The sequence below is a fragment of the Halorubrum trapanicum genome, assembly GCF_017873555.1.
Classification (GTDB): Archaea; Halobacteriota; Halobacteria; order Halobacteriales; family Haloferacaceae; genus Halorubrum; species Halorubrum trapanicum.
The window spans coordinates 1-41,356 of sequence record NZ_JAGGKE010000018.1 but is presented as its reverse complement, the minus strand read 5'-3'; the positions used below and the strand labels follow the sequence as shown (position 1 = coordinate 41,356).

General features: G+C 57.9%; 46 protein-coding genes and 1 pseudogene. 30 read left to right on the top strand and 17 right to left on the bottom strand.

Annotated elements, in window-relative coordinates; all coding sequences use genetic code 11:
- Positions 1-213: 213 nt before the first annotated feature.
- Positions 214-462 (top strand): hypothetical protein, encoded by a 249-nt coding sequence (locus J2744_RS14610; protein ID WP_210113943.1) that lies wholly within the window; start codon positions 214-216, stop codon positions 460-462.
- Positions 463-685: 223 nt separating this feature from the next.
- Positions 686-1,039, top strand: a complete 354-nt coding sequence (locus J2744_RS14605; protein WP_210113942.1) for a hypothetical protein — start codon at positions 686-688, stop codon at positions 1,037-1,039.
- Positions 1,040-1,123: 84 nt separating this feature from the next.
- On the opposite strand, the gene J2744_RS14600 is transcribed toward J2744_RS14605, so the two are convergent.
- Positions 1,124-1,819 (bottom strand): nucleotidyltransferase family protein, encoded by a 696-nt coding sequence (locus tag J2744_RS14600; RefSeq protein WP_210113941.1) that lies wholly within the window; start codon positions 1,817-1,819, stop codon positions 1,124-1,126.
- Complete coding sequence (locus tag J2744_RS14595; protein ID WP_136689351.1) at positions 1,816-2,490, bottom strand: helix-turn-helix domain-containing protein; 675 nt, start codon at positions 2,488-2,490, stop codon at positions 1,816-1,818. The genes J2744_RS14600 and J2744_RS14595 overlap by 4 nt, the downstream gene beginning before the upstream one ends.
- Before the next feature lie 493 nt (positions 2,491-2,983).
- Here J2744_RS14595 and J2744_RS14590 point away from each other — a divergent pair, with 493 nt between their 5' ends.
- The 3 genes from J2744_RS14590 (at position 2,984) to J2744_RS14580 (ending at position 5,948) form a co-directional block, all read left to right on the top strand.
- Positions 2,984-3,856 (top strand): ParA family protein, encoded by an 873-nt coding sequence (locus tag J2744_RS14590; RefSeq protein WP_128904668.1) that lies wholly within the window; start codon positions 2,984-2,986, stop codon positions 3,854-3,856.
- On the top strand, positions 3,849-4,334 hold the full coding sequence (locus tag J2744_RS14585) for a hypothetical protein (protein WP_121513335.1): 486 nt from the start codon (positions 3,849-3,851) through the stop codon (positions 4,332-4,334). Before J2744_RS14590 ends, J2744_RS14585 begins: the two co-directional genes overlap by 8 nt.
- Before the next feature lie 381 nt (positions 4,335-4,715).
- The gene (locus J2744_RS14580; RefSeq protein WP_049987695.1) at positions 4,716-5,948 is read left to right on the top strand and encodes a tyrosine-type recombinase/integrase; all 1,233 of its coding nucleotides are present in this window, start codon (positions 4,716-4,718) and stop codon (positions 5,946-5,948) included.
- Between the two features lie 33 nt (positions 5,949-5,981).
- Here J2744_RS14580 and J2744_RS14575 read toward each other — a convergent pair whose 3' ends face one another.
- From J2744_RS14575 to J2744_RS14565, 3 genes are read right to left on the bottom strand one after another with little or no spacing between them, the layout of a single operon-like run.
- Entirely contained in the window at positions 5,982-6,635 is a 654-nt protein-coding gene (locus J2744_RS14575; RefSeq protein WP_004594625.1) for a hypothetical protein, read from the bottom strand.
- A gap of 28 nt (positions 6,636-6,663) precedes the next feature.
- Positions 6,664-8,583, bottom strand: a complete 1,920-nt coding sequence (locus tag J2744_RS14570; RefSeq protein ID WP_004594624.1) for a heavy metal translocating P-type ATPase — start codon at positions 8,581-8,583, stop codon at positions 6,664-6,666.
- Between the two features lie 4 nt (positions 8,584-8,587).
- The gene (locus tag J2744_RS14565; protein WP_004594622.1) at positions 8,588-8,803 is read right to left on the bottom strand and encodes a heavy-metal-associated domain-containing protein; all 216 of its coding nucleotides are present in this window, start codon (positions 8,801-8,803) and stop codon (positions 8,588-8,590) included.
- Between the two features lie 201 nt (positions 8,804-9,004).
- Between J2744_RS14565 and J2744_RS14560 the strand changes: the two genes are divergently transcribed.
- Positions 9,005-9,529, top strand: a complete 525-nt coding sequence (locus J2744_RS14560) for an ArsR/SmtB family transcription factor (protein WP_004048660.1) — start codon at positions 9,005-9,007, stop codon at positions 9,527-9,529.
- Positions 9,530-9,558: 29 nt separating this feature from the next.
- On the opposite strand, the gene J2744_RS14555 is transcribed toward J2744_RS14560, so the two are convergent.
- A complete protein-coding gene (locus tag J2744_RS14555; RefSeq protein ID WP_050051507.1) occupies positions 9,559-11,025 on the bottom strand; it encodes an amidohydrolase family protein in 1,467 nt (488 codons plus the stop codon).
- Between the two features lie 328 nt (positions 11,026-11,353).
- Here J2744_RS14555 and J2744_RS14550 point away from each other — a divergent pair, with 328 nt between their 5' ends.
- The 8 genes from J2744_RS14550 to J2744_RS14515 all read left to right on the top strand — a co-directional run bounded on the left by J2744_RS14550 (position 11,354) and on the right by J2744_RS14515 (position 17,053).
- Entirely contained in the window at positions 11,354-12,742 is a 1,389-nt protein-coding gene (locus J2744_RS14550; RefSeq protein ID WP_049986199.1) for a permease, read from the top strand.
- A 125-nt stretch (positions 12,743-12,867) separates the two neighbouring features.
- Positions 12,868-13,449: a helix-turn-helix transcriptional regulator gene (locus J2744_RS14545; RefSeq protein ID WP_004048657.1), complete on the top strand. Its 582-nt coding sequence runs from the start codon at positions 12,868-12,870 to the stop codon at positions 13,447-13,449.
- 33 nt (positions 13,450-13,482) lie between these two features.
- Complete coding sequence (locus J2744_RS14540) at positions 13,483-14,187, top strand: DUF7546 family protein (protein ID WP_123624180.1); 705 nt, start codon at positions 13,483-13,485, stop codon at positions 14,185-14,187.
- Positions 14,188-14,459: 272 nt separating this feature from the next.
- Positions 14,460-14,777, top strand: a complete 318-nt coding sequence (locus tag J2744_RS14535; RefSeq protein ID WP_004048656.1) for a hypothetical protein — start codon at positions 14,460-14,462, stop codon at positions 14,775-14,777.
- 63 nt (positions 14,778-14,840) lie between these two features.
- A complete protein-coding gene (locus J2744_RS14530) occupies positions 14,841-15,188 on the top strand; it encodes an SHOCT domain-containing protein (protein ID WP_049986201.1) in 348 nt (115 codons plus the stop codon).
- 105 nt (positions 15,189-15,293) lie between these two features.
- Positions 15,294-15,710, top strand: coding sequence for a DUF302 domain-containing protein (locus J2744_RS14525; RefSeq protein WP_004048654.1), 417 nt, complete (start codon positions 15,294-15,296; stop codon positions 15,708-15,710).
- A 6-nt stretch (positions 15,711-15,716) separates the two neighbouring features.
- Entirely contained in the window at positions 15,717-16,070 is a 354-nt protein-coding gene (locus J2744_RS14520; RefSeq protein ID WP_049983674.1) for an SHOCT domain-containing protein, read from the top strand.
- Positions 16,071-16,204: 134 nt separating this feature from the next.
- Positions 16,205-17,053: a plastocyanin/azurin family copper-binding protein gene (locus J2744_RS14515; protein ID WP_227262414.1), complete on the top strand. Its 849-nt coding sequence runs from the start codon at positions 16,205-16,207 to the stop codon at positions 17,051-17,053.
- Positions 17,054-17,188: 135 nt separating this feature from the next.
- Here J2744_RS14515 and J2744_RS14510 read toward each other — a convergent pair whose 3' ends face one another.
- The 7 genes from J2744_RS14510 to J2744_RS14480 all read right to left on the bottom strand — a co-directional run bounded on the left by J2744_RS14510 (position 17,189) and on the right by J2744_RS14480 (position 25,016).
- Positions 17,189-17,941 (bottom strand): ABC transporter permease, encoded by a 753-nt coding sequence (locus tag J2744_RS14510; RefSeq protein ID WP_049909288.1) that lies wholly within the window; start codon positions 17,939-17,941, stop codon positions 17,189-17,191.
- Complete coding sequence (locus tag J2744_RS14505) at positions 17,938-18,675, bottom strand: ABC transporter permease (protein ID WP_094529644.1); 738 nt, start codon at positions 18,673-18,675, stop codon at positions 17,938-17,940. Before J2744_RS14505 ends, J2744_RS14510 begins: the two co-directional genes overlap by 4 nt.
- On the bottom strand, positions 18,668-19,399 hold the full coding sequence (locus tag J2744_RS14500) for an ABC transporter ATP-binding protein (protein ID WP_049909257.1): 732 nt from the start codon (positions 19,397-19,399) through the stop codon (positions 18,668-18,670). Before J2744_RS14500 ends, J2744_RS14505 begins: the two co-directional genes overlap by 8 nt.
- A 339-nt stretch (positions 19,400-19,738) precedes the next feature.
- Positions 19,739-20,110 (bottom strand): DUF411 domain-containing protein, encoded by a 372-nt coding sequence (locus tag J2744_RS14495; protein ID WP_239638655.1) that lies wholly within the window; start codon positions 20,108-20,110, stop codon positions 19,739-19,741.
- A gap of 374 nt (positions 20,111-20,484) precedes the next feature.
- Positions 20,485-21,486 (bottom strand): DUF63 family protein, encoded by a 1,002-nt coding sequence (locus J2744_RS14490; RefSeq protein ID WP_004048647.1) that lies wholly within the window; start codon positions 21,484-21,486, stop codon positions 20,485-20,487.
- Positions 21,487-21,724: 238 nt separating this feature from the next.
- Positions 21,725-24,331: a heavy metal translocating P-type ATPase gene (locus J2744_RS14485; RefSeq protein ID WP_004048645.1), complete on the bottom strand. Its 2,607-nt coding sequence runs from the start codon at positions 24,329-24,331 to the stop codon at positions 21,725-21,727.
- A gap of 94 nt (positions 24,332-24,425) precedes the next feature.
- Positions 24,426-25,016 (bottom strand): AsnC family transcriptional regulator, encoded by a 591-nt coding sequence (locus J2744_RS14480; protein ID WP_080505591.1) that lies wholly within the window; start codon positions 25,014-25,016, stop codon positions 24,426-24,428.
- 134 nt (positions 25,017-25,150) lie between these two features.
- On the opposite strand from J2744_RS14480, the gene J2744_RS14475 reads away from it, so the two are divergent.
- Positions 25,151-25,348 carry a heavy-metal-associated domain-containing protein gene (locus J2744_RS14475; RefSeq protein WP_080505595.1) on the top strand — a complete coding sequence of 66 codons (198 nt, stop codon included), beginning with the start codon at positions 25,151-25,153 and terminating at the stop codon, positions 25,346-25,348.
- Positions 25,349-25,402: 54 nt separating this feature from the next.
- Here the strand turns inward: J2744_RS14475 and J2744_RS14470 are convergent, their stop codons facing one another.
- Entirely contained in the window at positions 25,403-25,918 is a 516-nt protein-coding gene (locus J2744_RS14470; RefSeq protein WP_160163143.1) for a S16 family serine protease, read from the bottom strand.
- 399 nt (positions 25,919-26,317) lie between these two features.
- Here J2744_RS14470 and J2744_RS14465 point away from each other — a divergent pair, with 399 nt between their 5' ends.
- Positions 26,318-26,851 (top strand): hypothetical protein, encoded by a 534-nt coding sequence (locus J2744_RS14465; RefSeq protein WP_123624173.1) that lies wholly within the window; start codon positions 26,318-26,320, stop codon positions 26,849-26,851.
- 56 nt (positions 26,852-26,907) lie between these two features.
- Here the strand turns inward: J2744_RS14465 and J2744_RS15605 are convergent, their stop codons facing one another.
- Complete coding sequence (locus tag J2744_RS15605; protein ID WP_004048641.1) at positions 26,908-27,543, bottom strand: cupredoxin domain-containing protein; 636 nt, start codon at positions 27,541-27,543, stop codon at positions 26,908-26,910.
- A gap of 164 nt (positions 27,544-27,707) precedes the next feature.
- Between J2744_RS15605 and J2744_RS14455 the strand changes: the two genes are divergently transcribed.
- The 6 genes from J2744_RS14455 to J2744_RS14435 all read left to right on the top strand — a co-directional run bounded on the left by J2744_RS14455 (position 27,708) and on the right by J2744_RS14435 (position 34,259).
- A complete protein-coding gene (locus J2744_RS14455) occupies positions 27,708-28,058 on the top strand; it encodes an ArsR/SmtB family transcription factor (RefSeq protein ID WP_004048640.1) in 351 nt (116 codons plus the stop codon).
- Between the two features lie 2 nt (positions 28,059-28,060).
- Positions 28,061-28,354, top strand: coding sequence for a DUF7521 family protein (locus J2744_RS14450; RefSeq protein ID WP_049909250.1), 294 nt, complete (start codon positions 28,061-28,063; stop codon positions 28,352-28,354).
- A gap of 3 nt (positions 28,355-28,357) precedes the next feature.
- Entirely contained in the window at positions 28,358-28,633 is a 276-nt protein-coding gene (locus J2744_RS15670) for a DUF7521 family protein (protein ID WP_049909249.1), read from the top strand.
- 96 nt (positions 28,634-28,729) lie between these two features.
- Complete coding sequence (acnA, locus tag J2744_RS14445) at positions 28,730-31,510, top strand: aconitate hydratase AcnA (protein ID WP_004048637.1); 2,781 nt, start codon at positions 28,730-28,732, stop codon at positions 31,508-31,510.
- 119 nt (positions 31,511-31,629) lie between these two features.
- On the top strand, positions 31,630-32,025 hold the full coding sequence (locus J2744_RS14440) for a hypothetical protein (protein WP_080505588.1): 396 nt from the start codon (positions 31,630-31,632) through the stop codon (positions 32,023-32,025).
- Between the two features lie 218 nt (positions 32,026-32,243).
- The gene (locus J2744_RS14435) at positions 32,244-34,259 is read left to right on the top strand and encodes a copper-translocating P-type ATPase (RefSeq protein ID WP_210113944.1); all 2,016 of its coding nucleotides are present in this window, start codon (positions 32,244-32,246) and stop codon (positions 34,257-34,259) included.
- A 321-nt stretch (positions 34,260-34,580) separates the two neighbouring features.
- Here J2744_RS14435 and J2744_RS14430 read toward each other — a convergent pair whose 3' ends face one another.
- Both J2744_RS14430 and J2744_RS14425 read right to left on the bottom strand, forming a co-directional pair.
- On the bottom strand, positions 34,581-35,468 hold the full coding sequence (locus J2744_RS14430) for a hypothetical protein (RefSeq protein ID WP_210113940.1): 888 nt from the start codon (positions 35,466-35,468) through the stop codon (positions 34,581-34,583).
- A gap of 53 nt (positions 35,469-35,521) precedes the next feature.
- Positions 35,522-35,818, bottom strand: coding sequence for a PadR family transcriptional regulator (locus tag J2744_RS14425; RefSeq protein ID WP_210113939.1), 297 nt, complete (start codon positions 35,816-35,818; stop codon positions 35,522-35,524).
- Between the two features lie 136 nt (positions 35,819-35,954).
- Between J2744_RS14425 and J2744_RS14420 the strand changes: the two genes are divergently transcribed.
- From J2744_RS14420 to J2744_RS14385, 8 genes and pseudogenes are all read left to right on the top strand, one after another.
- The gene (locus tag J2744_RS14420; RefSeq protein WP_004048632.1) at positions 35,955-36,122 is read left to right on the top strand and encodes a DNA-binding protein; all 168 of its coding nucleotides are present in this window, start codon (positions 35,955-35,957) and stop codon (positions 36,120-36,122) included.
- Positions 36,123-36,193: 71 nt separating this feature from the next.
- On the top strand, positions 36,194-36,754 hold the full coding sequence (locus J2744_RS14415) for a TATA-box-binding protein (RefSeq protein WP_049987858.1): 561 nt from the start codon (positions 36,194-36,196) through the stop codon (positions 36,752-36,754).
- Positions 36,755-36,839: 85 nt separating this feature from the next.
- Positions 36,840-37,883: an exodeoxyribonuclease VII large subunit gene (xseA, locus tag J2744_RS14410; RefSeq protein WP_210113938.1), complete on the top strand. Its 1,044-nt coding sequence runs from the start codon at positions 36,840-36,842 to the stop codon at positions 37,881-37,883.
- Positions 37,884-37,885: 2 nt separating this feature from the next.
- Positions 37,886-38,068 (top strand): exodeoxyribonuclease VII small subunit, encoded by a 183-nt coding sequence (gene xseB / locus J2744_RS14405; RefSeq protein ID WP_049987856.1) that lies wholly within the window; start codon positions 37,886-37,888, stop codon positions 38,066-38,068.
- Positions 38,069-38,270: 202 nt separating this feature from the next.
- Entirely contained in the window at positions 38,271-38,519 is a 249-nt protein-coding gene (locus tag J2744_RS14400) for a hypothetical protein (protein WP_049987855.1), read from the top strand.
- Between the two features lie 6 nt (positions 38,520-38,525).
- Positions 38,526-38,948 (top strand): hypothetical protein, encoded by a 423-nt coding sequence (locus tag J2744_RS14395; protein WP_049987854.1) that lies wholly within the window; start codon positions 38,526-38,528, stop codon positions 38,946-38,948.
- Between the two features lie 28 nt (positions 38,949-38,976).
- Positions 38,977-40,713, top strand: a complete 1,737-nt coding sequence (locus tag J2744_RS14390; RefSeq protein ID WP_210113937.1) for a hypothetical protein — start codon at positions 38,977-38,979, stop codon at positions 40,711-40,713.
- A 2-nt stretch (positions 40,714-40,715) separates the two neighbouring features.
- Positions 40,716-41,261, top strand: a pseudogene (locus J2744_RS14385) (hypothetical protein); the annotation flags it as partial.
- Positions 41,262-41,356: the final 95 nt, after the last annotated feature.

Genomic DNA, 41,356 nt, shown 5'->3' with positions numbered 1-41,356 from the left:
AGACGCTCAAAAGATCCACCAGCAACGACCAATCTTACAAGAGACGCTCGCTACCGCTACACAACCGAGGTGTGAGGCTTAACTAAAGACGGATGAGTCATCCACAATGACGGTCGAGTTTAGAGGGGCAGCGAACGTTGTTTTGACGCCGCTCGTATTTCAAAGCCCGACTAAGCGATAGCTTTGTACTAGCGGATAGAATCACGTGAAGTAATGAGTAGAGGTGGAGGTGACCCCGTTGGATTGGTTATTGGGCTTGTCGTCGGAAATTTTGCGTACCTGTTATTCACCCTCATTCTATCGATGATAATCGGTGTTGCCCCGGCAGACATTTTCTCCGGGCCGTTCTCTGGTGCAGCGAATAGTCTCGTGATGGGATGGGTTGCTATCGGTGCGTTGTTGGGTGTGATTGACGTGTTGGCCGTCGTCGGGTTCATATCGTCGCTAACCAGTGGCTGGTAATCTAACCAGGATCTCAAGCGTTCGTGAGGCCCTGTGAGCTACTGCTCCACATCTAACTCCCGCGTTCTCGGGCATCTCACCATCTTCCGTACGGCCACCAGAAGTCAGTGTTGCGAGCATCGTCGATAGCGATCCGCGAGCACTCTAACCCCTTGTCCCTTCGTGGATCTGTCTTCTTCTCGGTAAACCATCGGTGTGAGAAGGATCCGTTCGAGTTTGTCTGATGGAGGTGGTTCTGAAAGTCACGTTACGCCCGCTCCGTTCGTTCACGATGGCACAACCTTCCAAAGCCGAAATACAATCTATGACAAAGGAACCGATTGAGGTACTCGACGACCTGGCCGACCAGGTCGCCGATGAGTTCGAGGCGTATAGACAGCCGGACGAATTCAAGGATGTCTCGCTCGTGATCGAGAACAGCGACGAGGAGCGTCCGACGCTGATCGTCCACGTCGATAGGGAGGATGCGGAGTCCCTTGCCGACCGTATTGATGAGTTCCTCCGCGAGCACGGTGCTCGTACTGAACGGGAACGACACTCAGCTACGGATGTCCGCGTGTTAGCGACGGTCGACTGACACCGCCCCTCCAATTTTTCGACTGACTGCAAGCACCGCTGAAGGGCCCTATCTTCACTTCCGAGCAAGGGGGTCCCGACCGCTTCAGCTCAGGTAGTCAATCTGTGCAGACAGATACTCTTGGAGAGCGGTGACCGTTTCTTCTGAGACAGCTGAGGCCCCGAAGTCACTCCGAAATCCGTGTTTGAGTTCGTCACTCTCCAAGATCTCCAGACCACGCTCAAGTTGCTCCCGGAGCTCATCGTCGTCCCCTCGCCGCAGGTGGGGTGTGACAGCGTTGAGGTCGCTCTCTTCTGCGACCGCCAGGACGTCCCGAAGGTCCGTTTCTCTGCCGCTGTGGAGCTTTGCCGCCACGAGGACGGCCCCATCGATCACTCTGGCTGTCGTCGTCACTGTGCCTCCGCTCACCTCCTGTTGGTGGCTGTGGTCGTACAGGTAGTCGAACGACCACTGTGCCTCCGTCTGGCGACACGCGAGTCCGTTCACCAGGAGATCGAAGCCGATCGGCTGCTGCGGCGTGAGCCGCTTCTCGTACTCGATTACTTCGGTGTCGTAGAACCATTCTTTGGCGTGGCTGTCCGTTTTCTCGAATCCCCGCTGTTCGAGGAACTCGACGAAGTCAGCTTTGGAATCCGGCGCGACGACGATATCGAGGTCCGTGGAGAAGCGAGCATTGAATGCTGAGACAGCGTAGCCGCCAACAAGAACGTACTCGTGGCCCTCTTTGGTGAGCTCCTCGAGCAGTTCGATGAGCGCGTCACTTCGGTTGTTGAAGCTCATGGCTGCGCCCGTTCGGTCTCTCGATACGTGACGCCGAGGTCAAGGTCCTCGTACATCCGGTCGAGCATCGCCAGCGCCGACTGGAACTGGGCGTAGTTCTCGCGCATGTACTCGATCGTCTCTGCTCTCGGTATCACCGGGTACCCTTCGACGTGCTCGATATCGAGTGACGCGCGTGGCTCGAGGACCATTTGTAGCGGTCCGCTAAGCTCGTCTCGGGGCTGTCGTTCGAATGCGGTCGGGAGGTCGAAGGACTCGAAGAACCCCTCCCAGGCGTCGACGTCCTGCTCACGAACAGCCAGGAACAGTGGATAGTCGTTGGGCTCGCGACCGACTTGGTAGCCGCCCTGAGTCCACACGTAGACGGCGTCGATCCGCGTGAACGCGAACGGCCAGTCACCGAATTGTGGGATGACGTATGTTTCCTCGATGGAGGGTGGACTGACGCCAGCGCTGGCAGCGACGAGCTCGAGCGCTGCGTCGCGTACGCGCTCGTCGACTACAGTGAGGCCGTCATCATAGGAAACGTAGCCTGCCTCTTCCAGCCGATTGACGGCCTGTCTCACTGTCTCGTAGGGCGTGTGGAGGTGTTGGGCGACACGGCGGATGGAGTCACCACTCTCGATGGCGAGGATAGTCTGTGCCGCCGTGTCGTCGAGAACCTCATACATCTGGTAGTTACCAATAATCCGGTAACAGCTAAAGGTCTTACTAGAAGACGGGGTAGAACGGCTCTGTCTGAGTTCTATCACTCGGGACTCTCCCATTGAATGACTGAAGAATGTAGATCTCATAGCCAATCTGCATAATGTGGATAATGTAGATAATGTAAATTGGGCTTCTTCAATTGGTTCGTGTGGGTGGCAAAGATTGTGATGAATGCGTATGAAATGCTGATTATCTAAATTATGTAGATTGCGTAGGGTCGACGGTGATTATGCCAATTGAGATTGTGCCAACAATCTACGTAATGTACAAAATGTAGATTGTGTAGATGGCGTACGCAATCTGTCTGGCACAGAATTAAGATGGACGAGCATCATTGACCGCGTATGACCAGTGCAAAACGTACATTATCGACAAAACTCGCGCAACCTTCAACATCTACCCAATGTACATTACCTACAAAATGTACAAAATCCGCTTCTTACGGGGTGCTGAGCTATGAGTGCTGACGAGTTTGAAGGGCTCCCCGGAGCAGCTGTCTCGTTGCTCAAGGGAGGGGTAGGGAAATCCACGATCGCGCTCAACATCGCTGATCGACTCGCTGCTCGTGGCCATGAGACGGTACTATTGGATCTGGATAAGGACGGGCACATGACGACCCAGTTGGGATACGACGATGCGTACGACCGAGATGCGAACCTCGGTGACGCCCTTATCGATGGTGAGGACCCCGAAGACCTGCTTATCGAGACGGACTTCGGCGTTCACCTACTCCCGTCGAGTAACGAGCTCGAGAACGTCGAGACGAGGCTGAAGGACGAACGGTTCGCAGACGTGAAGCTTCGACGGAACGTCGTCGATCCGCTCATTCAAAACGGATACGACTACGTGATAATTGATGCCGCAGGCGGCCGTGGGAAACTCTCCGACAATGCCCTCATCGCCGTCCAGCGCGTCATAATCCCGCTAATCCCGCGTGCTGGCTCGATCAACGGCCTCAATAAGATGATTGAACGCCAGATCTCCCCAATCCGGCAGAATATCGGGTTGGATATCCTCGCAGTCACTCCGAATATGATTCGCGAAACAATGGGACAACGCAACGAGCATCGGACTCTCGTTGAAAATCTCAACCGGGAGTTCGGTTCATTCGTCCCCGAGTACGCTCGTGTGGACCCGGAGATCTTCGATGCCCTCGATGATTCGGAACGCACCATCGATAGTATTCCGAAGCCAGGGATTCGCGAACGGACCGCGATTTCTCGCGCGTTCAAGCAAGGAATGCCGGTCTCGGAGTTCGACGAAGATTGCGACCAGATCCCGAATTTCGATCACTTAGCGGACCTCGTGGAGGAACACAGCCATGCCTAATGAGGACGACCGTTTCGGGGACGTCGCTGAACAGCTCAAACAAACGGAGGAAGGAGCCGAATCGGATGACGACGAACGTACTGACGCCCAGGATGAACCGCAACCGGATGAAGAGATAACTACTGAGGACACAGAGTCGGAGACTGAGTCCATTCCTGAGCAGGATGAGGAGGATGTGGACGAATCCACCGGTGGACCGGCCTTCTCCTTTGATGAGACCGATATGCACGGCTTCTATGTCCGGGAGGACACGTGGGATGGCGTCACCCGGATGCGATCATCGGTAACTGCTGCGTGTTCTATGTTTGATGTTCCCGAGTTTGAGGGAAGAGAGTTTCAAGATGCGTGTCTCCGGGTAATTGCGGACCACGGTGATGAGGTTGCCCTCCAGATCCTCCGGGAGCGTGGTATCGAAGCCGATGAGGAACGTGTTCAGGAAGTTGTTGAGATGCTGAGCGAGCAAGCTACGAACGACTAACATTGGATTTGGCTGATTTTCCTCACCATTCAAATTTTGTGCGCATTGTACATTATGCAGATTGTGTAGCAAGCTATCTGCTTGCAGTCTTGCGATTATTCTCAGAACCGGGTCCGAACGGCGGTCGCGGTTTTAGTATATCGGTATATGGTTTATACCGTTGGTCAAATCCGAATTTCAGGGGATAGAACCCTTCTATCATCGGAAAAATGGTTATGAGATTTCTGTACTCGATGGTCCTGATTACGCCGGTAATCACGACCACTTTGAAGTACCCCGGCGCCGTCGGTGAAGCACGAATGCTGCAACCGCCTCACGACGACGCTTCCCCCAGGGTAGAGGACCCGAGACCGGGGCTGCAGGACGGTGGAGGGCCGGTGAATGCCTGACCGAGCGCTTTCGACGCCGCTCGACGACAGCTTCGAGCGCTACCTCCAAGACAAGGGGAAAGGCCGGGGCGGCGGCGGTGGGAACTATCGACGTAACGCTGCACGCGAGCTCGAACGGTTCGCCGAGTGGGCCGCCGGCGACCGCGGCGCCGACGACTGGACCGGGATCGCCGACGACGTCGGCCGCGAGCCGACCTTCGACGATCTCGACGAACGCGTGTTCCGGGAGTACGCCCGACATCTCGGTGGAGATCGGGGACTCAAGCAGAACACAGTACAAACCTATTACCGCTATATCTCTGCGTGGTGTGGCTGGTGCGTCAACGAGGGATATCTTGAGGCCCACTACGCGCAGCGAGCGAGTGCGATGGCGCCGCTGCCGGAGGACGACGGTCGCAAGCCCGGCGACCAGCAGGCCTGGACGTCCGAACAGCGCCACGCCCTCACCCGTCACGTCGACGAACGGGCCCGCGACGCCGTCGAGGCGTACACGACACTCCCGGAGGATACTGATCCCCTCGACAAGCAGCGAGCACGCTACGCGGCGTTGAAGGCGGCTCGTGACCGGGCGCTGGTGTTTGTCCTCGCGTACACCGCCGTCCGCGTTGGCGAACTCCTCCGCGATCCGAACGACCCGCGCCGGCGCGGCGTCCGCTGGGAGGACCTCTCCGTCGACGACGGGAGTATGGACGTCTACCGGAAGAAACAGCAATGGGATGCCGCGAGCCTTCCCGATCCGGTGATCTCGCCGTTGCGAAGCTATCGCCAGTTGATGGACCCACCAACGGAGCGCTGGCCGGTGTTTCCGACGTTCGACCAACGGACGCTCGCAGGGCTCGTCCGGGAAAACCTCGCCGAACGAGGGGAACGCCCAGAAGCAATCATTGAACGCCGTGCGGAGTACGCTCGCGACCTGCTGCTGGCGCTCGATGTGGACATTCGGCCGCCGTCGATCACGACGGACGGCGCACGGTCGATTCTCCAACGACTCTCGGAGGCCGCGGAGATCGACATCGACCATCCGAAACACGATTATCTTGCTCCGCACGGTGGCCGTCGTGGCATGGGCGAGGTTCTGGTCCGGGCATTCGGATATACTGTGGCGGCCCGATATCTCGATAATTCTGAGGAGATGGTTCGTGAGCGGTACTCGCATATCGAGGCTGGTGAGTTAGGTGATGTCGCTACTGAGGCCCTTGAGGAGATCGATAGTGTACCGCAGTAACTTATTTCGAGTGAGAGGGGTAGACCGTCGCGTTCACACCGCGTCGACGGTGAACAGCGAGTCGTCGCTGAGGACGACCTGTACCCGGCGGTGCCAGGCGTCAGCGAAAGCCTCTCGTTGCTGGTCAGTTGCCGATTCGTCGAGAATCCCTTGGAGGTTCCCGATTGCGGGTCCACCGTCAGGAACGTCGCTGACGTGGTAGGTCACTTCGACGGTCTCGTCCGTGTCGGTTCGCCGGAACCGGAACGTCGGGTCCGCCGTGTCCGGGTCGAACGCGTCGAAGCGCAGGAGGTCGCGGCGGCCGCCATAGCCGCCGGCGAGCCCGCTGAATCCGTCATCGCCGGTCGCGCCAGTCACGTACGAGATGATGCGGCTCATCACGCCGTACGCGGCATCGTCCTGCGGGCCGGCCGTCTGGACCTCGATTTCGCTCCGGACTGGATAGTCGTCGGGATACAGGGCGTCGAGCCCGAGCTGGACGATCCGATAGGCACCCGAGGCTGTCGGACAGGAGTGTCCGGCTTCTTTCACCGCGTCCCGGTAGGTGACGACGAACGGCTCGCCCGGTTCGAGGACGCCGAGGGCCTCCGCGACGGGGTCGCGGATTTCGATCGGGTCGGCGTCGTAGTCGACCTGCCAATTGGTTCTCGTCTGGGTCGTGTCAGTCGCAGTCGAATTCGATGTCATGAGTTGTGGTTGTGATCGTGTCTCGTGGTCAGTAGCGGAGCAGTCGCATCCCGTTGAGGATGACGAGGAGGACGCTGGCCTCGTGGACCAGCATTCCCGACGCGAGGGTGACGTAGCTGGTGAGCACGCCCGCGAGGAGGACGGTCACGGTCAGCACCGCGAGCCCGACGTTCTCGAGGACGTTCCAGCGCGTCGCCTTGCTGAGTTTGACCGCGTACGGGATGCGTTCGAGGTCGTCGGCCATCAACGCCATGTCAGCCGTTTCGATAGCGGTGTCCGTTCCCGCAGCACCCATCGCGATGCCGACATCGGCAGTGGCCAGCGATGGCGCGTCGTTGATGCCGTCGCCGACCATCGCGACGACGTGGCCGTCGGCCTGGTAGCCCTCGATGACGGACTGCTTGTCCTCGGGGAGGAGTTCGGCACGGTACTCGTCGATACCGACCTCCTCGGCAACGGCAGCGGCCGTCCGCTCGTTGTCGCCGGTGAGCATCACCGTCTCGATGCCAGCGTCTTGGAGCGCCGCGACGACCCCAGGAGCGGCCTCCCGGAGCTCGTCCCGCATCGCAATCGCGCCGATGATGTCCCCGTCCCGAACGACGTGGACGACTGTCTCGCCGCGCCCCTCACGCTCGCGGACGTAGTCGGCGACCCGATCGGGGACATCGACGTCGCGGTCGTCCAGCAGCGCGCGGTTGCCGACGACGACTTCCTGGCCATCGGCATGGGCGATGACGCCCTTGCCGGCGACCACGTCGAAGTCGTCGGGATCGGGGACCGACCTGCGCCCCACGTCCGTATCGTCCGCTTGGGCGACCGTCGCTCCACCGTCCGTCGCAGCCGTCTGGCGTTCGCGGGCCATGTCGACGATGGCGTCCGCGAGGTGGTGTTCGCTCTTCTTCTCGGCGGTCGCTGCGAGCGAGAGGACGTCGGCGGCGGCGACGCCGAACCCCTCGATACCGGAGACGGTGGTCTCGCCCTTCGTGAGCGTCCCCGTCTTGTCGAAGGCGACGAGATCGATCTTGCCGGCGCGTTCGAGGTGTTCGCCGCCCTTCATCAGCACGCCCGACCGGGCGGCGTTACCGATGGCCGAGACGATGCTGACCGGTGGCCCGATGACCAGCGCGCCCGGACAGCCGATGACCAGCAGCGTCAGCGACAGGATCGCGTTCTGCGTGACCGCGTACGCGCCGATAGCCAGGGCAATGACGGCCGGCGTGTAGTACTTCGCGAACCGGTCGATGAGACTCTCCGTGGGCGACTGAGCCTCCTGGGCCTCCTCGACGCGACGGATGATCCGTTCGAGAGTCGTATCCGATCCCGCTCCCGTCGTCCGGATTTCTAGCGCGCCCTCCTGGTTGACCGTCCCGGCGTACACCTCGTCGCTGTCGGCCTTGTGGACGGGCGCGCTCTCGCCGGTGACCGGCGCCTGGTTGACTGCGCTCTCGCCGTCGACGACGGTTCCGTCGACCGGGATCTTCCCGCCCGGCTTTACGACGACGACTTCGCCCTCTTCGACATCGCGGGCGGAGACCTTTTGGAGTGTCCCGTCGCGACGGACGGTCGCCGTGTCGGGCGTCATCTCCAGTAGCTCCTGAAGTGCCGTCCGGGTCTTCCGCATCGTCCGGCCTTCGAGGTAGCTGCCAAGGCTGAACAGGAAGACGACGGCGGCGGCTTCCCAGTACTCCCCGATGACGATAGCACCGATGGCGGCCAGCGTCACCAGCGTCTTGATGCCGAGCGTCCGGTTGGTGACCTCGTGGTAAGCGGTCTTGGCGATGTCGTAGCCACCCACGACTGTCGCGAGGACGAGGATGGCGGCGCTTGCCATCTCGAAACTCGTGAGGTAGCCGAGACTCCAGCCACCGCCGTACAGCAGGCCGCTTGTCGCCGTGACGATGGCCTTCCGGTGGTTCCGGTAGTACTGCGTGATCGATTGTTTGTTCATAGTGTTAGGCGGGCTGGGGAGTGTACCCCTGGTTTTCGATGGTCTCTGCGAAGGCGTCGGGGTCAGCGACGCTGTCGTCGTACTCGATCTCGACGCGGCCGGTCGCGTAGTGGACTTCGACGTGCTGGACGCCGTCGACGTTCGACAGGGCGCGTTCGACGGTACTCGCGCAGGTCGGGCAGTCGAAGTCGAGGACGCGGAATTGGGTTGTGTCGCTCATTACAGTTTGAGATAGTGCCCGTACCTCAATAAGTATTTTTTATATGATATGTTTGAATTCGGATACGAGTCGTTGGAACAGTCAAACGGGTCGTCTAGGGCTTTCGCTATCGCGGGTCCATCCTGTACTGGATACCTCGACAGACACCTACCCGACTCCTGCCCCGCTACCTTTTCCCGCGTGCTCGCGCTCAGTCCTCGTATGAGTGATTCCGATACCGACCACCGTCTCGACGACATCGCGGTGCGAGACACTCGGATTTCGGACGCCATCGACGAGCCGATGCGGGCGATGGTCCTCGACATTCTGTCCGAGGAAGCCCTAACTGCGACCGAGGTCCACGAACGCCTCGACGATCGCGGCATCGACCGGACGGAGAACACGGTCCGCCATCACATCAACGAGCTCCGGGATGCGGGCCTCGTCGACGTCGTTCGCTTCGAGGAGGGGCGTGGTGGGACGACGAAGTACTACCACGCGAACACGATCGTCCTCTCGTACTCACTACCAGATTCGGCCGACGCCGCCGTCGAGGAGATGATCGACGCTGCCCAGCCCCAGATCACGGACGCGCTCACTACGCTCACCGACGAGTACGACGACGCTATTGAGGAGATCGTCGAGGATATGCAGCCCTGCGAGCACTGCCAGACCCAGAAGTACGAGACGTACGTTCTTCTGACCGTCCTGCGACGTGCGTTCGTTCGCGCCCACAGAAATTCCTGAGGGGGAACCACCCCTACGCTGGCAGGGTCTTAGAAGGAGAACCGATCACGCGCGGATTGCATCGCGAGGCGAGTCAGGAGTCGCGCAGGGCCACGCTTTGGGAGGTCCCGTACAGTCTCGATGCTGGTCGGCGGTTCACTACCACCAATGTCTAACTCCCAGCCTGTCTCGTCCATGAAGCGTTCGACAGCCTGATTTACTCGCTGTCGCACGTCGTCCGAGTCCATTGTCTCGGGCACACCATTCCGGAGGACGACGTCGCCGTCAACGATCACTGTCTCGACGTCGGCCGGCACCGCGTTGTTCACGACCTGTGCAGGAATATTGGTCCGTGGCGTGAACTTCGGTTTGTCGACGTCGAGGAGGATAATATCCGCGCGCTTTCCCGCTTCAATACTGCCGATCTCGTCGCCCATCCCCAGCGCGCGTGCGCCTTCAATAGTGAGCATTCGTATCAGTTCCATCGAGTCGAACTGCCCGGCTGAACGCTTGAGATTTGCCGCCAGCCGAGCTTGCCGCGCTTCACCGAACATGCTGTACGAGTCGTGCCAGTAGTGGTCGTCAATCCCTACTCCGACGTCGACGCCGGCGGCTCGAAGCTCGGGAACGGGCGTCCACTGCGTCTCCCCGTCCGGATTCCAGTAACAGAAGACGGACGGGCAGTGCGCAACAGCCGCGTCCGCCTCGGCGGTTCGCTGGATGTCCTCTTCGTCGGCGAGGCGGAAGTGAGCAGCGACCAGTCGGTCGTCCAGGAGTCCAACGTCGTCGAGCAATCCCACCGAGTCCTCGCCACCGTTCGCTCGTGCCATCGTGTTACTCTCCTCGAGTTCGAGCAAGTGCGTGTGGACGAGCAGGTCCGGGTACTCTGCGGCGAGGGACGCGGTCCGTTCCCACAGCTGCCTGGTACACGACCAGTCGTCGTGCGGGCAGATCGTCGCCCTGATTCGGCCCTCGTACGTGTCGTGGTACGTTTCGACGAACTCGCGAGCACGGGAGAACTGCTGATCGACTGGTTGGTCCCAGAAGAGGTCCGAGATCGCCGGGCCGAAAAATCCGCGGAGCCCTGCTTCCCCGAACGCCTCTGCACCTGCGGCAGGCCGTGCGTCCATCGAGTTCACGGTCGTGACACCGCCCAAGAGGAAATTGAGCGCTGCGAGCTCGACGCCTGCCTCGACGAGGTACTCGAATTCGCCGTTCCCTAATCTGTTAAACAAGGCCGTCCCACTCCCAAGCATCTCCGTCAGCTCGAGTTCGCTAAACGCACCGATGAGCGGTGTCATCTCCAAGTGCGTGTGGGCGTTCACCAACCCCGGCATCACCAGTTTCCCGTTCCCGTCGATAACGGTGGACGCTTCTAATTCTCCGTCTCCTGCACGTGATGGTCGGACTTCTTCGATACAGCCATCGGTGATGCATACTGTGCCGCGCTCGTACAGGCGGTTCCGCTCGTCGGCTGTGAGAACGAGTGCATCATGGATTGCCAGATCGACAGCCATCGTAAATTAGGAAGTGGATGTGACAGTTACCGTACTGGACAACCGAGCAGGCCGGCGAAGGCTGTTCTTCCAGGTGGTGTTCCCCTCATTTGGGATATCATCGGTCTCTACTGGTCCCATTAGCCTCTAATACGTCGGCGTGATTTAATCAGATTCCCCTTTTGAATCTGAAGTCGGATTCCGTGGAGCTTGTGGAGGTTTGCAATGTTTTCCCCTCTTTACGATAGATCATCTATGGCCGACGGTTACGATGCCATAGTACTGATACCCTCATAGGCAGTATATTCTAATCAAAACCGCAATAGATGATCCCTACAATGATACACCTATGCAGGCGACGATAATCGACGGAGTTCTTGAATCCCTTCGTATCGGTGTCGGATTTCTCTGGACGGCGGCGTGGGCGATCATCATGGGCCTCACGATTACGAGTCTGGTCCAGGTCTACGTCTCGAAGGAGCGGATGGCACAGGTGCTGGGTGAGGGCGATCTAACTGGACTTACCAAGGCGACTGTGTTCGGAGCAGCAAGCAGTGGCTGTAGCTTCGGCGCCGTCGCCATCGGGAAGGGCCTGTTCAAGAAGGGGGCGCACGCGGTGAACTTCCTCGCGTTCATGTTCGCGTCGACGAACCTCATCGTCGAACTAGGGCTGATGATTCTCATCCTGCTTGGCTGGGAGTTCCTCGTCGCGGAACTGCTCGGCGGCCTGATTCTCATCGCCGTCATGGCCGCCATCGTCCACCTTACGCTTCCCGAAAACCTGTTTAACGAAGTCCGCGAGAAGCTCAACGAGCGCGACCGCCAGGCGGGCGTCACGGAAGATCCCACCTGCGGGATGGAGGGGAAAGACGAGTACACGCTCACGACCGACGGCGGTGAGACGCTCAAATTCTGCTCGGAGGGCTGTATGGAGACCTATCGCCAGGAGACGTCGAGTAGCGGCGGGTGGCGTGACGAGTTGCTGTCGTGGGGTGGCTGGTACAAGGTCGGGAATCAGTACCGCAAGGAGTGGTCGATGATCTGGAAAGACATCGTCGCCGGCTTCCTTATTTCTGGGTTCGTCATCGTCTTCGTCCCGCAGTGGGTGTGGAACACGCTGTTCATTCAGGGCGACGGCCTGCTCGTGACTGCCGAGAACGCCGTCATGGGCGTCATCATCGCCGTCCTCAGTTTCGTCGGCAGTATGGGCAACGTCCCGTTCGCCGTCGCGCTGTGGGGCGGTGGCGTCAGCTTCGCCGGGATCATCGCGTTCGTCTACGCCGACCTCATCACCGTGCCCGTGCTGAACGTCTACCGGAAGTACTACGGCTGGAAGATCATGCTGTACATCCTTGGCGTCTTCTTCGTGACGATGGCGTTCACTGGCTTCCTCATGGAGTTGCTGTTCGACGCCCTCGGCATCGTACCAGATCTGGCCGGTGGCGAGACGGCGACCGAACAGACGTACTTCGAGCTCAACTACACGTTCTACCTCAATATTATCGCCTTCGCGCTCTCCGGGTTCCTCCTGTATGTCTACCGACGTGGAATCGGCGCACCAGGTCAGTATCGTGATCCGGTGTGTGGCATGCGGACCGACGATGAGGGGCCGAGTGCGTCCAATGATGGGATGACGTACTATTTTTGCTCGAAGACCTGTAAGCGGGCATTCGAGGAAGAGCCCACGGAATTTGCTGATCAAAGCCCGCAGATAACAAACCACGATCACGATCACTGATAGATGTACTGTGGTTCATCCGCTGTGAAGCACTTCATCATCGCACCTTCAATCCGCAATTGTCACACCTGTCGCGCCAAAATTGATTGTATGAGCAGTCAGATATCGAAACAAGGGGATGTCATATGAACCAACGTCCAGCGGATACCGTCGTTGGTGTGCTCCTTGGGTTCGTCCTCTTGGCTGGCGGACTACTCAGTTGGCGGGCCTATCAACAGCGTCGCGCTATCGAGCAGTCGATGGGGCCGATGATGGACTCGTCTATGGGGGCGATTCACGGTCCAGATCCTCTCTGGTACGTGGTTGGAACCCTTCTGGTCGCAGGCAGTATCGGTGGCATCTATTACGTGGTTCGAGGGAATCTCATCGATTCGACAACCGACTCAGCGGATCACATCGACCCCGATCAGGTATCGGAGGCAACGCCTACATCGATAGACGATGACGCCTCGCCGGCGACGCCTATCAATCCTGAATCGGATCCGCAAGCGCGCGTTCTCGATCTCTTACCGGATGATGAACGACGCGTCCTTGAACCCGTCCTGAACTCGCCTGGAATCACGCAGATCGAACTTCGGGATCGATCTGAGTTCTCAAAGAGTAAAGTGAGCCAGACCGTGAGTTCACTCGAGGAGCGCGGGCTGCTGTATCGGGAACGACAGGGTCGAACCTACCGCGTGTATCCGAGTGATGACCTGCAGAACTAACAGACGTAGAAATTCATACTAACACTACCCATCATGTCACAAGCAACACTCGAAACTGATCGCATTAGCCGGGTTCTCAAGTCAAGCACGTGGCTCAATCTCCTCCTCGCCGCACAGTTGATCGCCGGGTTGGTGTACGCATATTTCACAGGAGATATGGGGAGCCGGTGGACCCATTTCGTCCTTCCATTTATTTGGTTCACCGCCTCAGTCTGGGTGATCTGGCACACTCGACCTGTAACGAAACGTCGAGTGTATCGTATTGGTGCCGCACTTGTCGTTGCTCTATATCTCATCGTGATGTTTTATTTTTCAGGATTACTTGGACCGAGCACCTCTCATTTCGGGCAGCTCACTGGACCAAGCGGCTTCGGAATAACGTGGGGTCGATCTTTGGGATGGAGTCCGGTCTTCGTCTATACAGGTGACCTGATCACGGTCTCGCTCATTCCTTACCAAGCGGTTGGCCTGTTCGCGCTGGCGTATCTCGTCTATGATGCATTGCTTGATTTCTCGCAGTCGGCAGTCGGAGGAATAGTCGGGATTGTGGCGTGCCCTGCCTGCGTTAGCCCGTTGTTTGCCGTACTACTTGCAGGCGGACTGAGTGGTTCTTCAACGATGTTATTGCTTGGTGCGTATGGCTACGAAATTGCGACCGTTCTGTTCCTCATGACAATTGGAATCCTCTACCATCGTCAGGCACTCACGAGGCAGTATCACCAGTTCCGAGGGAACTGATCCATCTCGTTCGTGGTCAGCAATACCCGAGCCTCCCTCGCCGCCTGAACCGTGGTTATTGTCTGGATCGCCGCAATGAGGTGAACAGTCTCGACGGATCCCCTTTGCTCTCACCATTCCTCTGATCCTTTCGAATTCGGCAGGTATGAACGATCCCGTCAGTAGAAAACGTTTAGATGGCGTTATAGACGTTCTTGAACGCTCTCCTGTTTGAGTTCACTCCCACGAAGATAACTCCGAACCCACCGTATGACTACTTGAGGCGAAAAACAATGACCAACCGAAACCTCGGACGATGGCTGCTCGTGGTGCTCGCGATTGTCGGACTCGCGTTTGCCGCCCCGGTAGTTAGCGCACACGGTGACGAACCGATCCAGGGGAACGAGACGGCAGCTGAAGGGACGCCAGCCGATGGTAGTGCAGCAGACTGGGCGGCCTGGATGGAAGGTCACATGACCGACTACATGGGCCCGAATGCCGTTGACGAGATGGAAGCGCACATGGGCGTGACCGTCGACGAGATGGCCCAAGATATGGCGGACGACAATCACACCGCGACGGGGATGAACGGACAGGGGTACGGCTGCTAACGATCCCTGTTCGGATCCTCGTCTGACACGATAGATATTCGACTTACTGACTCAACGATCACAATGACACACTACACCAACACTCTCGGGCGGACGACTCGTCGAATCGCAATACTAGCGGTTCCGCTGTTGATTGTAGCAACGGGCACCGCAGCGGCTCACGGTGGTGGAGGCTACGGCGGCGGTATGATGGGTAGCGGCGGTTGGGGGGTCTTCAGCGGTGGAATGGGCCTCTGGAGCTTCCTTTGGATGGGGCTCCTAATCGTCGTCCCGCTCTATCTCGTCTACTCACTCCTCAACAGAGATTCTGAGAGGAGTGATAGTCGGCCGCTTTCGGTTCTTCGTGAGCGTTACGCTCGCGGTGAACTCTCCGATGAAGAGTTCGAACGTCGACGAAAGCAACTCGAGTAGTGCCCATGACCGAAATAGAAGGAGCATCGTCGAGAAAAAATTCTCGTCTGCCAGTTGGGGCGACGGGACCGAACGCTTAAGTGCGTAAACAGGATACAGTATTACATGAGTTACACAATACAAACCAAGATTGATGGAGAGTTCGACGATGTCGTCGACGCAACGAATGCCGCGCTCAAAGACGAGGGATTCGGTGTTCTCTGTGACATCGACATTCAGGCGACGCTCAAGGAGAAACTCGGTGAGGAGTTCCGCCAGTATCGCATCCTCGGTGCGTGCAATCCTCCGCTGGCATACGAAGGGTTGAGTGTAGAAACTGAACTCGGTGCGCTCTTGCCCTGTAACGTCATCGTCTACGAGAACGATGACGGCGTCATCGTGGTGAGTGCGGTCGACCCGGAACAGTTAGTCGGGATCGCTGATAACGACGCGCTTGACTCCGTCGCGACCGAGGTCAGCGAACGATTCGACCGCGTACTGGCAGCCGTAACTGACGAGTTCGGATCCGCATCGGAGGCCTGATCTCTGATGGCATCATCGGATCAACTGGATACGACGACGATACTGCTCATCGTCCTCGGAGCGTTCATCCTCCTTCCCTTGCTCACAATGGGTATGGGGTTCGGTGGGATGATGGGATACGGAGGAATGATGGGCCAGTACGGTACCACAGGTGGTTGGTGGCCCCTCATCGGGATGCTCGTCCCGGTCATCTTCCTCCTTGCGCTTCTGGGCGGTGGATATCTCATCTTCCGGCGGATGAGCGAGACACAGACGTCTCATAATCCCGCGATGGAAGAGTTACGTCTGGCGTACGCTCGTGGCGATCTCACGGACGAAGAGTTCGAAGCCCGACGAGAAAAGCTCGAACAATCAGAGTGACCACTACCCAAACCGCGTTTCACCCGTTTGAACACCTGCGGATCGACTCGAGGGTATCGAAACCAACCGTTCGGCAGCATCGTTCCGTTACATCGAAATGGTGTGCTCGATTCAGCATATGGTTATGAGTAGTAATGGGAACAAACGACAAGTTCGGAGTGAGTCACGTCCGAAGTCTTCGCACCAGTATCGCGCGTAGCTACCCACCGAAGAATGATCCAGACAACATGACACATCACAGCCGACGTCAATTCTTAGGCATTGTCGGTGCCAGCGCAGTCGCCAGCACCGGCTTTGCTCAGTCAGCGAACGCACAGGAGACGCCCATCGTGGAGATGGGAAACAATTACTTCGACCCAATCGGCCTACGTGTTGATCCCGGGACAACCGTTCAATTTGAACTCGCAGCGGGGGCACATTCCGCTACGGCGTACGCAGATCGTATTCCGGAGGGCGCTTCCGCCTTCGATAGTGGGACGATCTCAGACGGGAGCTTCGAATATACGTTCGAAACGCCAGGGACGTATGATTACTACTGCATCCCGCACAAGTCGATTGGGATGGTCGGACGGATCGTAGTTGGCAGTCCTGGCGGACCGGCAGAGGAGGATTCAATCCCGGATGGAGAGGTCCCATCGAGTGAGGCGATTGTTGACCAGGGTACAGTCGCCTACGGCTCAAGCAGCGATGGAAGCGGGAATACTGGTGGTGGAATGATGGGACGAGGTGGTTCTGGAATGATGAGTGGCCGCAACGGAGGTGGAGTTGGAGGGCTACCAGCTGTTGGTGGCGTACTCGGAATGCTGGGCGTTCTCGGTGGCGGGCTCTACTGGCTTGGAAACCAAAAATCTCCTCAATCGACTACCGACGACTCAGCCAGAAAAACGCTCCAGAACCGCTATGCCAGGGGCGAAATTGACGAGGAGGAGTATAGACGTCGCCGTGAGCGATTAGATGCTACTGATGAGGACATCTCCAACTGATTGCCACCGTGAGAGGGTGAACTCACCGGGGTCAAGTGATTCGGGGATTAGAGAATACCGCCCTCACCGATACCTTTGATTTCAGAACGATCCCGTGACCTGTTTTGTTCCATTTATGACTGATTTCTCTTGTGATCAACTCGCCTGTGTGGCTCGGTAGTAAACACCAATTGCGAGCACGGCTACGAGGAGAAGATATCCAGTAGCCCACACCAACGAGAGAGCCGTATCTACGTCGGTTGTGAGTCCGGTATCGACCATTACACGGACTGGCCAATAGCCCGGAAAGAGTTTCATCCACCAATCAGGTTCAGATTGAATAAACAGCGGATCCTGAAACAGTCCGATATCGAGCATCGGGAGAATCAGCATCAGCCACATCCCGGCTAGGCGGTTGAAGACGGCCCCGACGAGCATCCCGATGAGACCATACGTGACCGAGACGACGAGCATCGCTGCGACGAACCACCAGAGATACTCGGGCTGGAAATCGACGAGCATCACACCAACTGAGACACCGGTGACGATGAGAGTAATTGCTGCGAGAACCCCAAACCGGGCAGCGATTACCTGCCATGCACGATAGCCAGCGACTGCCAGACGACCGTCCGTGTCTTTGGCTTCTCGCATCAGGAACAACCCGGCGAGTCCGGCGATGAGAGCACTCGTAATCGGCGTCATGATCACGCCGTGGACCTCAGGCATCCCCCGCATGACCGTCGCCGTCTCACCGTCGACGAGCGTCCGAACCGGCATCTCGACGTCCTGGGTGACTGCGAACGCCAACGTGATGAACGAGACCGGTAGGACGACCAGTAGAGCGACGAGGACGTAGTTACGCGCCTGTTCTTTGATGCCGATCGAGAACGCCGTTGTCGTACGGTTCATGCGGACCACCCACCACTGGTGCGCATCGTCACTCCGAACACTACGGTGACGAGCACGAGCAAGACGAGCAGGTATCCGGCAACGAAGCCGAGGTCGCCCGTCGTATATGTACCTTGGAACATCGCCTCCTGAAGGAGTTCCTTCGGATGATAGAGCGGGAAGTATTCCACGAACTCAGGAATGTCAGCAGCCAGCGGGCTGTCGCCACTGAGGAACGCGTCCATCATCGCGAGGAACACCACGACGAGCGAGCCTTCGAACAGTCGCGGAAGGAGTGCACCGACGAGCGCGCCAAGAAACGCATAGACGAGGCCGGCGAGGACGAGGAATACGAACGTCAGGACAGGGGCTTCCGGTGAAATCGTCAGCCAGAGCACGCCGTAGTTCACGGCAGCCACGACGACCGTGACCCCTCCGAGCGTCGCTAATCGAGTCGCAAGCAGTGTTCGGGGTGGATAGCCTGTCTGAACGAGTCGTCGATCGGCTGCACGCGCACTAATCATCTGGGCGAGTCCCATCAGGCCGGCGATGATGGCGACACCGAATATCGCTCCGAGGAGGCGACCCAGATCGATCGGAATCGCCTCAACTGTCGGCATAGTTGGCAACCCCGCCATCGCTTGTCCCCAGCCTTCGATAACGACAACCGGAAGGAGGAGTGCTAAGACGACATTCAGGGGGGTCCTGAGGAAGGTGGAGACGTTCGTCCGGATCCCCGTTTGAATTCTATTCATCGGCCTTTCTCCTCCGTTCACCGGTCGTCGCTTCGGTCTCACTTTCCCGCTCAGTCACGTCGTAGACGTGTCCATCACGAACCTCGTAGATACGGTCGAGACGGCTCTGCTCCTCGATCAAGTGTGAAATCATTACGACAGCTGTTCCGTCGGCAGCAAGTTCGTCGGCGAGGTCCCAGAAGATGAGATATGTCTCCCAGTCGAACCCGGTGTAGGGCTCGTCTAGCATGAGGACGTCCGGATCATGCATTAGGGCGATACTGAGATTGATTTTTTGTCGGTTTCCACCGCTGAGTTGGTCGATTCGATAGTCAAGGTACTGCTCGAAATCGAGTTTCGATGCGAATCGGCGTTTGGCCTCGTCGATTTCTTCGGCGGTCATTCCGTATCCGGAACCGAACAGGCGGAACGTCTCTGTGACCGTCAGGCGGTCGTAAAGCAGTGGTTCTTGTGGACACCAGCCAACCGTCCCTGTTCGTTCAACTGCTCCGGAATCCTGCTTGAGGACGCCGACGAGGATGTTCATAAGCGTGGATTTCCCCGAACCGTTCCCCCCGACGATTCCGACGATTTCTCCTGCTCGGATTTCCAGATTGGCACCGGTGAGGACGGGAACCGATCGTGTAAATGGGAGGTTTGACCCGTACGTTTTTTCAATCTCATCAGCACGGACGAGTACCTCGCTGGTGGTAGCCTCTGTCGTGGAGGTTGTGGGCGCTTCCATAGATGAATACACACGCTCCTCATTTACTGCGATTACTGTTTCAAATCTAAACTATCAGTAGCAACCCCGTGAATAATCAGAGATTGCATACAGAGCTGACGCTGGACTCAACGTGTTAGATACCTCTTGATTTTCTGAATACTGTCTCCTATAAGCTGTTTCACAGTTTACACGGGAAAGCTTCTGAATTGGATCACCAACAAGCCAGAACGCGATACAAACCCGCTTCAAGACAGCTGTTGAAGTTTCGCGTTGAAAAAGATGAGACGCGCGAAGGTGTATCCGAACCCATAGAGAAGCCGTCTGAACATCAGTTGCAGATCTACTGTATCTCTGAATCTATACCTCAGTGTACTCAGCTCCGGCTTTATCGCCGTCAATAGCGTATATGCTTAACGAGCCATCTTTCTCTCCACCCATCCCCGGTGTCCCAGATGGCATACCAGGGAGTGCAACTCCATCTATCGGTGGGTTTTCATCGAGAAGCCGGGCGATTACTTCGACCGGGACGTGTCCTTCTACGACGTAATCTGTGAGGACGAGTGTGTGACAGCTCTGGAGGTCTTCGGGGATCCCATATTCCTGCTTTACTGCTTGGATATCATCCGGTACGGTCTCTGAGAGGTCACCAGTGATATTCTCACGAAGATATGATGCATACTGCTCGCAACAGCTACATCCTGGTGAGTTAAATTGTTGTGCTGATGCCACTGCTACTGGGTCATCAATATCCCATGAGTTCGTGCTTGAGCCACCTAGACAGCCTGTAAGACCTAGTATTCCGATTGTACCACTATGTTGAAGCACCCGACGACGATTCCACGGTTGCGGCATTATTAGACGATACAACAGTAGTTCCCATACGCTTTACCCCTGTTACTAATAACCCGGAATGTGATCACAGTCGCCTTCGGTAGGATTGTCTATTCTAGGACACGCCGGTCCCACACTCCACTCTGTTTTCTTTCGAAACGGGAGTGATCCAGCAAGGCTACGCGCGGTGAACGCCTCAATCCACCATCCCAGATACCGTTCGGCCGGTTTCGATTCTTAACAGAAAGCGCGGTACATCGCCGAGGCCGTTGTTAGGCCCCCAGTAGCATCCGAAGTGACCCGCGAACGCCCATCGGGAGCCCGATCGCTCCGATGAAGAACGTCATAAGCCACCACCATGTGTGGTTCATCTCCTCTTTCGCATCAGCGAGATACCACACGATGCCGACAGTCACGACGAGTTTCAGCACGAACGTCGATCCGGCAAATCCAGTCGCCTGGTATACGAGATTCGTGACGACCAGCTTGGGGGAGTAGCCGAGAAACGTCACACCGATGAGGTTCTGTGCAGCGTCCCACAGCTGGCCAAAGACGGCCAGCAGAATCAGCGGGTGTCGAAGGTGTGTGACATTGACGAAACTCGCTCCCCAGTAGTAGAGCGCGGTCGCCCCGAGAGCAATCCCCGTCGTTGCGACAGGAACCCACAGACGGAGCGGGGTCGACGTCGAGAGGCCGTACCAAAGCACCCACCCGACAGCACCGACAGCCCACACCGACCCGATAAGCCCGACCGTTGACGGAATGGAACCGGTATTCCGATCACGCGCAAGTGCGCCGATGCCGAGCGCGAGGACGGTGACAGCGGTAACGACAAAGTAGATTGACGGCGTGATGAACCACACCGCGTAGTCCCCGAGTAGGCCGATGTCCTCGAGGGCGCGCATCGCTCCGCCGGCGATAATGATCGGGGCGAACCCGTAGGCCAGTCGTGCGTCAAACGTGACGTCGAGTTGATCGAGATACACTCGTAGTCCGGGGAGGCTGTACACGACCGCCGCGAGGTAGGTTACGGTGTTCACCGCGTTGTAGCCCCGAACAGCACGAATCCCCTCATGCATGACTGGCTCACTGGCAGCGTCAGCGACGACTGGTCCCCAGAGGTACTGCCAAATGAACTGGTCGAAGACGAGGCCCGGGAACGCAAGGATTCCCGCACCGATGAGGACGGGCGGAGCAAGTAGGTACAGCGCCCACCACTCGCGTGAGCCTGTTTCCGGAAGGGCGGTTTCGACGCGTCGCGTGACAGTACTCACGACTCGTTCACCTCCAAGCGCCACGTCGTGCTCTTAGAGCGCCCCCACTGTTCGAGTGAGACGAGTGAGAGGTCGTCCTGAAGTTGGCTGAGGTATTGCGCGACAGCCCTCGGAGAGCCGTCAAGATCACCGGCGATCTCGTGAGCCCGGAGGTACGTCGGTTCGCTACTGGCTGTCTCGACGAGGTACCTCCGAACCGTTTGGCGGGAAATATTCGACATTGAGATAGAGGCGACGGTTAGCGAAGGAACCCGAAGAGCTTGTAGTCGTGATCGGGGGTGTACCGCCGGAACAACAGGCTGTTCGTCAGCACCGACACCGACGAGAACGCCATTGCTGCTGCAGCGAGCACCGGCTGGAGCAGCCCGAGCGACGCGAGGGGAATCATCGCGGTATTGTATCCGAGCGCCCACACGAGGTTCTGCTTGATCTTCTGGAGTGTCGCGTCCGAGATTCGGATCGCCTTCACCACGTCGAGCGGGTCGTCGCGCATCAGCGTAAGGTCTGCAGCCTCGATGGCCACGTCCGTGCCGGAGCCGATGGCTGTCCCCACGTGCGCGACCGCGAGCGCGGGGGCGTCGTTGACGCCGTCTCCGACCATCATCGCCTGACGGCCCTCGTCTTGAATACTGTCGACCGCGTTAGACTTGTCTTCGGGAAGGACCCCTGCTCGGACATTCTCCGGGTCGATACCCACCTGTTTGGCGACCGCACGAGCAGTTCGCTCGTTGTCGCCCGTAATCATCATTACGTCGACGCCCCGCTCTTGGAGGGCTGTAACGGCCTGCTTGGAGCTCTCTTTGATTGTGTCGGCGTCAGCCACTACACCAACCAGTTTGCCCTCGGAAGCGACAAGCATCGCCGTCTTCCCCTCGTTTTCGAGGCGTTCCATCGTCTCCTCGGCGGGTGACGGGTCGATGTCGTTGTCTCGCAGCAACTTGCGGTTGCCGACCAGTACCTCGTTGTCACCAACAACCGCTTTGATCCCGTGACCAGGAACGTTCTCGAAGTCGTCGGGCTCAGTCACGTCCAGCCCGCGTTCTTCAGCCCCGTCGACGATTGCCCGCGCGAGCGGGTGTTCGCTTCCGCTTTCTGCTATCGCCGCCAGCCGCAGCACGTTGTCCTCGGAGAGGCGCTCACGAGTGCTGATCTGTCCACCATCTGGCGTCGGCTCGCCACCGTCAGTCACTGCATTTCCATCGCTATCGAAGACGACCACATCGGTCAATTCCATTTCACCCTCCGTGAGGGTGCCCGTCTTGTCGAAGACGACCGTGTCGACGTCTTTTGCGCGTTCGAGGATGTCACCGCCCTTGAACAGGACGCCGTTCTGGGCACCAATCGTCGTCCCGACCATCGTGGCTGCGGGCGTCGCCAGCCCCAGCGCACAGGGACAGGCGATGAGGATCGAGGACGCGAAGACAATAATCGCGAACTCGAAGACGGAAACGGTCCCACCGACCGGGGCCGGGCCGCCAGCGACCTGACCCCACAGCGGGAGCCAGTCGACGAAGCCAGCCAGTACCTCCGGGAACAGGAACCAAACAATGCCCCAGAGGAGAGCGTTCGCGATGACCGCAGGCACGAAGTACGCGGAGATACGGTCCGCGAGGTTCTGGATGTCGGGCTGGCGCGACTGCGCCTCCTTGACAGTCTGAACGATCTGTTGAAGAGCCGTATCTTCTCCGACCTTTGTCGCCTCCACGACAAGGACGCCGTTCTCGTTAATCGTCGAGCCGACGACCTCATCGCCCTCTTCCTTCTCTACAGGGACGGATTCACCAGTGACCATCGACTCGTCGACGGCGGACTGACCGTCGACAACGACGCCGTCTGTGGGAACCTTTTCACCCGGACGGATTTTCATCCGGTCACCCGTTGTGACTTCTTCGAGCGGAACTTCTTCTTCACTGCCGTCCTCGCGGATAATGGTCGCCGTCTCGGCTTCCATTTCGAGGAGCTTCCGGAGGGCCTCGCCCGCTTGCCCCTTCGACCGAGCTTCGAGGTAGTTACCGAGCGTAATGAACACGAGGATGAGCGCTGCCGTGTCGAAGTAGAGCCCACCTGCAATGAGTTCAGACAGGACTGCCACGGAGTAGAGATAGGCGGTTGTTGAACCGATTGCGATTAACACGTCCATATTGGCGCGGCCGTTTTTCACGATCGCCTTGTACGAGTTCTTATAGAACGGCCAGCCGAGGATCGCCTGCACCGGTGTGGCGAGGAGGAACTCGAGCCACCCGATTTCAACGCCGAAGACGGCATCAGGGACGATCGCGCCACCGAGCAGAAATTTGTCGATGAGGAAGAAGAGCAACGGAGCCGACAACACTGCCCCAAAGAGGGTCAGTCTGAGTTGCTTTTGGGTCTCAGCCTGTCGTGCGGCATCTCGTGCGTCTTGGCCCGACTCGTCGTCATCACCATCTTCGCGGACGGGCGAGTAGCCAGCGTCCTCAATAGCATCATACAGCGTATTGAGAGACACCTCTGCCGGATTGTAGGTGACCTGCGCTTCGTCAGTCGCGTAGTTGACTTCGGCGGTGACGACACCCGGTGTATTCTCGAGAGCAGTTTTGTTGGTCTCGGCGCAATTGGCACACGTCATATCGGAGATGGCAATAGACACCGTCTCCGAGACTATGCCGTAGCCCGCCTCATCGATCGCTTCATAGATTTCCTGGAGTGATACCTCATCGGGATCGTAGGTCACGGATCCCTCGTCGGTGGCGAAGTTCGCATCCGCCTTCGATACCCCGTCAAGGGATTCAAGGGTGTCCTGGATCGTTCCTGAACAGTTGGCACAGGACATCCCCGTAATATCGAGATGGGTTGTTCGGCTTGTCATGCTCATCTTACTATACGGGGTCTATGTTTAGGCGGTTTACTGTTTCGAGAAGGTGGTTATTGACACCAAGAAAATTTGGAATCCAAAGAGCGTACTATACACCCTCTTCGAGCCGCTGATAGCGGTCTTCAAACCGTGCGAGACAAGATGGGCAACAGAAGTGATAGATCTCGCCATCGATGCGCGTCGTCTCACCTTCATTGTCGACGGTATTGTTACATTCAGTGCAGGTGAGAGCAAATTCGACGCCGTCGATCGAAGGCGTCCATTCAGCTTCGTCGATCAAGGTGACTGAATATCCAGACATCCCAAGCCCATCAAACAGACTGTCTACCCACTGACGGACGTTCTGTGCCTCAACGCGGGCATAGAACCAGAGATCGCCTTCTGAGGTCGTGAAGACGTGTTCGATGCCGTCCGATTCCCGGACTCGCGTACGGGCCTCCTCGAGTGATTCCGGTTCGATTTCTGTTTGAATGAATACTGGAACACCGGCCCGAAGGTGCGCCCGGTTTACATCGATCGTGAAATTGTTGATAATATCTGCTTCCTGTAATCGTTGGACTCGATCGGAAACAGCTGGCCCGGACAAATCAACTTCTTCGCCGATGGCGCTAAATGGACGACGGGCGTTTTCGGCTAGTAACGAGAGAATCTCCAGATCTGTTTCGTCTAGGTTGCGCATACAATAGCGTCGCACCGCAGGATACATTATTGTTTCTCAAAATAAACCTTTGAGAGTGCGATTTTGAACTCAGAATGACTTTGGATTCTAAGCAGAAAAGCACATAGAATAGGGGGCCCTAATTATGTATGGATATGAGTCAGACCATCTCGGTCGAAGGAATGACCTGTGAACACTGTGAGCAAACTGTAGAGGAAGCACTCAAAGAAGTCGACGGAGTCACATCGGCGACTGCGGATCGGGACTCGGAATCCGCGACAGTCGAAGGAACAGCTGAATCAGATGACCTCGTGACTGTGGTCGAAGACGCCGGGTACGACGCCTCTACGTAAGCTATCACGTCACGACAGAAGGCGAGCGACGCCCCATCGTAGCGTATCTCGCCTTCACTGCTCCGAACGTTGAGTTTGTGCCAAGTGGCTAAGTGCGTCTGAGATCGATTCAACGGGTGTCACGCGTAATCCCTCGATAGTTACATCTGAATCGGTATCGCTGGGAACAATCAATTCGGTCGCTCCGAACGCCCGGGCACTCCGGGCCTTTGCTTTGATTCCGCCAACCGGGAGCAGCTTGCCATCGTCGGCAACGATTCCAGTGATGAGGGTTTCAGACGACAGCGACTGCTGGCGAAGACTGGCAATAAAAGCAACCGTAAGGCCGGCTTCCCAGCTTTTTCCACGGAGTGTAAGAGTGCCCGTCTCAGGTGAGACGAATGATACGTGCGTAGCCGTATCTCCAAGTGAACGACCAGTAAGACGGGTAGCAGTTTGTCTCGCCTCATCCAGTGCACGCTGGAGGTCGTGGCGGATCTCGATACCGTTCAGATTGACAAACAGCTCACCGTTGCCATCAGAAAACTCGAAATTGGTCGCGATAATGAGACCCGAGTTAGCTGCATCCACTGCCGGAAGATGGAACTGTGTGTCCGGGAGAGAGGCCGCCCCGCCTGCCAGTGTCGCTAGTGACTGGAAATCGGTATCTGACCGCGTGAGAGCGACTGCTCCACCGGCACCGCCTATCGATCCGAGACCCAGTCCGGCAAGAAATTCTCTCCGCGAAAGGAGGTCTCGCTCGATGCGAGAGACGATGTCGTCACTTGAGTCAGACGTGGATGCGGACGTTGTCTCTCGTTCGGTAGGTGGCATACTCTGGGAGTGTTTCGTGGGTAGTGATGGTACTATGTTACTTGGTAACGATTGTGAATCTATAAGAATGGTGTCGGTCAGAAATTCGGCGCAAAAACGAGTATTCCCGTGTTAGATTCCACACGACTATCTTGACGCATCCCCAATTAGTCAGCCGTGTCCACCAGGTACCGCTCTCTCTTCGCACTTGTGGCGATCAGTGCTGTAGTGACAGGTGTCGGTGTCTGGATCGCGTATCAGGTTGAGCTTGTACTCCTACCGGCTACGACCTCTCGCACCGGAATACTTCTTGTCGGTTTTATCGAGGAAACGTTCGTCCGACTGCTTCCGTTGATCGTAGTCTTCTATTTCTGGAGCTACTGGCGAAGCCAACTACTCTCGAAAACGGAGGGGATCTTGGCGACCGCCGCATCCGGGATCACTGTTGGGGGGCTGGAACTAATCTTCAAACTCGAATACTTGTCCCGGCTTGAAGCCACCGCCAGATTCGATGCGATGGTTGTCCCGATACTACTCGTGTATCTTCCATTCGCATTGGTAGCCGGTCGGTTCGTGTATGCCCTCGGTGAGCGTATTCACGGATCCGACACGATTGGCCTGCCATCACTGCCTCGAAGAACTCTTCTCTTCCTTTTGGGAGGGTATCTTACCCTCGCAATAGCACACGCTATGTATAACCTACTGGTATGACTCCTTAAACCGCGTCCGGCAGCGATAGAAAAGATGCCGGGAGCGTTCGTCAGCAATTAGTGGTCATCGCCAAGTGCACTCGAAACCATTCCGTTCAGTTCGGTGAGCTTCTCTCGGACAGTATCTGGTTTCTCCTCGGGTGGCTCTTCGAGCGCGATCTGTTCATGTGGATCTGGGTCGCCGACGATGACGCTCCCGAGCATACCGACCGTCTCGTGGGGCGTACAGTAGTAGTGGTAGACGCCCTCGGTCTCGAAAGTGTGCTCGAACGTCGCTCCTTCCTCCGAGCGGAGACCACTATCCCATGCTGCAGCACCATCGGGAACGAGCTGGGGTTGGTCGTTGTCTGGATGGTAGGCCGTCGCGGAGTGACTGCCGCTCTCGTTAGTCCACGTTACCGTCCCACCGACATTGACGCGGACGACGTGCGGTTCGAAGTGATATCCTCCGTCTTCGGTGACCATCGCCACCTCAGCTGTATCGCTCGGTTCCTCGACGGCTTCATCGTGACCTTCCTCGTCGTCATGCCCCGATTCTCCTTCGCTACTGTTCTCTCCTTCGTCATGCCCCGACCCGCCTCCGTCTTCGGTAGATCCCGCAGTGCTTTCGGCCCCACTATCACTGCCGTCTGATTCCGATCCAGTACATCCTGCGAGTCCAATAACCGCTGTACCACCAGTTAACTGGAGCACTCGCCGCCGGGTGAGTCCTGAATTGGTTGTCATAGCGTAGGTCACCTCACAGGTGAGAATACGAGGGGTGGGAAAATAGACGGGTGAGCTGTTTTGCGTGCGACGCAAAACTGGTCGTTACATACGTTTCGGCAGGGCATTAACTTGTATTGCGAGGAACAGCTGTGTCCACGGACCATCGCGCTGACGAGCTATTAGACCTCCTCGGGGAGGAACGGGTTCGTCAGATTCTGGCCGCGACGAGCCGGGACCCCCTCTCAGCGAAGGAACTGAGCGAGGAATGCGACGTTGCCCTCTCAACGATTTACCGCCGGGTCGAAGATATGGTCGCTAATGATCTGCTCGTCGAACAAACACAGATTGAGACTGACGGGAGCCATCATAGCGTGTACGAAGCAAACGTTGACCACGTCGATGTCGACATCGAAGATGGAACGATCGACATCAAGATGGACGTTCGTGAGGACGCCGCGCAGCGGTTCTCGCGTATCTGGGGCGACATCCGAGACACCTAACCATGCACACCGCACTCGTCATTGCAAAGCTCATCGCAGTCGGACTAGGGCTGTCGATAACGTATCAAGCGTATCGTGGATACAGGGTCTACGGTAGCGAACCAATGCTGTACGTCGCTATCGGATTCCTATTCATCAGCGTCGGGTCCGTAATCGAAGGCATTCTCTTCGACGTGGTTGGGTTGTCCATCTTCGTTGCTGGGACCATCCAGACTACACTTGTCGCGGCAGGTATGCTCATTATCCTTTATTCGCTACACGGACAAATGTCCCAGCCAACACAGGGGGGGCGATGAATCGTGACTACTGGATGGGAAGTCACGCTAATTGGAGTCCGTGTCTTTCTCCTCTTCTTGGGTATGGCGACGACAGCGATCAGCTTTCGCGCGTATCGTCAGGAACGGACTCGATACCTACGTGACGCAACGATCGGCTTCGGGTTCATGACGCTCGGTGTCCTCATAGAAGGTTTTCTCTACCAGCTCACAGCATTAACGCTCACGCAGGTGCATGTTGCCGAATCCGCTGCGTTGGCGTGTGGGTTTGCCGTCCTCCTCTGGTCTTTCATTCGGTGAGTTCTGAAACGCCGTCACAGTATTCAGGATCCCGATTCCCATCGGAATGAATTCGGAGGGAGATTAATATCGCTCCCGAGCACATATTCAGATACTATGACTGACACACTCCCGTTCGATGCCGTCCGCGAACTTGACGTCGACGGGACGACGTACAAGATGGCTGACCTTCGAGCACTCGAAGAACATGGACTCTGTGAACTCGACACGCTCCCGGTGAGTATCCGTATCCTCCTCGAATCGGTGCTCCGAAACGTCGACGGCGAAACCATCACCGCGTCAGACGTCAGAAATGCTGCTGGCTGGGAGCCGGACGTTCCGGACGCAGAGGTGCCGTTCTCTCCGTCACGGGTGGTCCTACAGGACCTTACCGGCGTGCCCGCAGTGGTCGACCTAGCAGCCCTCCGCTCCGAAGTCGATCGCAAAGACCGCGACCCCACTCTGGTCCAACCGGAGATCCCTATTGATCTCGTGATCGACCACAGCGTCCAAGTCGACTACTTCGACTCCGAGGACGCCTACGAGAAGAACGTCGAACTGGAGTACGAGCGCAACGCCGAGCGGTATCGCGCGATCAAGTGGGCGCAAAACGCCTTCGAGGACTTCAACGTCGTCCCGCCGGGAACCGGGATCGTTCATCAGGTAAATCTCGAACATCTCGGCCGTGTCGTTCACGCCCGCGAACAAGATGACGAGAACTGGCTTCTGCCGGACACACTCGTCGGCACGGACAGCCACACCCCGATGATCGGCGGTATCGGTGTCGTCGGCTGGGGCGTCGGGGGTATCGAAGCGGAAGCAGCGATGCTCGGCCAACCGATTACGATGAAACTCCCCGAGGTGGTCGGCGTTCGTCTCGAAGGCGAGTTACCCGAAGGCGCGACGGCAACGGATCTCGTGCTTCACATCACCGAACAACTCCGCGAGGTCGGCGTCGTCGACCGGTTCGTCGAATTCTTCGGGCCCGGTGTACAGAACCTTACTGTCCCGGACCGGGCAACGATCGCTAATATGGCACCCGAACAGGGGTCGACGATCAGTATGTTCCCGGTCGACGATCAGACGCTCGAGTATCTCGAACTCACCGGGCGCGACCCTGAACACATCGACCTCGTCCGCGAGTACCTCGAATCCCAAGGCCTGTTCGGGAAACAGGAACCGGAGTACACCGAGGTCGTCGAGTTCGATCTCTCAACTGTCGAACCGAGTCTGGCCGGACACAAGCGACCACAGGACCGAATCCCGATGGGGGACGTAAAACAGAGCTTCCGAGGACTTCTCCACGGGGAGTTCAAGCACGACCTCAACGATGTCGATGAAGAGGCCTTGCAGCGGTGGCTCGGTGAGGGGGGTGTAGCCGACGCAGAGACTGATGGCGGCGCTCAAGTCGAGGCCGAGTCCGAACTGCACCCGTTAACCAAACGCGTTGAGGTCGACCTCGACGGTGAAACGGTCGAAATCGGTCACGGTGATGTCCTGGTTAGTGCCATCACGAGCTGTACGAACACCTCAAACCCGTCGGTGATGATCGCCGCTGGTCTGCTCGCCCAGAACGCCGTCGAAAAAGGCCTGGACGTCCCGCCGTACGTCAAGACGAGCCTCGCACCGGGCAGCCGCGTCGTCACGCAGTATCTCGAAGAATCAGGGCTGCTTCCGTATCTCGAAGAGCTCGGGTATGCCGTCGTTGGCTACGGTTGTACCACCTGTATCGGTAACGCCGGACCACTTCCGGACTCCATCGAGCAGGCGATCGACGACCACGACCTCTGGACGACGAGTGTCCTCTCGGGGAACCGCAATTTCGAGGCGCGTATTCACCCGAAAGTCCGAGCGAACTACCTCGCGAGCCCACCGCTTGTGGTCGCCTACGGGCTCGCAGGGCGGATGGACATCGACCTCGAGAACGAGCCGCTGGGCACTGACGCTGAGGGTGACCCAGTCTATCTGGCGGACATCTGGCCGGACGCAGCCGACGTGCAGGCAGCAATCCACGAGAACGTCTCCCCGGAGATGTTCGAGGAGAAGTATGCCTCCGTGTACGAGGGTGACGAGCGGTGGGCTGCTCTCGACGCGCCAAGTGGTGACGTCTACGAGTGGGACGACGACTCGACGTACATCCGAGAGCCGCCGTTCTTCCAAGACTTTCCCCTCAAGAAACCCGGCGTCGCCGATATCGAGGACGCACGCTGCCTGCTGACGCTCGGCGATACCGTTACGACCGACCACATCAGCCCTGCTGGCCCATTCGGATCTGACCTCCCTGCCGGCCAGTGGCTGCTCAATCACGGCGTCGAGCCCCACGAGTTCAACACGTACGGCGCGCGCCGGGGCAACCACGAGGTGATGATGCGAGGGACGTTCGCCAACGTCCGCATCGAGAATGAGATGCTCGACAATATCGAGGGTGGCTATACGATCCACCACCCAACCGACGAGCAGACGACCGTGTTCGAAGCCAGCCAGCGCTACCGCGAGGAGGGCACCCCACTCATCGTGATGGCGGGCGAGGAGCTCGGAACCGGGTCGAGTCGTGACTGGGCAGCGAAAGGAACGGACCTACTCGGTGTCCGCGCAACCATCGGCGAGAGTTACGAGCGCATCTACCGCGACAACCTCGTCGGGATGGGTGTTCTCCCCTTACAGTTCGATGACGGCGACTCATGGGAATCTCTCGGACTGGACGGGTCGGAGGTCTTCACAATTCACGGTCTCGATGACGGTCTCGACGTGGTAGATGAATTGACAGTTATCGCCGAGCGCGAGGACGGTTCGACTGTCGAGTTCCCGGTCACGGCACAGGTCGGTACGCCGGCCGCCGTGACCTATATCGAACACGGCGGCATCCTCCACTACGTCCTTAGACAGCTACTCACGTAGTAACTCTGCATCTTCGTCTATTCTGTATAATTGGACTTCTGAATACTGCGTTCCGGCTCCGTTCTCGGACGTGTAGATTTGTGGAGAATATTAAATCCGAATAGGTCGTACCGTAGCGTATGATACGGATACTTATCGGCGTCCTCGGAGCTGTTACTACATTGTTCCCGGACAAGATAGTTGCGCTCTTTGAGAAACATGCGATCACTAATCCCAGTGAAGGCACCCTAAGGAAATGGGTAAACCCAGCTATACGATCAGAAGGAATTCTGATAGTCGTGATCTCCCTACTTGGTAGCCGATTGTATGCGTGGATGATGAATCTCACCGGGGCGTTCGGTGCAGCTGTCCTCATGTTTCCCGACCTGTATCGCAAGTTTGCTTCCACGGTCCTCTATGAGCGCCCAGATGCTATCGAATGGAACGAGCAATTCACGACAGGTGTACGAGTTATCGGCGCAGTATACGTTTTTCTGGGGGCAAAAACTTACAGAGACCGCCACAAGGAGACGTAGGATCATCCCCGACCACATCAGTCTCGCGAATGTTCGGTAGATGCCAGCCTGTTCAGAGGGCGTGTCAACTCACAGTAGCCCCCACGTTGAAGCATCCTCGGTTCAATTGCTCGGTAATGGACGATAAATCCCAAAGGGAGGCCGACGAAGCAGACCACGGCCCACACAGTCAGCATGATGGGCACGACGGACACGACGGACACGACGACCACGGTGGGATGCACGAAGGCCACGAGCAAATGTTCCGGCGGCGCTTCTTCGTCTCGACGCTCCTGTCGATTCCGGTCCTCCTGTACAGCGAAATGCTGCAGGAGTGGCTCGGGTTCTCCGTTCCCGCGTTCCCGGGTAGCGAGTGGATTAACCCCGCCTTCGCGGTCATCGTCTTCGCGTACGGTGGGGTGCCGTTCCTCCAGATGGCGGTCCCGGAGCTGAAAGACCGGTCGCCGGGAATGATGACGCTCATCTCGATGGCGATCACGGTCGCATTTGTCTACAGCCTCGCGAGCGTGGTCTTCCCGACACAGTCGGCGTTCTTCTGGGAGCTCGTGACGCTGATCGACATCATGCTGCTGGGCCACTGGATCGAAATGCGGTCCGTACGACGTGCCTCGAGCGCGGTCGACGAGCTGGCGAAGCTGATGCCCGATACCGCCGAGCGGATCAGCGACGACGGTGACACCGAGGAAGTCCCGGTGAGTGAACTCTCCGAGGGCGACCTCGTACTCGTTCGACCGGGCGCGAGTGTTCCTGCTGACGGCATCGTTGAAGAGGGTGATTCGGACGTCGAGGAGTCGATGATCACGGGCGAGTCGAAACCAGTTTCTAAGAAACCCGGGGATGAGGTCATCGGCGGGACGATCAACGGCGACGGCAGTCTCCGCATACGTGTCGGTGCAACGGGCGAGGAGACGACACTCGCAGGTATCATGCGACTCGTCGAGGAAGCCCAACAGAGCAAGTCCAAAACGCAGGTGCTGGCTGACAGAGCGGCTGGCTGGCTGTTCTACGTTGCCCTCGGGGCAGCAGTCGTGACAGCAATCGCGTGGACCATCGCGGTCTCGTTCAACGCGACTGTCATCGAGCGTGTCGTCACGGTACTCGTCATCGCCTGCCCGCACGCGCTCGGGCTTGCCATCCCGCTGGTTGTCGCCATCAATACGTCACTCGCGGCTCGCAACGGAATGCTCGTCCGCGACCGGATTGCGATGGAAGAGGCACGAAATCTGGACGCCATCATTTTCGACAAGACGGGGACGCTCACCGAAGGCGAACACGGCGTCGTCGATATGGCGACCGTCGACGGCGTCGACGAGGACGACGCACTCACGCTGGCGGCGGGTGTCGAGAGCGACTCCGAACACATGATCGCTCGAGCTATCCGCGAGGCCGCCAACGATCAGGACCTCACCGCGCCTGACGCGACCGACTTCGAGGCGATCAAAGGCCGGGGCGTCCGCGCGAACGTCGACGGAAATGAGGTGTACGTCGGTGGACCGAACCTGTTGACCCAGCTCGATAGCGAGATCCCCGACCATCTCCAGCGCTTCGCTGACGAGGCCGGACAGAACGCCCAGACAGTGGTGTATCTCGTTCGTGACGGAGAGCTAATCGCCGCCTTCGCGATGGCCGACGTGATCCGCGAGGAGAGTTTCCGCGTCGTCGACGCGCTCCACGATCTGGGTATCGAGGTGGCGATGCTGACAGGGGACTCCCAGGACGTCGCCAACGCCGTCGCCGACGAACTGGGCATCGACACGGTGTTCGCGGAAGTCCTCCCCGAAGACAAGGACGAGAAAGTCCAGGAACTCCAGGACCAGGGCAAGCTCGTGGGGATGGTCGGCGACGGTGTGAACGACGCGCCGGCGCTGACCCGGGCCGACGTCGGTATCGCGATCGGGAGCGGCACCGACGTCGCCGTCCAGTCGGCCGACGTCATCCTCGTCCAGAACAACCCGATGGACGTCGTTCGGCTCGTGAAACTCAGTAAGGCGAGCTACCGGAAGATGCAGGAGAACATCGTCTGGGCGGCCGGCTACAACGTGTTCGCGATTCCGCTCGCAGCGGGCGTCTTGGCACCGATCGGGATTCTGCTGTCGCCCGCTGTGGGTGCGCTCCTGATGTCGTTGAGTACAGTCATCGTTGCCATCAACGCTCAGCTGCTCCGCCGCGTGGACCTGTCCATCCCCGAGCTTCCAAGCGGGACACCAGCGACTGACGCACAACCTGCAGACTGAAACGCTCCCGATCGCTTCGGAGCTTCTTTCAATTGAGTTCGGTTGATGGACAGCAAATGGCGATACTGCGTGATTTCGGTGGGTATCGCTATGCAGTCACCGATTCCACAGTTTTCCCGAGGGATACGTAGTTTGGTATACACAGACGCTTCCTCTGATGGGCTACATTGTTGCACCAGCACTAGGTTTATACCGCTTGACGGACTTCTTTCTAACATGAGCCTCGAAGAGACGGTTGACTACCTCGCCGAGGAACTCGACCTCGAGCGAAGTGAACACGTTCGCGAGGTCGGACAGTCGGTCGCCGAGCTTCGCGACTGATCAGAACATTTCTCTGAAGTCCCGTTCGACCAGTCCGTTCTCCAGATACGTGAGGAACTCTTGTTTCGTTGGTCCTTGACGGTCAAGTAGATCGTCCCGTCCTGCTCGTTCGAGAACTGCCTGCGCGAAGTCCGTACAGTGAGATTCGTGCTGCCCAGCATACTCTGTGAGGGCTTCTCGCCAGTGCATATCCAGCTCGAACTCGGCTAATCGGATTTGGATCCCGTCTTTCCGTTCGACGACGTCGACGTCCAAGTCTTCGAGTTGCTTGAAACGGAGGTTGTTCCGGCGGACAGTAATGAGCCGTTTGGAATCGACGATATAGGGATCGACCCACTCTCGCCAGGAATCGTCGTCGACGTGCGTTCGTGGCATCTCAAAATCCGGGTCCACACTCTCAATACAGAACTGCAGCATCGCAATGCCAGTTCGATGGTTCGCATTCGGGAGGGAATGTCGGAGGATCAAATTCGACATCACCTCTCCAGCGACGGTCGGAAGCGGTGCTCCCCAGGAGACGTGATCGAGTGCCTGCTGGATCTTTTGCGGTTCGAACTCCTTGTAGAGCCGGAACTCATCCTCATCTCGAACATCGACCGCGGCTTCGAGCAACTCCACTAATCGGAATGCGACAACCTGCCCAGCACGGGGGAGGTCACGAATACGGTCGCTCAGCCATTCCTGATCGAAGTCGACCTCTCGGGCTGATTCGATCTCTGAATCGCCTTCGTAGAGCACATAGACCGGTGTTTCAAAGGGGTACCCGATGAGCTTTGTCGACTCGTCGGATTGCTCTCGCTGAGACAGGATTTCTGCCACCGATGCCGAGCTATATTTGAGTGAGAAATTCTCGGCCTGGGGGTGGTGATAGAAGACGAGCCGAGCCATCTTACTGTGGATTCGTGGGAAGTGGGTAAAGCAGTCCCGTTTTTATAATGACTCTACGACGGAGTGGGTGCGTTCACATCTTCTAAATACTGACTTTCCCACTCACGTCGCGCCTCGATTTCCCGCAATCCGCGTTGCGTGACCGTGTACACGTTCGTCCGCTTGTCGAGTTCACCCTTCTCCAGCAGTCCTTTGTTGACGAGATCGTCGAGATTCGGATAGAGGCGGCCATGATTGATCTCATGCTCGTAATAGTCGTCGAGTTCGTCCTTGATTGCGAGCCCATGTGGTTCCTCGAGCCCGGTGGTTACGTACAAGATATCCCGCTGGAACCCAGTTAGATCGTGCATCTGCCTGTTCTCTATTTTTGAGGGGTGGCATATGTTCTCTCTGGTACTCAGATGCCAATATTCGATACGACGAGGCGAGAACCCTGCGTGAGAACTTCGAACCTTTATATGGTGGACAAGAGAAGTCCGCGATGGAATGTCTGACCTAATCGTCAAAGCAGCCGTGAAGGACGCGCTCTCGGACCACAACGTCTCGGCAGATTTCTACGACGCCCTCAACGAAGAGGTCGCCGAACTGCTCGACGACGCCGCCGAGCGTGCCGAGGCCAACGACCGGAAGACGGTCCAGCCCCGCGACCTCTAATTCGGAAGGTACCACACCGACGCTCGAAGTCACTCCCCGTTTTAAGGGGGTTGTGACTGGAAGGTACTCCTATGAGTGTCACAGCCGAATCAATTCAAGTCGAGAATGTGGTCGCGTCGTCCGATATCGGTCAAGAACTCGATCTGGAAACGCTTTCTGAGGATTTAGGAGCCACCGACTACGATCCCGATAACTTCCCTGGACTCGTATATCGGATGCACGATCCTAAAGCCGCAGCGCTCATTTTCCGCTCGGGGAAAGTCGTCTGTACGGGTGCAAAAAGCGTCGACGATGTGACGACTGCGTTGGAATACGTCTTCGACGAGCTCCGTGAATTGGGTGTCGATGTCGCTACCTCTCCAGATATCGAAATCCAGAATATTGTCTCAAGTGGGGACCTCGACCACACACTCAATTTGAATGCGATTGCGATCGGCCTCGGTCTCGAACACATCGAATACGAACCAGAGCAGTTCCCGGGGCTCGTCTACCGGCTTGACGACCCGGACGTCGTCGCACTCCTCTTCGGGAGTGGAAAGCTCGTCATCACGGGCGGAAAACAGCTTGACGATGCTGAACAAGCGCTTACAGTGATCGAAAACCGGCTCACTGACCTCGGGTTACTGGAGTAATTCAACGACACAGAACAGTTGGCAGGGTACACTGGCACTGGTGAGTACATTTTTGAATCTGCTCTCCCCGTGTTAAGTTAGTGCGATGGCTGATGCCGAACGGGAGGTAGATGATGTCCTGTCCGGGAATGTTCTTTCAGTCCAAGAGCTGAACGACCGAATTGCATCGGTCGTCCAGGACACGCCTGCCCTCAACGGCGTCCGCTGTATTGGCGAGGTCACGGATCTCCATCAGAACAGTACCGCCCTCTATTTCACCCTGACTGACGGCGACGCCGAGCTCCCCTGTATGATCTGGGCGAACCGTTACCGGGAGATGAATGTCGGCCTCGAGGACGGGACCGAGGTCATCCTCGAAGGCGATATCGACTACTGGACAGAGGGCGGGAAAATCGACCTCAAGCCGTGGGAGGTGATCGTCGTCGGCGACGGCGATCAAGCAGCTGCCGTCGAGCGACTACGAAGCGAACTCGAAGAGCGTGGCTGGTTCGACGACGAGCAGAAACAGCGCCCGCCGGCGTTCCCAGAGCGGGTTGGGGTCGTAACCTCCCTCCGTGGCGATGCCCGTTATGACATCCAGAACGCGATCCACGAACAGGACCCTACCGTCGACATCCTGGTGAAGGACGCCACCGTCCAAGGGTCGGAGTCGCCCACATCCATCGCGAACGGCATCCACCATCTGGACCGCTCCGAGGACGTCGACGCGATTATCGTCGGTCGCGGTGGCGGGAGCGATTCGAACCTCCAGGCGTTCAACACCGAGCGGGTCTCGGAAGCTATCTTCACCGCAAACACCCCGATCGTCACGGCGATCGGGCATACTGACGACCGGTTAATCGCCGATCAGGTCGCGGATGTGGCAACGATCACGCCGACGGCCGCCGGTGAGTATATCGTGAATTCCCGCGAGGAGTTCTTGGCGGGCGAAGTCAAGCCGCTGGCACAGCAACTCGACGCCGCGTACGAGACCTTCCAGCAAGAGCACGAACATGAACGGGAGCTTGCCGAAGCAGTCGACGAGGCGGCCGTACCCGAGGGCCTCCCGCCGGTCTATTACAAGGCCGCAATCGCTGTGCTGTTGTTGCTGTTGTTGGCTATCACTGGGCTTTGGTTGGGGGTGATCTGAGCGTGGCAAACGACCAAGAGATTCACGACCGGCTGACCCGTGTCGAAGAAATCATTGAGCAGCTCGATGCGGATGAGTGTGATCTCGATGAAGGGACAAGGCTCCACGAGGAGGGTCAGGAACGCTTGGCCGAGGTGCGAGAAATCCTTGACAACGGGCGTGGAGAGGTCGTGGAACTCGAGTAGAGGCCATCCTAACCTTAACCAACAGACAACGGAATCTAGCCCCATTGTTGGTTAACCGTACCCTTGCGAGGTGAACGAGCTATCCGGTTATAATTTACTTTAGATTTTTGCGCCAGTTGGTGGCCAGAAAGCATATACCGATCTTCTAGCTATCGCACCACCATGGACCGGGGCTCAACCGGTGCATACCCACCCCGCACATATGATCACACGGGCAGTCACCATCGAAGACATCGATGACCTGTACCTGACGTGGAACAGCCATATCAACGGGTCCGCCCTCTACCGCCGCGCCCTCCGAGATGAGATGGAGCTTCGCGACGTTGACCCTGACGAGCTTCGAGATCTCTTCGAACGGGCTCGCGAACAGGGCTACACGAAAGACGAGATCGTCGACGAGACCAACCGCTACGCTGATCTGAAAGCACTCGTCGACGACGCAGAGGAGTAACCCGCTATGTCACAGGACAATACGCCCTCCGAGACGGCTTCGAATCGCCCCGACAGCCAGTCCACGGCATCGAGTAGGCTTCCCAGGCAAGCTATGTTCATCGTCGTCGCCCTGAGCCTGTTCGCTGTGGGACCCGCCGCCGCACAGACGAATGCCGTCTGTAGTGCGGACAACCTTCCCGGCATGATCGAGGGTTTCTTCCAGCTTACCACGGCGCTAGGCATTGTCGGCCTCGCAGTCGTGTGGCAGGCTGACTCCCTTATCGAGATGTTCACGATCACGCCCGAGCAGAAGAAGGGCCTCAAGCGGCACAAACGGTCGGCGATGAAGTCCGCGGTCGTCCTCGTCGCCCTCGGCCCACTCTACACCGTCGCTGGGTCGATGATGAACCTCCCGCTGGCGCAGTGCGTCGACCTCGCCCCCTGGTAGGCGACTACCACCCCCGTCGCGAGCCCCCATGACACAACGAGAGCTCTCCGTGCTAATGGCCGCCCTGTTCGTGACGAGCCTAGTCACAGGTCTCGTCACTGCAAGCCCGCCACGGCCAGGCACGGAGGGGAATGGCCTCACAGAAAATGAATCAGCGACGCTGTGGTCTCGCGACGCGGACAACTACATCACCCAAGAGGAGTACCAGCAGCGCTACGGCGAGAGCCGGACCGCGATGCACCAGCTCGCAAACGGGACGGACATCACGTTCACGCGCCCGCCGGCGACAGCTGCAACGTGGACGCGAAACGACTTCGCTGATCTCGAAGCCGGTGGGTCGGATACGTCCGTGCATCCGCGCCACGCGTCGCTCGAAGATGGCGTGTTTATCGAGGACGCCCACGCCACGGTATTCGCAGTGCAGCCGTCGACGCGAGGTCACTTGGAGTCGGGTGATACGCCGCTCTATATCGCGCCGAACGGCACGATGCGGGGGCTCGTCGACTATCGCGTTCGCGTCCCGAACGGCAGCTCTTCGGGGAACACGACGATCGAGTGGTCGCTCGCGAGCAACGAGGTCGAGGAGGTTCGATTGCAGAAGGACGGCGAAACCATCGTCGAGCGTGACGGCTCGCACACGCCGGCCCTCGACTACCAGATCGAGGATGACTGGAGTGCAAACCTCACGCTTGAAGCCGAGATCAGCGTCCGGCTGAAGAAGACCACGCGAATCGACCGAGGCGACGAGACCGATGTCGAGGTCACGTACCGAACCGAATCGCTCAACGTCTCGGATTCGATCGCCGTCGAGATCTACGACCTCTCAGCGTACCCCTACTACGCCGAGTATCCCAATGGTGACGCCGGTGTGGCCATTTTCCAGTCTCGACCGTGGCAGGGGTACACGCTGACGGAGAATGGAAGCGCACGAGTGCGTGGCGTCTGGCGGTTCTACACCGCTCGGAACTCCAATTGGGATACCCTCGTCAGGTCGAACCGGACCGACAGCGCCACCGTCGAGTCTGACGCAATTCCCGTGTACGTCCATGCATATCCATCGCGGATCGGCCCGAGGGCTGAACCAGTTCGCGATGGCCCAGAGATCATCGACACCTGGGGCATTGACCGACCGTCTCCGGTCGGCACGCTCGGTGAGAACATCAACATCGACATCGTCAACCAGTCGTACACGACGACGTACGGTGTTGCGGTTCGCGCGGAGAACGTCGACCGCAACGCCCTCCAAGTAGCGGGGATCGTACGGGGCGTGAACGCCTCGATTGTGGCACCTGACGCTAGCTCAGAGCGGCAGCTCCGGCGCAGTAATCTGACTGTTGAGGTGCTCCAGCAGAACGAAAGCCAGGCCACACTCCGCATCGAGCTCCGGGATAACGAGACCGGCGCACCAATCGTGCTCAGCGATCCCGACCGACGATATCCAATCGGCGGGAACACTCGCAACGGGTACATCACCATCGCGGAGCAACGTGTTGAGACCAACGCCTCCGGGGTAGCGATTGTGACGATCGACAAGCCGGGTATCTACACGGCTCGGTACCATCCGGGTTCGTGGCTCGGGCACGACCCCGCATACGTGAGTGCGATGGCAACTGCTCGCTGGCACCCGCTTGGCACCATCGACGGTTGGTTCGCGTTCATTTTCGAGGTCGGCTGGCAGCTCATCCCGTTTGTTGTGATGTTCTACGCTGGCAAGCGACTTCTCCGAATGCTCGGTCCAGAAGACATCTTCCAACGGAACCCGTAGTCATGACTAGAAACCACCCACACATCAGTCGGCGAACCGCCCTCCGAACAGTCGCAGGTGCTGCCCTCATGAGCGTCGCTGGCTGTCTGAACGACAATGGCGGTTCTGGGACGCCTGGTGACGGAACGACCTCTCCAGATGGCAAAGGTCCACTCACGCGTATCACTATTGAGGGAACAGCACTCGTCGTCGAACTCTCCGAAGAGGCCGACGTCGACCAGGTCAACCTCATCCAACCGAACGGCGAGTTATTCGGGAAACGTGACGTAGCCGCGGGTGCTCAGCAGGTCTCGTTCGAGATCGGCACCGCGTATGCGCCCGGTGAGTACCGCGTACTCGCGTTGAAAGGCGAGGAGACAGTAGTTGAGACCACGACTGAACTCCGTCCAGAGATCCAGATACAGGATGTCGGACTCTATCGGAATAACCCAGATAAGCCGTGGGACGAAGTCTATGGTGAGAGCGAGACAGACCGGATCAAGAATGGCGAGGCATTCGTTACGGTAGAGAACACAGGAAGCGGTCCGGAAGCGATAACTGAACTAATCTCAGTACATCACAAAGCCGGTTAGTTGAGACGTCTGCTTGCTGAAGGTGTGTCTAATACCAAGCAAGCAGACGGTGAAATCCACGAGGACCAGCT

Coding starts and splice junctions, on each gene's coding strand:
- J2744_RS14395 (WP_049987854.1), top strand. CDS start 38,526: ATGTCACAGGACAATACGCCCTCCGAGACGGCTTCGAATCGCCCCGAC.
- J2744_RS14535 (WP_004048656.1), top strand. CDS start 14,460: ATGACCAACCGAAACCTCGGACGATGGCTGCTCGTGGTGCTCGCGATT.
- J2744_RS14390 (WP_210113937.1), top strand. CDS start 38,977: ATGACACAACGAGAGCTCTCCGTGCTAATGGCCGCCCTGTTCGTGACG.
- J2744_RS14595 (WP_136689351.1), bottom strand. CDS start 2,490: ATGTATGAGGTTCTCGACGACACGGCGGCACAGACTATCCTCGCCATC.
- J2744_RS14575 (WP_004594625.1), bottom strand. CDS start 6,635: ATGACATCGAATTCGACTGCGACTGACACGACCCAGACGAGAACCAAT.
- J2744_RS14475 (WP_080505595.1), top strand. CDS start 25,151: ATGAGTCAGACCATCTCGGTCGAAGGAATGACCTGTGAACACTGTGAG.
- J2744_RS14485 (WP_004048645.1), bottom strand. CDS start 24,331: ATGACAAGCCGAACAACCCATCTCGATATTACGGGGATGTCCTGTGCC.
- J2744_RS14510 (WP_049909288.1), bottom strand. CDS start 17,941: ATGAACCGTACGACAACGGCGTTCTCGATCGGCATCAAAGAACAGGCG.
- J2744_RS14545 (WP_004048657.1), top strand. CDS start 12,868: ATGAACCAACGTCCAGCGGATACCGTCGTTGGTGTGCTCCTTGGGTTC.
- J2744_RS14515 (WP_227262414.1), top strand. CDS start 16,205: ATGGGAACAAACGACAAGTTCGGAGTGAGTCACGTCCGAAGTCTTCGC.
- J2744_RS14600 (WP_210113941.1), bottom strand. CDS start 1,819: ATGAGCTTCAACAACCGAAGTGACGCGCTCATCGAACTGCTCGAGGAG.
- J2744_RS14540 (WP_123624180.1), top strand. CDS start 13,483: ATGTCACAAGCAACACTCGAAACTGATCGCATTAGCCGGGTTCTCAAG.
- J2744_RS14500 (WP_049909257.1), bottom strand. CDS start 19,399: ATGGAAGCGCCCACAACCTCCACGACAGAGGCTACCACCAGCGAGGTA.
- J2744_RS14520 (WP_049983674.1), top strand. CDS start 15,717: ATGGCATCATCGGATCAACTGGATACGACGACGATACTGCTCATCGTC.
- J2744_RS14605 (WP_210113942.1), top strand. CDS start 686: ATGGAGGTGGTTCTGAAAGTCACGTTACGCCCGCTCCGTTCGTTCACG.
- J2744_RS14550 (WP_049986199.1), top strand. CDS start 11,354: ATGCAGGCGACGATAATCGACGGAGTTCTTGAATCCCTTCGTATCGGT.
- J2744_RS14525 (WP_004048654.1), top strand. CDS start 15,294: ATGAGTTACACAATACAAACCAAGATTGATGGAGAGTTCGACGATGTC.
- J2744_RS14560 (WP_004048660.1), top strand. CDS start 9,005: ATGAGTGATTCCGATACCGACCACCGTCTCGACGACATCGCGGTGCGA.
- J2744_RS14505 (WP_094529644.1), bottom strand. CDS start 18,675: ATGAATAGAATTCAAACGGGGATCCGGACGAACGTCTCCACCTTCCTC.
- J2744_RS14585 (WP_121513335.1), top strand. CDS start 3,849: ATGCCTAATGAGGACGACCGTTTCGGGGACGTCGCTGAACAGCTCAAA.
- J2744_RS14580 (WP_049987695.1), top strand. CDS start 4,716: ATGCCTGACCGAGCGCTTTCGACGCCGCTCGACGACAGCTTCGAGCGC.
- J2744_RS14610 (WP_210113943.1), top strand. CDS start 214: ATGAGTAGAGGTGGAGGTGACCCCGTTGGATTGGTTATTGGGCTTGTC.
- acnA (WP_004048637.1), top strand. CDS start 28,730: ATGACTGACACACTCCCGTTCGATGCCGTCCGCGAACTTGACGTCGAC.
- J2744_RS14530 (WP_049986201.1), top strand. CDS start 14,841: ATGACACACTACACCAACACTCTCGGGCGGACGACTCGTCGAATCGCA.
- J2744_RS14415 (WP_049987858.1), top strand. CDS start 36,194: ATGAGTGTCACAGCCGAATCAATTCAAGTCGAGAATGTGGTCGCGTCG.
- J2744_RS14440 (WP_080505588.1), top strand. CDS start 31,630: ATGATACGGATACTTATCGGCGTCCTCGGAGCTGTTACTACATTGTTC.
- J2744_RS14435 (WP_210113944.1), top strand. CDS start 32,244: ATGCACGAAGGCCACGAGCAAATGTTCCGGCGGCGCTTCTTCGTCTCG.
- J2744_RS14400 (WP_049987855.1), top strand. CDS start 38,271: ATGATCACACGGGCAGTCACCATCGAAGACATCGATGACCTGTACCTG.
- J2744_RS14420 (WP_004048632.1), top strand. CDS start 35,955: ATGTCTGACCTAATCGTCAAAGCAGCCGTGAAGGACGCGCTCTCGGAC.
- J2744_RS14430 (WP_210113940.1), bottom strand. CDS start 35,468: ATGGCTCGGCTCGTCTTCTATCACCACCCCCAGGCCGAGAATTTCTCA.
- J2744_RS14480 (WP_080505591.1), bottom strand. CDS start 25,016: ATGCGCAACCTAGACGAAACAGATCTGGAGATTCTCTCGTTACTAGCC.
- J2744_RS14590 (WP_128904668.1), top strand. CDS start 2,984: ATGAGTGCTGACGAGTTTGAAGGGCTCCCCGGAGCAGCTGTCTCGTTG.
- J2744_RS14570 (WP_004594624.1), bottom strand. CDS start 8,583: ATGAACAAACAATCGATCACGCAGTACTACCGGAACCACCGGAAGGCC.
- J2744_RS14425 (WP_210113939.1), bottom strand. CDS start 35,818: ATGCACGATCTAACTGGGTTCCAGCGGGATATCTTGTACGTAACCACC.
- J2744_RS14555 (WP_050051507.1), bottom strand. CDS start 11,025: ATGGCTGTCGATCTGGCAATCCATGATGCACTCGTTCTCACAGCCGAC.
- J2744_RS14450 (WP_049909250.1), top strand. CDS start 28,061: ATGCACACCGCACTCGTCATTGCAAAGCTCATCGCAGTCGGACTAGGG.
- J2744_RS14565 (WP_004594622.1), bottom strand. CDS start 8,803: ATGAGCGACACAACCCAATTCCGCGTCCTCGACTTCGACTGCCCGACC.
- xseA (WP_210113938.1), top strand. CDS start 36,840: ATGGCTGATGCCGAACGGGAGGTAGATGATGTCCTGTCCGGGAATGTT.